Source organism: Bradyrhizobium sp. NAS80.1, assembly GCF_001908205.1.
In the GTDB taxonomy this organism is placed as follows: Bacteria; Pseudomonadota; Alphaproteobacteria; order Rhizobiales; family Xanthobacteraceae; genus Bradyrhizobium.
Map to the genome: position 1 here is coordinate 1 of NZ_LGHL01000065.1, position 54,416 is coordinate 54,416.

62 protein-coding genes and 2 pseudogenes are annotated in these 54,416 nt (G+C 63.3%); 31 read left to right on the forward strand and 33 right to left on the reverse strand.

All coding sequences use genetic code 11. The annotated features are described in order from the left end of the window. Positions 1 to 252: 252 nt before the first annotated feature. Positions 253 to 1,806 carry a winged helix-turn-helix domain-containing tetratricopeptide repeat protein gene (locus AC629_RS16470; RefSeq protein WP_245331888.1) on the reverse strand — a complete coding sequence of 518 codons (1,554 nt, stop codon included), beginning with the start codon at positions 1,804 to 1,806 and terminating at the stop codon, positions 253 to 255. Between the two features lie 217 nt (positions 1,807 to 2,023). Between AC629_RS16470 and AC629_RS16475 the strand changes: the two genes are divergently transcribed. The 3 genes from AC629_RS16475 (at position 2,024) to AC629_RS16485 (ending at position 4,648) form a co-directional block, all read left to right on the forward strand. After that, a complete protein-coding gene (locus AC629_RS16475; protein WP_084805929.1) occupies positions 2,024 to 2,320 on the forward strand; it encodes a DUF1127 domain-containing protein in 297 nt (98 codons plus the stop codon). Positions 2,321 to 2,507: 187 nt separating this feature from the next. Beyond that, the gene (locus AC629_RS16480) at positions 2,508 to 3,974 is read left to right on the forward strand and encodes a GH1 family beta-glucosidase (RefSeq protein WP_084805931.1); all 1,467 of its coding nucleotides are present in this window, start codon (positions 2,508 to 2,510) and stop codon (positions 3,972 to 3,974) included. Between the two features lie 371 nt (positions 3,975 to 4,345). Beyond that, positions 4,346 to 4,648: an HU family DNA-binding protein gene (locus AC629_RS16485; RefSeq protein ID WP_084805933.1), complete on the forward strand. Its 303-nt coding sequence runs from the start codon at positions 4,346 to 4,348 to the stop codon at positions 4,646 to 4,648. 70 nt (positions 4,649 to 4,718) lie between these two features. On the opposite strand, the gene AC629_RS46855 is transcribed toward AC629_RS16485, so the two are convergent. The 4 genes from AC629_RS46855 to AC629_RS46860 all read right to left on the reverse strand — a co-directional run bounded on the left by AC629_RS46855 (position 4,719) and on the right by AC629_RS46860 (position 7,982). Then, on the reverse strand, positions 4,719 to 4,874 hold the full coding sequence (locus AC629_RS46855; protein WP_168195505.1) for a hypothetical protein: 156 nt from the start codon (positions 4,872 to 4,874) through the stop codon (positions 4,719 to 4,721). A 5-nt stretch (positions 4,875 to 4,879) separates the two neighbouring features. Further along, entirely contained in the window at positions 4,880 to 7,261 is a 2,382-nt protein-coding gene (gene lon, locus AC629_RS16490) for an endopeptidase La (RefSeq protein WP_084805935.1), read from the reverse strand. Positions 7,262 to 7,269: 8 nt separating this feature from the next. Next, a complete protein-coding gene (locus AC629_RS16495; protein WP_014493661.1) occupies positions 7,270 to 7,653 on the reverse strand; it encodes an Hsp20/alpha crystallin family protein in 384 nt (127 codons plus the stop codon). 188 nt (positions 7,654 to 7,841) lie between these two features. Further along, entirely contained in the window at positions 7,842 to 7,982 is a 141-nt protein-coding gene (locus tag AC629_RS46860) for a hypothetical protein (RefSeq protein ID WP_168195504.1), read from the reverse strand. Between the two features lie 72 nt (positions 7,983 to 8,054). On the opposite strand from AC629_RS46860, the gene AC629_RS16505 reads away from it, so the two are divergent. The 7 genes from AC629_RS16505 to uraD all read left to right on the forward strand — a co-directional run bounded on the left by AC629_RS16505 (position 8,055) and on the right by uraD (position 14,089). Further along, complete coding sequence (locus AC629_RS16505; protein ID WP_084805939.1) at positions 8,055 to 8,678, forward strand: MarC family protein; 624 nt, start codon at positions 8,055 to 8,057, stop codon at positions 8,676 to 8,678. Between the two features lie 158 nt (positions 8,679 to 8,836). Next, positions 8,837 to 9,490 carry a class II aldolase/adducin family protein gene (locus AC629_RS16510; RefSeq protein ID WP_210419056.1) on the forward strand — a complete coding sequence of 218 codons (654 nt, stop codon included), beginning with the start codon at positions 8,837 to 8,839 and terminating at the stop codon, positions 9,488 to 9,490. A gap of 12 nt (positions 9,491 to 9,502) precedes the next feature. Beyond that, positions 9,503 to 11,290 carry a chloride channel protein gene (locus AC629_RS16515; protein WP_084805940.1) on the forward strand — a complete coding sequence of 596 codons (1,788 nt, stop codon included), beginning with the start codon at positions 9,503 to 9,505 and terminating at the stop codon, positions 11,288 to 11,290. A gap of 185 nt (positions 11,291 to 11,475) precedes the next feature. Beyond that, positions 11,476 to 11,754, forward strand: a complete 279-nt coding sequence (locus tag AC629_RS16520) for a hypothetical protein (RefSeq protein ID WP_084805943.1) — start codon at positions 11,476 to 11,478, stop codon at positions 11,752 to 11,754. Positions 11,755 to 11,844: 90 nt separating this feature from the next. Next, complete coding sequence (locus tag AC629_RS16525) at positions 11,845 to 12,258, forward strand: DUF3830 family protein (protein WP_084805945.1); 414 nt, start codon at positions 11,845 to 11,847, stop codon at positions 12,256 to 12,258. Beyond that, a complete protein-coding gene (gene puuE / locus AC629_RS16530) occupies positions 12,259 to 13,194 on the forward strand; it encodes an allantoinase PuuE (protein ID WP_084805947.1) in 936 nt (311 codons plus the stop codon). 7 nt (positions 13,195 to 13,201) lie between these two features. Further along, positions 13,202 to 14,089 (forward strand): 2-oxo-4-hydroxy-4-carboxy-5-ureidoimidazoline decarboxylase, encoded by an 888-nt coding sequence (uraD, locus tag AC629_RS16535; RefSeq protein WP_084805948.1) that lies wholly within the window; start codon positions 13,202 to 13,204, stop codon positions 14,087 to 14,089. Here the strand turns inward: uraD and AC629_RS16540 are convergent. Both AC629_RS16540 and AC629_RS16545 read right to left on the reverse strand, forming a co-directional pair. Beyond that, entirely contained in the window at positions 14,086 to 16,812 is a 2,727-nt protein-coding gene (locus AC629_RS16540) for a molybdopterin-dependent oxidoreductase (RefSeq protein ID WP_084805950.1), read from the reverse strand. The two genes, uraD and AC629_RS16540, sit on opposite strands and share 4 nt — an antisense overlap. After that, positions 16,809 to 17,636, reverse strand: coding sequence for an FAD binding domain-containing protein (locus tag AC629_RS16545; protein ID WP_084805952.1), 828 nt, complete (start codon positions 17,634 to 17,636; stop codon positions 16,809 to 16,811). Before AC629_RS16545 ends, AC629_RS16540 begins: the two co-directional genes overlap by 4 nt. 141 nt (positions 17,637 to 17,777) lie before the next feature. Here AC629_RS16545 and AC629_RS16550 point away from each other — a divergent pair, with 141 nt between their 5' ends. Beyond that, positions 17,778 to 19,127 (forward strand): 8-oxoguanine deaminase, encoded by a 1,350-nt coding sequence (locus AC629_RS16550; RefSeq protein WP_084805953.1) that lies wholly within the window; start codon positions 17,778 to 17,780, stop codon positions 19,125 to 19,127. A gap of 111 nt (positions 19,128 to 19,238) precedes the next feature. Here the strand turns inward: AC629_RS16550 and AC629_RS16555 are convergent, their stop codons facing one another. The 6 genes and pseudogenes from AC629_RS16555 to AC629_RS16580 all read right to left on the reverse strand — a co-directional run. Next, complete coding sequence (locus AC629_RS16555; RefSeq protein ID WP_084806062.1) at positions 19,239 to 20,315, reverse strand: BMP family ABC transporter substrate-binding protein; 1,077 nt, start codon at positions 20,313 to 20,315, stop codon at positions 19,239 to 19,241. A gap of 74 nt (positions 20,316 to 20,389) precedes the next feature. Next, positions 20,390 to 21,307, reverse strand: coding sequence for an ABC transporter permease (locus AC629_RS16560; protein WP_084805955.1), 918 nt, complete (start codon positions 21,305 to 21,307; stop codon positions 20,390 to 20,392). Beyond that, on the reverse strand, positions 21,294 to 22,385 hold the full coding sequence (locus tag AC629_RS16565) for an ABC transporter permease (RefSeq protein WP_084805957.1): 1,092 nt from the start codon (positions 22,383 to 22,385) through the stop codon (positions 21,294 to 21,296). The genes AC629_RS16560 and AC629_RS16565 overlap by 14 nt, the downstream gene beginning before the upstream one ends. Continuing rightward, positions 22,369 to 23,943 (reverse strand): ABC transporter ATP-binding protein, encoded by a 1,575-nt coding sequence (locus AC629_RS16570; protein WP_084805959.1) that lies wholly within the window; start codon positions 23,941 to 23,943, stop codon positions 22,369 to 22,371. Before AC629_RS16570 ends, AC629_RS16565 begins: the two co-directional genes overlap by 17 nt. A 329-nt stretch (positions 23,944 to 24,272) precedes the next feature. Further along, positions 24,273 to 24,758, reverse strand: coding sequence for a nucleoside deaminase (locus AC629_RS16575; protein WP_084805961.1), 486 nt, complete (start codon positions 24,756 to 24,758; stop codon positions 24,273 to 24,275). 13 nt (positions 24,759 to 24,771) lie between these two features. After that, positions 24,772 to 24,996: pseudogene (locus AC629_RS16580) on the reverse strand (ABC transporter ATP-binding protein); the annotation flags it as partial. Between the two features lie 373 nt (positions 24,997 to 25,369). Between AC629_RS16580 and AC629_RS16585 the strand changes: the two are divergent. Both AC629_RS16585 and AC629_RS16590 read left to right on the forward strand, forming a co-directional pair. Then, entirely contained in the window at positions 25,370 to 26,644 is a 1,275-nt protein-coding gene (locus AC629_RS16585) for an allantoate amidohydrolase (protein WP_084805963.1), read from the forward strand. Between the two features lie 102 nt (positions 26,645 to 26,746). After that, a complete protein-coding gene (locus tag AC629_RS16590; protein ID WP_084805964.1) occupies positions 26,747 to 28,120 on the forward strand; it encodes a hypothetical protein in 1,374 nt (457 codons plus the stop codon). A gap of 34 nt (positions 28,121 to 28,154) precedes the next feature. Here AC629_RS16590 and AC629_RS16595 read toward each other — a convergent pair whose 3' ends face one another. Further along, on the reverse strand, positions 28,155 to 28,376 hold the full coding sequence (locus AC629_RS16595) for a hypothetical protein (protein WP_084805965.1): 222 nt from the start codon (positions 28,374 to 28,376) through the stop codon (positions 28,155 to 28,157). Between the two features lie 352 nt (positions 28,377 to 28,728). Here AC629_RS16595 and AC629_RS46865 point away from each other — a divergent pair, with 352 nt between their 5' ends. Next, complete coding sequence (locus AC629_RS46865) at positions 28,729 to 28,899, forward strand: hypothetical protein (protein ID WP_168195507.1); 171 nt, start codon at positions 28,729 to 28,731, stop codon at positions 28,897 to 28,899. Positions 28,900 to 28,935: 36 nt separating this feature from the next. On the opposite strand, the gene AC629_RS16600 is transcribed toward AC629_RS46865, so the two are convergent. The 3 genes from AC629_RS16600 to AC629_RS16610 form a co-directional block, all read right to left on the reverse strand. Continuing rightward, entirely contained in the window at positions 28,936 to 30,312 is a 1,377-nt protein-coding gene (locus AC629_RS16600) for a vWA domain-containing protein (RefSeq protein WP_084805967.1), read from the reverse strand. 5 nt (positions 30,313 to 30,317) lie between these two features. Then, positions 30,318 to 31,265 (reverse strand): AAA family ATPase, encoded by a 948-nt coding sequence (locus AC629_RS16605; RefSeq protein WP_084805969.1) that lies wholly within the window; start codon positions 31,263 to 31,265, stop codon positions 30,318 to 30,320. A 147-nt stretch (positions 31,266 to 31,412) separates the two neighbouring features. Further along, positions 31,413 to 31,613, reverse strand: a complete 201-nt coding sequence (locus AC629_RS16610; protein ID WP_084805971.1) for a hypothetical protein — start codon at positions 31,611 to 31,613, stop codon at positions 31,413 to 31,415. A gap of 226 nt (positions 31,614 to 31,839) precedes the next feature. Here AC629_RS16610 and AC629_RS16615 point away from each other — a divergent pair, with 226 nt between their 5' ends. Continuing rightward, a complete protein-coding gene (locus AC629_RS16615) occupies positions 31,840 to 32,814 on the forward strand; it encodes a quinone oxidoreductase family protein (RefSeq protein ID WP_084805972.1) in 975 nt (324 codons plus the stop codon). 38 nt (positions 32,815 to 32,852) lie between these two features. Here the strand turns inward: AC629_RS16615 and AC629_RS16620 are convergent, their stop codons facing one another. Next, positions 32,853 to 33,128, reverse strand: coding sequence for a hypothetical protein (locus AC629_RS16620; protein WP_084805974.1), 276 nt, complete (start codon positions 33,126 to 33,128; stop codon positions 32,853 to 32,855). Between the two features lie 61 nt (positions 33,129 to 33,189). After that, on the reverse strand, positions 33,190 to 33,798 hold the full coding sequence (locus AC629_RS16625; RefSeq protein ID WP_074117260.1) for a S24 family peptidase: 609 nt from the start codon (positions 33,796 to 33,798) through the stop codon (positions 33,190 to 33,192). 166 nt (positions 33,799 to 33,964) lie between these two features. On the opposite strand from AC629_RS16625, the gene AC629_RS16630 reads away from it, so the two are divergent. Together AC629_RS16630 and AC629_RS16635 are read left to right on the forward strand one after the other, a co-directional pair. After that, positions 33,965 to 34,498, forward strand: coding sequence for a GcrA family cell cycle regulator (locus tag AC629_RS16630; RefSeq protein ID WP_084805976.1), 534 nt, complete (start codon positions 33,965 to 33,967; stop codon positions 34,496 to 34,498). Positions 34,499 to 34,544: 46 nt separating this feature from the next. Next, on the forward strand, positions 34,545 to 35,120 hold the full coding sequence (locus AC629_RS16635; protein ID WP_084805979.1) for a hypothetical protein: 576 nt from the start codon (positions 34,545 to 34,547) through the stop codon (positions 35,118 to 35,120). Between the two features lie 46 nt (positions 35,121 to 35,166). Here the strand turns inward: AC629_RS16635 and AC629_RS16640 are convergent, their stop codons facing one another. After that, a complete protein-coding gene (locus tag AC629_RS16640; protein WP_084805981.1) occupies positions 35,167 to 35,523 on the reverse strand; it encodes a hypothetical protein in 357 nt (118 codons plus the stop codon). Between the two features lie 200 nt (positions 35,524 to 35,723). Here AC629_RS16640 and AC629_RS16645 point away from each other — a divergent pair, with 200 nt between their 5' ends. The 3 genes from AC629_RS16645 (at position 35,724) to AC629_RS16655 (ending at position 37,279) form a co-directional block, all read left to right on the forward strand. After that, positions 35,724 to 36,188, forward strand: a complete 465-nt coding sequence (locus AC629_RS16645; RefSeq protein ID WP_084806064.1) for a hypothetical protein — start codon at positions 35,724 to 35,726, stop codon at positions 36,186 to 36,188. Between the two features lie 418 nt (positions 36,189 to 36,606). Then, positions 36,607 to 36,792 carry a hypothetical protein gene (locus AC629_RS16650; protein WP_084805983.1) on the forward strand — a complete coding sequence of 62 codons (186 nt, stop codon included), beginning with the start codon at positions 36,607 to 36,609 and terminating at the stop codon, positions 36,790 to 36,792. A gap of 145 nt (positions 36,793 to 36,937) precedes the next feature. After that, positions 36,938 to 37,279: a phasin gene (locus AC629_RS16655; RefSeq protein ID WP_084805985.1), complete on the forward strand. Its 342-nt coding sequence runs from the start codon at positions 36,938 to 36,940 to the stop codon at positions 37,277 to 37,279. 206 nt (positions 37,280 to 37,485) lie between these two features. Here the strand turns inward: AC629_RS16655 and AC629_RS16660 are convergent, their stop codons facing one another. From AC629_RS16660 to AC629_RS16675, 5 genes and pseudogenes are all read right to left on the reverse strand, one after another. Further along, positions 37,486 to 37,806: a c-type cytochrome gene (locus AC629_RS16660; RefSeq protein WP_084806066.1), complete on the reverse strand. Its 321-nt coding sequence runs from the start codon at positions 37,804 to 37,806 to the stop codon at positions 37,486 to 37,488. A gap of 29 nt (positions 37,807 to 37,835) precedes the next feature. Beyond that, positions 37,836 to 38,027, reverse strand: a complete 192-nt coding sequence (locus AC629_RS45330; protein WP_143199179.1) for a hypothetical protein — start codon at positions 38,025 to 38,027, stop codon at positions 37,836 to 37,838. 78 nt (positions 38,028 to 38,105) lie between these two features. Next, positions 38,106 to 38,936, reverse strand: coding sequence for an alpha/beta fold hydrolase (locus tag AC629_RS16665; protein WP_084806068.1), 831 nt, complete (start codon positions 38,934 to 38,936; stop codon positions 38,106 to 38,108). Positions 38,937 to 39,086: 150 nt separating this feature from the next. Next, positions 39,087 to 39,271 (reverse strand): annotated as a pseudogene (locus AC629_RS50175) (ShlB/FhaC/HecB family hemolysin secretion/activation protein); the annotation flags it as partial. A 61-nt stretch (positions 39,272 to 39,332) separates the two neighbouring features. Then, positions 39,333 to 39,596, reverse strand: a complete 264-nt coding sequence (locus AC629_RS16675; RefSeq protein ID WP_084806070.1) for a hypothetical protein — start codon at positions 39,594 to 39,596, stop codon at positions 39,333 to 39,335. 271 nt (positions 39,597 to 39,867) lie between these two features. On the opposite strand from AC629_RS16675, the gene rocF reads away from it, so the two are divergent. The 4 genes from rocF (at position 39,868) to AC629_RS16695 (ending at position 43,199) form a co-directional block, all read left to right on the forward strand. Next, the gene (gene rocF / locus AC629_RS16680) at positions 39,868 to 40,845 is read left to right on the forward strand and encodes an arginase (RefSeq protein ID WP_084805987.1); all 978 of its coding nucleotides are present in this window, start codon (positions 39,868 to 39,870) and stop codon (positions 40,843 to 40,845) included. 159 nt (positions 40,846 to 41,004) lie between these two features. Beyond that, positions 41,005 to 42,276, forward strand: a complete 1,272-nt coding sequence (gene soxC / locus AC629_RS16685) for a sulfite dehydrogenase (RefSeq protein ID WP_084805989.1) — start codon at positions 41,005 to 41,007, stop codon at positions 42,274 to 42,276. Then, the gene (locus AC629_RS16690; protein ID WP_084805990.1) at positions 42,263 to 42,802 is read left to right on the forward strand and encodes a c-type cytochrome; all 540 of its coding nucleotides are present in this window, start codon (positions 42,263 to 42,265) and stop codon (positions 42,800 to 42,802) included. Before soxC ends, AC629_RS16690 begins: the two co-directional genes overlap by 14 nt. Before the next feature lie 112 nt (positions 42,803 to 42,914). Continuing rightward, entirely contained in the window at positions 42,915 to 43,199 is a 285-nt protein-coding gene (locus AC629_RS16695; RefSeq protein ID WP_143199180.1) for a hypothetical protein, read from the forward strand. 20 nt (positions 43,200 to 43,219) lie between these two features. Here AC629_RS16695 and AC629_RS16700 read toward each other — a convergent pair whose 3' ends face one another. The 3 genes from AC629_RS16700 to AC629_RS48725 form a co-directional block, all read right to left on the reverse strand. Further along, entirely contained in the window at positions 43,220 to 44,434 is a 1,215-nt protein-coding gene (locus tag AC629_RS16700) for a mandelate racemase/muconate lactonizing enzyme family protein (protein ID WP_084805994.1), read from the reverse strand. A gap of 203 nt (positions 44,435 to 44,637) precedes the next feature. Then, positions 44,638 to 45,885, reverse strand: a complete 1,248-nt coding sequence (locus AC629_RS16705) for an NRAMP family divalent metal transporter (protein ID WP_084805996.1) — start codon at positions 45,883 to 45,885, stop codon at positions 44,638 to 44,640. Positions 45,886 to 45,995: 110 nt separating this feature from the next. Further along, positions 45,996 to 46,601, reverse strand: a complete 606-nt coding sequence (locus AC629_RS48725) for a hypothetical protein (RefSeq protein WP_245331889.1) — start codon at positions 46,599 to 46,601, stop codon at positions 45,996 to 45,998. A gap of 160 nt (positions 46,602 to 46,761) precedes the next feature. Here AC629_RS48725 and AC629_RS48730 point away from each other — a divergent pair, with 160 nt between their 5' ends. Continuing rightward, positions 46,762 to 46,926 carry a hypothetical protein gene (locus AC629_RS48730; RefSeq protein ID WP_245331890.1) on the forward strand — a complete coding sequence of 55 codons (165 nt, stop codon included), beginning with the start codon at positions 46,762 to 46,764 and terminating at the stop codon, positions 46,924 to 46,926. Positions 46,927 to 46,999: 73 nt separating this feature from the next. After that, the gene (locus AC629_RS16715; RefSeq protein WP_084805998.1) at positions 47,000 to 47,245 is read left to right on the forward strand and encodes a hypothetical protein; all 246 of its coding nucleotides are present in this window, start codon (positions 47,000 to 47,002) and stop codon (positions 47,243 to 47,245) included. Positions 47,246 to 47,302: 57 nt separating this feature from the next. Here the strand turns inward: AC629_RS16715 and AC629_RS16720 are convergent, their stop codons facing one another. After that, entirely contained in the window at positions 47,303 to 47,488 is a 186-nt protein-coding gene (locus AC629_RS16720) for a hypothetical protein (RefSeq protein ID WP_074117245.1), read from the reverse strand. Positions 47,489 to 48,022: 534 nt separating this feature from the next. On the opposite strand from AC629_RS16720, the gene AC629_RS16725 reads away from it, so the two are divergent. Next, a complete protein-coding gene (locus tag AC629_RS16725) occupies positions 48,023 to 48,361 on the forward strand; it encodes a hypothetical protein (RefSeq protein ID WP_084806000.1) in 339 nt (112 codons plus the stop codon). A gap of 112 nt (positions 48,362 to 48,473) precedes the next feature. On the opposite strand, the gene AC629_RS16730 is transcribed toward AC629_RS16725, so the two are convergent. After that, positions 48,474 to 48,998 (reverse strand): hypothetical protein, encoded by a 525-nt coding sequence (locus AC629_RS16730; RefSeq protein ID WP_084806002.1) that lies wholly within the window; start codon positions 48,996 to 48,998, stop codon positions 48,474 to 48,476. A gap of 458 nt (positions 48,999 to 49,456) precedes the next feature. Between AC629_RS16730 and AC629_RS16735 the strand changes: the two genes are divergently transcribed. After that, positions 49,457 to 49,705, forward strand: a complete 249-nt coding sequence (locus tag AC629_RS16735; protein ID WP_084806072.1) for a hypothetical protein — start codon at positions 49,457 to 49,459, stop codon at positions 49,703 to 49,705. A gap of 98 nt (positions 49,706 to 49,803) precedes the next feature. Then, a complete protein-coding gene (locus AC629_RS46870) occupies positions 49,804 to 49,962 on the forward strand; it encodes a hypothetical protein (protein WP_168195508.1) in 159 nt (52 codons plus the stop codon). Between the two features lie 98 nt (positions 49,963 to 50,060). Here AC629_RS46870 and AC629_RS16740 read toward each other — a convergent pair whose 3' ends face one another. After that, complete coding sequence (locus AC629_RS16740; protein ID WP_084806004.1) at positions 50,061 to 50,525, reverse strand: GNAT family N-acetyltransferase; 465 nt, start codon at positions 50,523 to 50,525, stop codon at positions 50,061 to 50,063. A 479-nt stretch (positions 50,526 to 51,004) separates the two neighbouring features. On the opposite strand from AC629_RS16740, the gene AC629_RS16745 reads away from it, so the two are divergent. Both AC629_RS16745 and AC629_RS16750 read left to right on the forward strand, forming a co-directional pair. After that, entirely contained in the window at positions 51,005 to 51,286 is a 282-nt protein-coding gene (locus AC629_RS16745) for a hypothetical protein (protein ID WP_084806074.1), read from the forward strand. Further along, a complete protein-coding gene (locus AC629_RS16750) occupies positions 51,286 to 51,492 on the forward strand; it encodes a hypothetical protein (RefSeq protein ID WP_143199181.1) in 207 nt (68 codons plus the stop codon). The genes AC629_RS16745 and AC629_RS16750 overlap by 1 nt, the downstream gene beginning before the upstream one ends. Before the next feature lie 269 nt (positions 51,493 to 51,761). Here AC629_RS16750 and AC629_RS16755 read toward each other — a convergent pair whose 3' ends face one another. After that, the gene (locus AC629_RS16755) at positions 51,762 to 53,288 is read right to left on the reverse strand and encodes an FAD-dependent monooxygenase (protein WP_084806008.1); all 1,527 of its coding nucleotides are present in this window, start codon (positions 53,286 to 53,288) and stop codon (positions 51,762 to 51,764) included. Between the two features lie 227 nt (positions 53,289 to 53,515). Further along, positions 53,516 to 53,899 carry a hypothetical protein gene (locus AC629_RS16760; protein WP_084806009.1) on the reverse strand — a complete coding sequence of 128 codons (384 nt, stop codon included), beginning with the start codon at positions 53,897 to 53,899 and terminating at the stop codon, positions 53,516 to 53,518. Positions 53,900 to 54,416 lie beyond the last annotated feature (517 nt).

Genomic DNA, 54,416 nt, shown 5'->3' on the forward strand with positions numbered 1-54,416 from the left:
CACGTGGCTTCAACTTAGACGACGAACTGAAGAATGTAATTCTAGCCGTGTCTCGATCATTCGCGTTTTTACACAGCCAGGGTCATTCTCGACCGACTCTGCGGGTTCGGCTGGCGTTCGATGTCTGCTTTTCCCCGAACCGACTAGCTTACTGCGCGGCAACGAAATGACGCGAAGGGCCAACAGCAAACTCATGCGCCGCGCGGCAAATCGCGCCCTATAGATCAGCCTGTCGATGCGGACGAGCACGGCTCATTCGGGCAATCCCGCTTTCCGAAAACCCTCAATCATCAGCTTCGCATTCTTTAATAGCTGGCTCCGAGCGATCCACGTCGCTATCGTGAAGGCGGGGTCGATCTCAAGCATACGAGCCGCCGCCTCACGGGCCTCAGCGTCGCGCCCGAGATGGGCGAAAGCGGATGCGAGGCAGCGATATGGTCCTGGATAGCAAGGGTTGTGACGCTGGGCTTTCTTTCCTGCACTGATGGCCTCATCAAAGCGACGAAGCTCAATAAGGGCAAATCCCATCCCGGTTAAGACAGTGTATCGTTGCGGGTCTAACGGGCTCATTCGCACGGCACGTTCAAAGCTCCGGATAGCTTCTTCTGGCTGCCCCGCAATCTTATAGACCCAACCTCTGCAGTTCCATGCACGATATGAATTTGGGTTGAGCGCAACCGCCCGGTCGGACATCTCGATCTCAGTCTCACAATCGCCGACCATAAGTGCCGAGATCAACGCAGCAGTTGCTAACGTGTCTGGATCACCATCGTTGAGGTTCAACGCCACGCGCATAAGCCGAACGGCTTCCTTGCGTTCGAATTGGGGGTTGATGGCATAGCTCCTGACCACATTTTCCGAGTGACAAGCACCTGCCAGAGCAGCAGCAGCAGCAAATCCAGGATCAAGCTCCAAGGCGCGCTGGACCAATCGGAGTGCCTCGGCCAAACCTTCGCGGGTCGCTAGGACGGCTTGCTGTATAGCCCGGAGATAAAGGTCATACGCGGTGAGGTCTTCCGGCCGCCGCCGCCTCGTCAGTGCTATTTCTGCTTGAAACAACTTCGGCTGAATAGCCAAGACAACGGCAAGCGTGACTTCGTCCTGCAACGCGAAAATATCCGTCACGTCACGCTCGAACTTGTCCGCCCAAATATGTGCGCCCGTAGCCGCTTCAATCAACTGGCCCGTGATGCGAACTTTCCCCGACGCCTTGCGCACCGCCCCCTCGAGGACATAGCGCACGCCAAGCCTGCGCCCGACTTCCTTGATGTCGACGGCTTTGCCCTTGAAGGTAAAACTCGAATTTCGAGCGATCACGAACAACCATCCGAACCGCGAAAGTGCGGTAGTGATCTCCTCAACCATCCCGTCCGCGAAGTACTCCTGCTCCGGATCGCCAGACATGTTCGCGAACGGCAGCACGGCGATGGAGGGCTTGTCGGGAACTGCAGGAGCGCTCTCGGGCGCATCGCCCGGATTTGAGCTCGCAACTCCTCGCGCCTCCCGCACCTGCCCGACGAAGCGGAAGCTCTTGCGCGGTAGTGTTTTGATGAAGCGCTGTTCCTCACCGGAATCGCCGATTGCGCTTCGTGCGGGATTCAGCCGGGTCGTCAATGCTGCATCCGAAACGCTGCGCCCATTCCAAACGGCATTGATGAGGTCGTCTTTACTGACGACGCGCTCCCTGTTGCGGATCAAGTAATCGAGCAGGTCGAATACCTGTGGCGTGACAGAGACCACGGCCGCCCCGCGATGCAACTCGCGCCGGTCAGTGTCGAATGCGTAGTCCTCGAAGAGATAGCGCAAGATGCGAATCCCCTTGGATGAGAGCCCCCGTAGCCGGGTAGCGCTTTGGCCTGGTTGGAAACCGCAAGAATAGGCTGCAGGTGAGGAAAATGTAAGCCGCCGGTAAAGCATACCCTCCGCTCTCGCCCCACTTTCGTGCCGGCTATGACGGCTCCTGACACAATGGTGGCATCGGGCCAAAGCCGAGGAGGAAGCGCCATCCCATGGAGACTTCGCAATGAGCTCGATGCACGGCACAACGTGGCTGAAACGGACATCCGTATCGACCCGGCATGTCTCCAGCTTTATCTGGAAATATTGGGACGCCTTTCGGGAGCGCCGCGAACGCCAAGTATTGCGCGCCACCTTGTCCAACTTAAGCGACGCGGAGCTGATGGACATCGGCACCACGCGCGGGGAGATCGACTACGTCGCCTCGCACCGAGGTCTTGAACCGCGAGGCATCCGACCCGGCGAATGGCTCCAATACCTGCCAACGGCAGACGGCCAGATTGGGCCCATCGACTTCCGGTAAGGGTCATTTTCGACGGTTTCGGAGCGGACTTTCGGTTGTTTGATGTCCGCTTCTGCCCGTAAACGCCGTACCAGGGGGAAGTCTAGGGGCGTTGCTTTCGGCGCCGCAAGTTCCAACGTCATCGCTTCCCAAACGGCTTCCAACCCGCCATTGTGCCGCGGCAACAATCATCTCAGGGGCAGTATCAATGTCGGACAAGGTCTCGCGTCGCCAGTTCGCGAAAATCGCGGGATTGTCCGCGGCCGGAATCGCAAATCCTCTGGAGATCGCTGAAGCCAAGGCGGCAGCGGCGGCGGCGCGTAGCGCGAACGACTTTCCGGCGGGCTTTGTCTGGGGCACCGCGACCTCGTCCTATCAGGTCGAGGGCGCGGTCAACGAGGACGGGCGAGGGGCATCGATCTGGGACAAGTTCGTCCGTATCCCCGGCAAGATCGAGGATGGCAGCACCGGCGACCGCGCCAACGAGCATTATCACCGCTACAAGGAGGATATCGCGCTCATCAGGGAACTCGGCTGCAGGGCCTATCGCTTTTCGGTGGCCTGGCCGCGGGTGTTTCCGGACGGCGACGGCAAGCCGAACCCTGGGGGGATCGACTTCTACAATCGCCTTGTCGACGAACTGCTGAAGAACGGCATCGAGCCGTGGCTGACGCTCTATCATTGGGACCTGCCGCAATCGCTCCAGGATCGTTTCGGCGGCTGGCGCTCGGCGGAGACCTGCAAGATCTTCGGCGACTATGCAGCCTATGTCGCGGAGCATCTGACCGATCGCGTCAGGAACGTGTTCACGCTGAACGAGAGCGGCCGCTTCGTCCATTTCGGCTACGGCCTCGGCATCGACGCGCCGGGCGCGACGCTGCCGCAGGCCGAGGTCAACCAGATCAGGCACAACAGCGCGCTCGCGCACGGGCTTGCGGTGCAGGCGGTGCGCGCCCATGGCCGCCGCGGCACGAGGGTGGGGCCGGCCGAGAACATCGACGTCTGCGCGCCCGCGATCGACACGCCGGAAAACGTCCGCGCGGCCGAGATCGCGCTGCGCGAGATGAATGCCGGCTATCTCAACGTCATCATGACGGGCCAGTATACCGACGCGTTCCTGAAATTCGCCGGGCCCAACGCGCCGAAATTCACCGATGCGGAGTTGAAGATCATCTCCTCGCCGGTGGATTTCCTCGGCCTCAACATCTACGCGCCGCAGAACTACGTGGTGGCCTCCGACCAGGGCGCGGGCTTCATGCCGCTGCCGATCCCGAAATCCTTCCCGCATATGAACTCGGACTGGCTGCGGGTTGGTCCTGAGTCGATGTACTGGGTGCCGAAGCTGGCTGCGAAGATCTGGAAGACGGATGCGATCTATATCAGCGAGAACGGCGCCTCTGGCGACGATGTGGTCACGCCCGACGGCAAGATCTACGATACCGACCGCATCATGTATCTGCGCAACTATCTCGCCCAGCTCCAGCGTGCCACGGCCGAAGGCGTGCCGGTGCGCGGCTACTTCCTCTGGAGCCTGATGGACAATTTCGAATGGGTGTTCGGGCTCAACAAGCGCTTTGGTCTCTATCACGTCAATTTCGACACGCAGGTGCGCACGCCCAAACTCAGCGCGAGCTTCTATCGCAACGTGATTGCGACGAACGCGGCGGGGGCGTGATCGCTTCCCTCACGCGTAAAGCCATCGCACTCCAAGTCGTCATGCCCGGGCTGTCCCGGGCATCGATGTTCGCGCATAGAGCGCGTCTAGCCTTGTTTTTCAGGGTGAATCGCGACCGGTCTCCGTCAAAGAGGCCGGTCGTCGCTTGTCGAAAGCAGCGAATCAGCTTTAGCAAGATGGCTTGCGGGCCTTTGAAACAAGGCAAAAACCGCTGCCCGAGGCGCCGTCCGCTCAGGAAGCCGCTAAAATGCAGGGTTTTTTGCCACAGGGGGCCAAAAAAGCCCGTAAAACCGCGACAAAACTGTGCAGAAGGCTATAGGCCTTCGCCGGTTGGTCTAATATGCAACCGGCAACGAATCAGAGGAGACACGATGCCAACCCAAATGTCGAAATCGCAGCTGATCGAAAAGATTGCGACCGCCACCGAGCTTTCCAAGCGCGACGTCAAGAGCGTCATGGAGACGCTGACCGACGTCGGTCACAAGGAGCTCAAGAAGAACGGCTTGTTCCTGGTGCCGGGCTTCGCCAAGTTCGTGGTCATCAAGAAGCCCGCGACCAAGGCGCGCAAGGGCACCAACCCGTTCACGGGTGAAGAGATGATGTTCAAGGCCAAGCCGGCCCGGAAGATCGTCCGCGCCCGCCCGGTCAAGGCCGCCAAGGACGCCGTGGCCTAAGAACGCAAAGGCCCCCTCGAAGGAGGGGGCCTTTTATATTTGACGACCGCGAGGGCTGAAGCGGAGGGGTTCAGCCCTTGCGGCGCTTCACCCGAACCGGGACCGGCTGAAGTCGCGGCTCCGGTGCCGCCAGTGCATCACGAACCCGGTCGATCGCGCGGTCCAGTAACTGACGCAGTCGCTGCGACTTCCGCGATCTCTTTGCTCCTTCCAGCAGTTTCTTCATCGCATTCACTCCGCCGCTTCGACCTTGGCATCAGCCGGCTCGAGCGCAGCGGCGATCGCCTCGTCGACGCGCTCCAGCCAGATGAATTCGAGCTTGTCCCGCGCGCTCTGCGGGATGTCGTCGTAGTCCCGCTTGTTGCGCGCCGGCAGCATCACCCGCTTCAATCCGGCAGCGGCTGCCGCCACTACTTTCTCCTTGATGCCGCCGACGGGCAGCACCAGGCCGCGCAGCGAGATCTCGCCGGTCATCGCGGTGTCGCTGCGCACCGTGCGATTGGTGAGCAGTGACGTCAGCGCCGTGAACATCGCAACGCCCGCGCTCGGTCCGTCCTTCGGGGTTGCGCCCGCCGGAACGTGAACGTGGATGTCGCTCTTCTCGAACAACGACGGATCGATGCCGAGCTGCGAGGCTCTGCTCTTCACCAGCGTCATCGCAGCCTGCACGCTCTCGCGCATGACGTCGCCGAGCTGGCCGGTCAGGATCATCCCGCCCCTGCCGGGCACGCGCGAGGCCTCGATGAACAGGATGTCACCGCCGACCGGCGTCCAGGCAAGGCCGGTGGCCACGCCCGGAATGCTGGTGCGCTGCGCGATCTCGCCTTCGAAGCGCGGCTGGCCGAGCACCGTGGCGATGTCCTTCGGCGTCACCATGACCTTCGCAGCCGTACCCTCGGCGACCTGCACCGCCGCGTAGCGGAACACCTTGCCGATCTCGCGCTCCAGATTGCGCACGCCGGCTTCGCGGGTGTAGCCCTTGACGATCAGCTTCAGCGCCTCCGGCTCGATCTCGGCCTGCTCGGCCGTCAAGCCGTTGGCCTCCAGCTGCCGCCGCACCAGGTAGCGCCATGCGATCTCCAGCTTCTCCTCCTCGGTGTAGCCGGCGAGACTGATCAGCTCCATGCGGTCGAGCAGCGGACCCGGAATCTGGTCCAGCATGTTGGCGGTTGCGATGAACACCACGCGCGACAGGTCAAAGGGCACGGCCAGGTAATTGTCCCGGAACGTCCCGTTCTGCTCGGGGTCGAGCACCTCCAGCATCGCAGCGGAAGGGTCGCCCTGATTGCCGCGCCCCATCTTGTCGATCTCGTCCAGCATCATGACGCAGTTCCGTGCTCCCGCCTTCTTGATGCCCTGGATGATGTTGCCCGGCAGCGCGCCGATATAGGTGCGACGATGGCCGCGGATCTCGGCCTCGTCATGCACGCCGCCGAGGCTGACGCGCACGAAGGGGCGATCCATCGCGCGCGCGATGGACTGACCGAGCGAGGTCTTGCCGACGCCGGGCGGGCCGACGAAGCACAGGATCGGGGCCTTGCCCTGCGGCGCGAGCTTGCGCACCGCCAGATATCCGATGATCCGGCTCTTGATCTTCTCCAGTCCGAAATGATCGGCATCCAGGATGCGCCGCGCCTCCTTGATGTCGATCGGCTTCTCCGCCGGCAACGCCCAGGGCAGCTCGATCAGCCAGTCCAGATAGGTGCGGACCATGCCGGCCTCGCCGGCGGCCTCCGGCATGCGCTCGTAGCGGCGCAGCTCCTTCTTGGCGTGCGCCTCCGCCTCCGGCGGCATGTTGGCCTTGGCGATGGCTGCCGTCAGCTCGGCGACCTCGGCGGCCTTGCCGTCGCCTTCGCCCAGCTGACGCTGGATGGTCGCCATCTGCTCGCGCAGGATCGCCTCGCGCTGCCGCTCGTCGAAGCTGGCGCGGGTCTTCTGGCCGATCTCGTTGGAGATGCGCAGCACCTCCAGCCGCTCGGCCAGGTGCTTCGACACCTTCTCGACGCGCAGGGCGAGGTCGATGGTCTCCAGCACCTCCTGCTTGTCTTGCGGCTTGATGTCCATGAACGAGGTCGCCAGATCCGCCAGCGCACCGGGCGCGGTGGTGTTCTGGAACATCGCGGCCAGTTCCGGCGGCGCCTGCGGCAGCAGCTCGACCGCCTCGATGGCCTGGCGCTGCAGATTCAGCGTGTGCGCCTCGATCTCGGGCGAGGTCGTGGTTGGCTCCGGGATCTGCTGCATGCGAGCGGCCGGGAACGGCGTACCCGGCAGGAAGTCGAGGAGGCGCGCGCGCTGCACGCCCTGGCAGACGATGTGATGAGTGCCGTCGGGCGCGGTGATGTAGCGCACGATGTTGGCGATGGTTGCGACCCTGTAGAGATCGTCCGGCCCGGGCTCCTCGATCTCGGGGCTGCGCTGCAGGACGATGCCGACGGGCCGCTGCTCGCGCAGCGCCTGTTGTGCCGCGGCGATGGACTTCGGGCGGCCGATCGCGATCGGCGCGATAGCGCCGGGAAACAGCACCATCTCGCGCACGGGGATGATGATCAGCGCGTCGTCGGGGATCTTCACGTCGGAATTGGTCTGGGCGTTATTCATCTGTTCGGTGGCCATGATCGACCTCAGGATTTGGCGAGGCGCAGTGCGACGCAGCCGTCCATCACGAAGCGGCTGATGGCGTAGCGGCCAACGGGAAGCGCGATGCGGCGCTCGAAGCGGCCCTGCGGCAGCTCGAGCCGGTGGATACGGGCGTTGCGAAGCTCCGGCGGAAGGGTGCGCTGGCCGGAGATGACGAGCACGCCGTCAAGGATCACCGTCTCGACATTGTCGGGATTGACCCCGGGAAGCGCTACCAGGATCAGGAGCTCATGCTCGGTTTCGAGCACGTCGATCGGCGGCTCCCAGCAGGCTTCCTGACGGCCGAACTGCTGCCTCAGCCGTTCGGCGCGGGTCAGCGAGTCCAGGGCTTCGGACAGCATCCAGTCGAGGGGATTTTTGGGTTGCATGGGCAAACTCTGGGGGAAGGCGCTGCGATTGGAAAACCAGCATATGGGGACGGTTCCACGGAATTCCAGCATCGCGCGTCTGGAGCATGTCTGGCCCCCCGAACCAGAGGTGGCCTTGCAGTCAGACGCATCGACGCCGCGGCGATGCTCTGCGGCGCCGGAGGCAATAGTGAGGCGCGGCGTCCATATCAGACGGCGGTGCGATACTCGTCTTCCGCTTCGAGAGTGATGACAGAAGTGGCGAGCTCGGTGAGCGCATCGTCGGTCGCGTCGGGCGTCTCCGGAAGCAGCCTCGCCGCCCTCGGGCGATCAAGAGGCTGCGTAAGCAAATGTTCCTCGCGAAGGGCCTCGCGAGCCGCTGTGGCTTGCCGCCAGACCACGCCTGCCGAGACGCATAACCCATGCTCGACTTCGCCCTGTCCGCCTTCGTGACGCTGCTGCTGGTGGTCAATCCCGTCGGCCTTGCGCCGGCCTTCCTCGCTGCGACCGGGGGCATGCCCGACAAGGTCAAGCGGACGGTCGCGCTGCGTGCGCCGCTGATCGCGGCTTCCATCCTGGTCGTGATCGCGCTGGTCGGAAACTGGCTGTTGCGCCAGCTCGGGATCGGCATCCCGGCCTTCCAGATCGCCGGCGGGCTGCTGTTGTTCGGCGTGTCCTACCAGATGATGTTTGGCGACCGCCCGCATCGTGAGGCCCGCGAGGCCGACAAGGCGACGTCGGAGCATGCGTCTGATGTCGCGGTGTTCCCCCTGGCCATCCCCATGATGGCCGGCCCTGGCGCGATCGCAACCACGCTGCTTCTGGCGGGCGATGCCGGCTACGGGGCGAGGCTCGCTCTCATCATCGCGGTCGTTGTCTCCGTGTGCCTGCTCTGCATGCTGTGCTTTGTCTCCGCGAGCCTGATCGCGCGGACCCTCGGGCGCACCGGCAATGCCGTGCTCTCGCGCGTGCTCGGCATGCTGCTCGCCTATTCGGTGCAGTTCGTGATCAATGGCATAGCTGCCGTCCGGGCGAGCCTGCCGTAGGGGCGCGGCAATCTGCTAATGTGTTGATTTTAGGTCCTATTTTGTGGGGCGGCGGGCCTGGCGGCGCAACGGCGCACGACCCGGTCGCTTTCGCTTGCACTGCCATATTGCTTTGACGTACTTCCGGTCTGACAAACGTCCATCGCCAGGAAATCGGGATGTCGATGACAGCGGACGAGCTCGACAAGAGACAGGCCATCATCGACGCCTGCCGCCGCATGAATGCGCTCGGCATCAACCAGGGCACCTCGGGCAACATCAGCGTGCGTTTTGGAAATGGGCTCCTGATCACGCCGACCAGCGTGCCCTACGATGCCATGACGCCGGAGCTGATCGTCTTCATGGCGATGGACGGCTCGCATGCACCCAGCCAGAAGCCGTCGAGCGAGTGGCGCTTCCATCGCGACATCCTGATGTCGCGGCCAGACGTCAACGCCGTGGTGCACGCCCATCCGACCTATTGCACCATCCTGGCGATCATGGGCATGGAGATCCCGCCCGTGCACTACATGATCGCGGCCGCGGGCGGCGACAGCATCCGCTGTGCGCCCTATGCCACCTTCGGCACAGCTGAACTCTCCGAGCATGCGGTGCGGGCGTTGGAAGGCCGGCTCGCCTGCTTGCTCGACCACCACGGCATGATCGCGGTCGGCAAGACGCTGGACAAGGCGATGTGGCTCGCCGTCGAGGTCGAGACGCTGGCGCGGCAGTATCACGGCTGTCTCCAGATCGGGACACCGCCGCTGCTCTCGAGCGGCGAGATCGAACGGGTTCGCCAGCGCATGGCCGGCTACGGCATGTCGGAAGGCTAGGACGGGCAAGCGGTGTTCGCGCGGATCAGATATTTCGTCGATCGCAAGGGGACGAACCGCACCATGGTTCGGCTGCGGGCGCTCCTGCGCAGCAACGAGTTCTACTTGATCCCGCTCGCGCTCGTGATCGGCACGCTGGCCGGCGCGGTCGTAACGCTGATGGCCGAGATCGCGCAGATTGCCCATGTGGTGATCTACGGCATTCCCGTCGACGTCCGCCTTTCCGCCAATGCGCGCGTGAATCCCTGGGCGGCGCTGAGCGCTCCTGCACTCGGCGGGCTGGCGCTCGGCATCATGGAATGGTCGCGGCGGCGGATGAAGATATCGAACGCGGTCGACCCGATCGAGGCCAACGCGCTGCGCGGCGGCAATCTGTCGATGCGCGACAGCGTCGTGGTGTCGAGCCAGACGCTGATCTCGAACGGCTGTGGCGCCTCCGTCGGCCTCGAGGCCGGCTATACCCAGATCGGCTCCGGTATCGCCTCGCTGCTCGGCAAGTTCTTCAATCTTCGCCGCAACGATTTGCGTCTGATGGTCGGCTGCGGCGCTGCCGCGGCGATCGCGGCGGCGTTCGGCGCGCCGATCACTGGCGCCTTCTACGCCTGCGAGCTAATCGTCGGCGTCTACTCGGTCGGCAGCGCGGCGCCGATCCTGGCGGCCTCGCTAGCGGGTGCCCTGACCGCGCAATGGCTCGGTGGCGCGCCGTACTCGATCGAAATACCGAAGGTCAGCTCGGTCGGCGTCGAGCAATATCTGGCGTTGATCGGGCTCGCGCTTGTCACCAGCGGCGTCGGTATCGCCGTGATGCGCTCGTCATCGACGTTCGAGCGCCTGTTCGCCTGGCTGCCGGTCTGGTTCCGCCCCGTGGTCGGCGGCCTCATCGTCGGCGGTTTCGCCATTGTCACGCCGCAGGTGCTCGCGGCCGGCCACGGCGCCATGGTCCTCGATCTCTTTCACGACATGACGATCGGCTTCGTCGCGCTGATCATTGGCCTGAAGCTGACGGCCTGTCTGATCTCGCTCGCCTCGGGCTTCCGCGGCGGTCTGTTCTTCGCCTCGCTGTTCGTCGGCAGCCTGATCGGAAAATTCTTCGCTGGGGTTCTCCTGCTGATCAGCCCGAACTTCGCGATCGATCCGCTGGTCGCGATGCTGACCGGCATGGCGACGCTCGGCGTTGCCGTCGTCGGCGGTCCCTTGACCATGTCGTTCCTCGTGCTCGAGATGACGCGCAACGTCGACGTCACCGCGGTGGTGCTGGCCGGCTGCATCGTCACCTCGATCTGCGTCCGCTTCATGTTCGGACACTCTTTCTCGACCTGGCGCCTGCATCTGCGCGGAGAGACCATACGGAGCGCCAACGACGTCGGTTGGCTGCGAAACCTGACCGTCGAGCGGCTGATGCGCTCTGACGTCGGCAAGGTGCCCTCGACCACGACGATTGCTGCCGCGCGTCGCGAGTTCGCGCTGGGATCGCGGCCCGGAATCGTCATCGTCAACAATGCCGACGAGTATGTCGGCCTCGTCATGCTGCCCGATCTGTTCTCGGGCGATCTCGATACCATCGCCGACGACATCCAGGTGATCGAGCTCGCGCGCCTGATCGACATCGTGCTGATCCCGGAAATGAACGTGAAGTCGGCGATGGCGGTGTTCGACGAGGCGGAGGCCGAGATGCTGGCGGTGGTCGATTCCACCGACAGCCGCAAAGTGGTCGGCTTCCTCACCGAGACCTTTGCTCGCCGCCGCTACGTCGAGGAGATCGACAAGGCCACGCGCGGCGTGCTCGGCGCGTTGTCTTAGGGTTATTCGGGCTGATCGACCTCCCGCCGCGTCGGGAATGATCGTGCCGAGCATCGCGAGATCAGGACGGGGCGAGCCAATTCTTTGGTCCCGGCCAAATATTCAGCAATGGCGTCCGCAGCGCCGATGGACTTGGCTCATGCAATCCGGTTGAATGGGGCGTATTGAGTTCCTAGGCGACAACGATGTCGAGATATCCGCTGGTCCTTCGCCTGATCGCCTCGCCGGCGGCGGCGCAAGTCAAGCTGACTCCGAAGACCTCGGCGGCGCATCCGGACCCTTGTGCCCCGTTCGGGCACACCGCAGGCGGCAAGCTGGTCTACTCGATGAAATGCGAGAATCTGCCGACGTCGCCTCCGCCACCGCCGCAGGCTGAGCTGAAGGAGGCACCCGCGCCGGCCGCCGAGCCCGAGCCGGAGGTGCGGCGGAGCGGCATTTTCGGCTGGTCCTACGACCGCAGGTGACGGGGCGCGCCACTTGCGCGATCCGGTCTGGAGTGCTCTTTGCTTGAAAGTTCCCCGTGAGGCCCATCGCCTCCGATCCAGAGAGATGAGATGAGCAAACTCGTTATCCGCGCCGGCGACTACACCTTCGATGCCCGCTTCGAGGAGAAACTGGCACCCAAGACCGTCGCCGCATTTCGCAAGGCGATGCCGTTCGAAAGCCACATCATCCATGTGCGCTGGAGCGGCGAAGGCGTCTGGATGCCGCTCGGCGACCTCGATTTCGGCGTCGGCTACGAGAACCACACCAGCTATCCCGCGCCCGGTCAGATCATTCTCTATCCAGGCGGCATCAGCGAGACCGAAATTCTGCTCGCCTATGGCGGCGTGCACTTTGCGAGCAAGATGGGCCAGCTCGCTGGCAATCACTTCATCACGCTGACCTCGGGGCTGGAGAATCTCGCGCCCCTCGGCAAGAGCGTGTTGTGGAAGGGCGCGCTGCCGATCCGCTTCGAGGAAGTCTGAGTGACCGACGCCCGCTACCCGCGCGATCTCCGCGGCTACGGCCGCAACCCGCTGCATCCGCAATGGCCTGGCAATGCGCGGATCGCGGTGCAGTTCGTCGTCAATTTCGAGGAGGGCGGCGAGAACAACATTTTGCATGGCGACCTCGCCTCGGAAGCCTTTTTGTCCGACGTGCTGGGCGCGCAGCCCTGGCCGGGTCAGCGCCATGCCAATATCGAATCGATGTTCGAATATGGCTCGCGCGCGGGCTTCTGGCGGCTGTGGCGGATTTTCACCGCGCGCAACTGGCCGACGACCGTGTTCGGCGTCGCCACCGCGCTGAAGCGCAATCCGGAAATCGTCGCAGCGATGAAGGAGGCGGGCTGGGACATCGCGAGCCACAGCCTGAAATGGATCGAGCACAAGGACATGACCGAGGCGCAGGAGCGCGCCGAAATCGCCGAGTCGATCCGCGTCCACACCGAGGCGACCGGGTCGCGGCCGCTCGGCTGGTACACGGGGCGCTCCTCGATCAACACCAACCGTCTCCTGATGGAGGAGGGTGGCTTCCTCTATCTCTGCGACTCCTATGCCGACGATCTGCCCTATTGGATCAAGGGCGTGAGCGGCAAGCAGCTCGTCATTCCCTATACGCTTGATGCCAACGACATGCGCTTCATCAACCCGCAGGGGTTTGCCGAGGGCGAGCAGTTCTTCACCTATCTGAAGGACGCGTTCGACGTGCTCTACGCCGAGGGCGAGAGCGCGCCGAAGATGATGTCGGTCGGCCTGCACTGCCGCCTCGCCGGTCGGCCCGGCCGCGCCGCCGGGCTGATCCGCTTCCTCGACTATATCGGCAAGCACGAGCGCGTCTGGGTGCCAACGCGATTGCAGATCGCGCAGCATTGGCACGACAAGCACGCGCATCTTGCCGCCGACGCATTCGAGATCGAGTGAGAGAGCAATGTCGCAAATCTCGCTCACCGATCTCAATGCCGCCGATAAAGCCAGCTTCGTCGCAGTCCTCGCGAATGTCGTCGAATACTCGCCGTGGATCGCCGAGCAGCTCGCCGGGAAGCGGCCGTTCGCCGGCATCAATCAGTTGCACGCGTCGCTGATGGCTGCGATCCAGAGTGCCGAACCTGACGTGCAGCTGGCGCTGATCCGGGCGCATCCCGATCTCGCCAACAAAACCCAGCGCGCGGCAGGCCTCACCGCGGAATCGACCGAAGAGCAGAACAGCGCCGGGCTCGATCGACTTTCGAGCGCCGAATACGCGGCCTTCGAGCGCGTCAACAACGCCTATCGCGACAAGTTTGGTTTCCCCTATATCGTCTGCGTGCGCCGTCACACCAAGGATTCTGTCCTGCGCGACTTCGAGATGCGGCTGCGCAATATTGCGAAGACCGAGATCCGGCGCGCGATCGAGGAGATCGGCCGCATCTCCGCGCTGCGGCTCGATCAGCTCGTCGTGGCCGACGACAGATTGAAAGTGCACGGCCGGCTCTCGACCCATGTGCTGGACAATCACGCCGGCAAGCCCGCGCCCGGCATTGCGGTCGAGCTGGTCGAGCTCGCAAATCTCGGCGAGAGCCGCGTCATCGCACGCGCCGTGACCAATGCGGACGGTCGCACCGACCAGCCGCTGATCGGCGGCCGGCCGTTGCCGATCGGCCGCTACGAGCTCAAATTCAGCGTCGGAAAATATTACGCCGAGCGCAGCGTGCCGATGTCCGACCCGCCATTCCTCGACGAAATTCCGCTGCGCTTTGCGATCAGCGAGCCGGAAAGCCACTATCACGTGCCGCTACTCGTCACGCCCTGGAGCTATTCGACCTATCGCGGGAGTTAGTCACCGAACCTTTCGAGCAGCGCGGGAAACAGCCGGTCTGGCTTGAAAGGTGTCGCCGTGAAGCGGATGCCGGTGGCGTCCGCGATCGCGTTGCCGAGTGCGGCTGCGACCGGATTGTACGGGCTCTCGCTCATCGACTTCGCACCCAGCGGTCCGATCGTGTCGGATGTGTCGGCGAAGAAGACTTCCGTGCGAGGAACGTCGGCGAAGGACGGCAGGTGGTAGTCGCGGAATTTGGCATTGGTGACGCGGCCGTTCGCATCGATCACCATCTCCTCATAGAGCGCGGCACCAAGCGCCTGCGCGACACCGCCTTCGACCTGGCCGCGGCATTGCATGGGATTGGCGACGACGCCTGCGTCCGCCGCCTGCACGCTCCTCAGAATTTTGAGCTCGCCGGTGCCCGTGTTCACGGCAACGCGAAAGCCTTGGACATTGAAGCCGACCGAGCGCGGCGTGCCCCCGGAGTTGCCGCCGGCCGCGAACGGTTGTCCGCGTTCGCGCGCGAGCTTCGCAAGTTCCACGAAGGACATCCGCCGCACGCCGCAGACGACGGCCTCGCCTTCGAGCATGCAGCTCGTGGCGTCGCATAACCAGGCGCCGGCAGCGACGGCCTTTAGCTCGATTGCAAGCTGCATGGCCGCCGCATGTGTCGCTTTGCCGGCAACGAAGGTGCCGGCGCTGCCATAGGCGCCGGTGTCGTGGCCGCCATGGGCAGTGTCGGACTGAAGCAGGCGGATCTTGTCCACGGTGGTCGCGAGCATGGTCGCTGCGATCTGCCGGTGCACGGTGCTGGTGCCGTTACCGAACTCCGCGGTGCCGACGGTGAGGTCGAACCCGCCATCCTCGCGCAGCGCGATCGTCGCGTCGGCGATATGGCCGGCGGGCGGCGCCGTGTCGATCATGGTCAGTGCGATGCCGTCACCGATCAGCCATTCCGGCGACAGGTCCGGCTGCGGGCCGTCAGCCTGCATCGCACGCTCGACGAGGTCGAGGCACTGATCGAGGCCGTAGGAGCCATAGAGCACATCGTGAAATTCGGACGGGGGCGGCGACAGCATGGGATCGCCGGGCCTGACGATGTTGCGCCGGCGCATGTCGTAAGGGCTGAGGCCGAGCTGCTTTGCCAGCTCGTCGATCGCGGCCTCCACCGCGATCAACGCCTGCGGCAGCCCGTAGCCGCGAAATGCGCCTGATGGCACCGTGTTGGTGTAGACGGCAGCGCCGTCGACCTTCTTGTTCGGGCAGTTGTAGACGCTGATGCTCTCCGCCAGCGCGTGAAACATCACCGGGCCGGCGTGATTGCCGTAAGCCCCAGTGTTGGAGAGCACGTCGAGCTGAAGCGCGGTGAGCTTGCCCTCGGCATCGGCGCCAGCCTTGATGTGGACGCGCATCGGGTGCCGCGTCGAGGTTGCGATAAACTGCTCCTCGCGGGTGAGCTCCAGCTTCACCGGCCGTCCGGTCTTGATCGCGGCGAGGGCCAGAATGTCCTCGACGAACATCTCCTGCTTGCCGCCGAACCCGCCGCCGACGCGCTCGCAGAACACGCGGACCTTGTCCATCGGTAGCTTGAAGATGTCCGACAGTGCGCGCCGGGTCAGGAACGGGACCTGCGTCGAGGTGCGGACGTTGAGCACGCCGGCGGCGTCGAGCCAGGCGAGGCCGCCATGGGTCTCGAGCGCCGCATGCTGCACACGATGACTGTGGAAGGTGCCCTCGAAGGTCACGGCGGATGTAGCGAGCGCGGCCGCCACGTTGCCGAACTCGCCGTGCGTCTCCGCAGCGAGGTTACGCTGGGCATCGGCGATGCGGTTCGAGGCGGTGCGGTCGGGATGAATGATGGGAGCGCCCGGCGCCATCGTCTGCTCCGGATCGATCAGGGCAGGCAAAATCTCGTAACTGACCTTCAGCCGGCGGCACGCTTCCTCGGCGGCGGCTTCGCTTTCGGCGACGACAGCGGCGACCTTCTGTCCGATGAAACGGACGACGTCGTCGAGGATGCGGGTGTCCTCGGGGTCCATCCAGTCCTTCTCATGCCGCGCGGTCGAGATCAGGACCGATGGCGCATCCTCATGCGTCAGCACTGCGTGCACGCCGGGGACGCTCAGCGCTTCCGACTTGTCGATCGCGACGATCTTCGCGTGGGCGTGAGGTGAACGCAGCAGCTTGATATGCAGCAGGTCGTCAATCTGCGTGTCGAAGGTATAGCGCGCCTTGCCGCGCACGATTTCGGGGCCCGCGTGGGCCGGCAGGCTGCGGCCGAATGCGGCGCCGGCCTCGACGCTTTCCTCGACATTGGTCTTGCCGAGAAGTGCGTCCTCGATCGAGCGATAGCCGGTGCAGCGACAGATGTTGCCCTTCAACGCAGAGCCGAGCTCGGTGAGCTGCGCCTGGTTCAGCGAGGCGCAGGTCAGGATCATGCCGGCGGTGCAGAAGCCGCATTGAAAGCCTTGCGCATCGAGGAAGGCCTGCTGCATCGGATGCGCGCCGCTGTCTCCGCCAAGCCCCTCGATCGTAGTAACGGCGCGGCCTTCGGCGCGGAACGCCGGGATCAGGCAGCTATGCACCGGCTCACCGTCCAGCAGCACGGTGCAGGCGCCGCAATCGCCGGCATCGCAGCCTTTCTTCACGCCGAAATGACCGAGTTCGCGCAGGAACGTGCGCAGGCACTGACCGGCGCGGGGCTCTTGCGAAAACGGCTTGCCGTTGACCTCGAAACTCATGACGGCGTCGCCCCCAGGAGTTCGCCGCGAATCTCTTCGGCGAGCCGTAGCGTCATGTGCTTGCGCCAGAGCGGCTTGCCGTGGAGGTCGGTGTGGTACAGATCATCCGGGATCTGCTCTGCGATCGCGTCGCGAAGCGCGCTCGCGTCCGCTGGCTTGGCAAAGGACAGCTGGATCGGCCGCACCGTCGATGCGGTCACCGTCAGCGTCAGCGTGCCATCGGAATCCAGGCTGCCGGTCAGGAGCGCCGCCGAGCGGCCGACCGGTGCCAGCGAGATCTGGCGAAAGGCCGTGCGGCGCTTCAGCGCGGCAAGTGGGATATCGATCTGTCGGAGCAAGTCTCCCGGCGTCAGGCGGTTGCGCTGGTTGCCGGTGACGAAGTCGACGACGGGTATCTTCTGTTCGCCGCCGCCGGCCTTCCAGATGATGCAGACGCCATCGAGCGCGGTGGTGAGTGAGATCATCGGTCCGGCCGGCAGCGACATGCAGAGATTGCCGCCGATCGTCGCCGTCTTCCAGATCTTGAATGAGGCGAGGAAGGCGCGGCAGCACTGGCCGATCAGCGGTGCTGCGAGCCAGTCGGGCGGGCAGGCAAGTCCATCGAGCTGAGCGACGGTGCAGGTGGCGGCGATGGAGAGATGGCTGTCCGTGACTGTCAGCGCCGGCCATTTCAGATCGGTGAGATCAATCAATCGCCTCAAGTTGACCTGCGGCTCCGAGAACAGCCAGGTGCCGCCCGCGAGCCAAGCATCACCTGCCGTCCAAACAGGCAGCTGCGCGCGCGTTTGCGGATGGGCTATGGCTGTGATGGTATTCAAGTCCATGGCTGCGCCAACGCTTCCGCCGGGTGAATCGTACGGGAGAGTCTTGCAAGACCGGAGCCAAGTCGCAACAACAAGTCGCAGCAGGAAAGCGTTCGGGCTAGCGGCTGGCCTGCCGTCAGCGGATGTGAGGAGAAGCAGGATATGAGCGAGCCAAAGCCGATCTGGATCAGGGATCCCCTGGCCATTCTCGCCGACGGTGCGGAGCGCGGGATCGTGGTCAGGGATGGCCGGATCGTCGAGCTCGTGCCGGCTGGTGGTACACCTGCGACCGCGGATGTCGCGGTGTTCGATGCGGGCGATTATGTCGTGCTGCCGGGCCTGATCAATACCCACCATCATTTCTACCAGACGCTAACGCGGGCGCTGCCGGCGGCGATGGATCGTGAGCTGTTTCCCTGGCTCCAGGCGCTCTATCCGGTATGGGCGAAGCTGACACCGGAAGCGCTCGAGCTCGGCGTCACGGTGGCGATGTCCGAGCTCCTGCTCTCCGGCTGTACCACCACGACGGATCATCACTACGTGTTTCCGGCAGGACTCGAGGACGCCGTCGATATCGAGGTCGCAGTCGCAAAGCGGCTCGGCGTCCGCGTGCTGCTGACGCGCGGCTCGATGAACCTGTCGCAGCGCGACGGCGGTCTGCCGCCTGACAGCGTCGTGCAGGACGAGGACACCATCCTCGCCGACAGCGCGCGCGTGGTCGCAAAGCATCACCAGCGCGGCGCGGATGCGATGGTGCAGATTGCGCTGGCACCTTGCTCGCCCTTCTCGGTGAAGACGTCCTTGATGCGTGCCACTGCCGATCTCGCCGAAAAGCTCGACGTCCGCCTGCATACCCATCTCGCTGAGACCGAGGACGAGAACAGGTTCTGCCAGCAGATGTATGGCTGCCGCCCGCTCGACTATCTCGAGCAATGCGGCTGGCTCAATGCGCGGACCTGGCTTGCCCACGGCATCTTCTTCAATGCTGACGAGATGAAGCGGCTCAGCAGGGCCAAGACGACCATCAGCCATTGCGCCTGCAGCAACCAGCTTCTGGCGTCGGGTTGCTGCCCGGTGTGCGAGATGGAGGAGGCCGGCGTCGGGATCGGCATTGGCGTCGACGGCTCGGCGTCCAACGATGGATCGAACCTGATGCAGGAGGTGCGCGCCGCCTTCCTGCTGCAGCGGGCGCGCTATGGGGTGACGAAGGTCAGCCACAAGGATGCGCTGCGCTGGGCGACCAAGGGCTCGGCGACATGCGTCGGCCGGCCGGAACTCGGCGAGATCGCTGTCGGCAAGGCTGCCGATCTTGCGCTGTTCAGGCTCGACGAGTTGCGCTTCTCCGGCCATGGCGATCCCTTGGCCGCGCTGGTGCTGTGCGGAGCGCATCGGGCCGACCGGGTCATGGTCGCGGGAAAATGGGCCGTGGTCGATGGCGCAATTCCTGGCCTCGATGTCGCTGGCCTCATCCGCCGCCACAGTTCCGCAGCGCGGGCGATGCAGGCGGGATAATTCCCAAGCAGAATAGAAAGAGGGGGCGACCACAAGTGCCGGGTGCTTCTGGCCACCCCCTCCGAACCTCCTCCGGGAGGAGCAGGTGATCTCGGCAATGCAAGAAGCGTGCTACTTGCCCGGCAGCTTGTCGTCGATGCCCTTCACGTAGAAATTCATGCCGAGGATCTGGCCGTCGTCGAGGTGATCGCCGCCCTTGCACTCGATCTCCTTGCCGTCCTGCCCAATGACCGGGCACTTGAACGGGTGCAGCTTGCCCGCAATGATCGCAGCCTGGGCATCCTCGGCGATCTTCTTCACGTCGTCAGGCATGTTGGTGTAGGGCGCCATCGCGAACATGTGGCTGTCGAGGCCGCCCCAGCTGTCCTCGGACTTCCAGGTGCCGTCGAGCTCGGCCTTGACGCGGGCGATGTAGTAGGGGCCCCAGGTGTCGAGGATCGACGTCAGCTGGGTCTTGGGCCCGAACTTGATCATCTCGGAATCCTGACCGAAGGCGAGCTTGCCGCGTTCGCTGGCAATCTGCATCGCTGCCGGCGAATCCGTGTGCTGCATGATGACGTCGGCGCCCTGGTCGATCAGCGCCTTGGCGGCGTCGGCTTCCTTGCCCGGATCGAACCAGGTGTTGGCCCAGATGATCTTGACCTTGATATTCGGGTTGATGGTCTGCGCCGCGAGGACCGTCGCGTTGATGCCGGAGACGACTTCGGGGATCGGGAATGAGCCGATATAGCCGAGCACGCCGGACTTCGACATCTTGGCCGCGATCAGGCCCTGGATGTAGCGCCCCTGATACCATTTGGCCGAGTAGGTCGACATGTTCGGGTTGCGCTTGTAGCCGGTGGCGTGCTCGAAATGCACGTTCGGATATTTCTTCGCGACCTTCAGCGTCGGATCCATATAGCCGAACGACGTGGTGAAGATCAGCTTGTTGCCGGCGCGGACGAGCTGCTCGATGGAACGTTCGGCGTCGGGACCTTCAGGCACGTTCTCGAGAAAGGTGGTCTCGATCTTGTCGCCGAGCTCCTTCACCAGCGCCTGGCGGGCGAGCTCGTGCTGATAGGTCCAGCCGAGATCGCCGACCGGGCCAAGGTAAATGAAGCCGACTTTCAGCTTGTCGGCGGCGGAAGCTGCACTGACGCTGCCGGCAAGCAAGAGCCCCGCAGCCAGCGCAAGAAGTGATTTCCTCATCATCAATCTCCAAACATCAGGGGAAAGTCACGATCCGCAACGTGCGCGCCCCATCGCGCCCGCCGCGGAAAAGATCAGCGATCAGGCACGAACACGGTGCCGAGCGCGGCCGGCGCGGTCGAGCCGCCGGTGCGCGCCCGGGAGAGCAGGACCAGGACGATGACAGTCGCGAGGTAAGGCAGCGCCGACATGAACTGCGAGGGAATGCCGACGCCCCAGCCTTGCGCGTGCAGCTGCAGGATCGTCACTGCGCCGAACAGGTAGGCGCCGACGACGAGCCGGCCCGGCCGCCAGGACGAGAACACGACCAGCGCCAGCGCGATCCAGCCGCGGCCGGCGGTCATGCCGGGAATGAAGAACGGCGTATAGGCGAGCGGCAGATAAGCGCCGGCAAGACCGGCGCAGGCGCCGCCGAACATCACGGCGAAGGTGCGGATGCGCAGCACGGGATAGCCGAGCGCATGGGCGGAGACATGATTGTCGCCGCAGGCACGCAGGATCAAGCCCGGTCGCGTGCGGTACAGAAACCACCAGACGCTGATAATCAGCGCCAGCGAGAAATAGACGAAGGCATCTTCGCCGAACAGCACGCGGCCGATCAGCGGGATGTCGGTGAGGCCGGGAATGGAGAGATGCACCGCCGGCGCGATGCGCTCGCCGACGAAGCCGGCGCCGATAAGGCCTGAGAGCCCGATCCCAAGGATGGTCAGCGCGAGACCCGTTGCGACCTGGTTGACCGCCAGCCCAAGCGCCATCAGCGCGAAGACCAGCGACATCAGCATGCCCGCCACGATGCCGAACAACGCGCCGATGAAGATCGAACCGGTCAGCCAGGCGCCGGCAAAACCGCAGGCGGCGCCGACGATCATCATGCCCTCGACGCCGAGATTGAGCACGCCGGAGCGCTCGGTCACGAGCTCGCCGGTCGCCGCGATCAGGAGTGGCGTCGACGCGGCGAGCACCGCCAGGATGATGGCCTCAATGAGTTCCACGGGCCACCTGTCGGTTCGGGAAGACCAGCCTGAAGCGGTAGAGAATGAAGGAATCGCAGGCGAGCACGTAGAACAGCAGAATACCCTGAAAAACCTTGGTGACGTCCAACGGGATCTTCATCGCGATCTGCGCCTGTTCGCCGCCGATAAAGGTCAGTGCAAGGAGAAGGCCCGCAATTAATATTCCAAGCGGGTTCAGCCGGCCGAGGAAGGCAACGATGATCGCGGTAAAACCGTAGCCGGGTGAAATGCCGGGCTGGAGATGTCCGACCGGGCCCGCGACCTCGATGATGCCGGCGAGGCCCGCGAGTGCTCCGGAGATCGCGAAGGTCAGGACGACCAGCTGATCGGCATTGAAGCCGCCGAACCGTGCAGCGCGGGGGGCGGCGCCGACCACGCGGATCTCGAACCCCTTGATGGTCCGTCCGAGCAGGATCGCGGCGGCTGCAACGACAAGCAGGGCGATGATCGAGCCGAGATGCAGCCGGCCGCCTTCGATCAACAACGGTACCGTTGCGACCGGATCGAATTCGGCCGTGGTCGGGAAGTTGAAGCCGTGCGGATCGCGCCAGGGGCCGCGCACGAGATAGTCGAGGAAGAGATCGGCGACATAGACCAGCATCAGGCTGGTCAGGATCTCGCTGGCGCCGAACTTCACCTTGCAGATCGCCGGGATCAGCGCATACAGCGCGCCCGCGGCTGCCGCGAGCACCAGCATCGTCGGCAGCACCCAGGCGCCGGCATCGGTGCCCTGTGTCTTTACCGCGATCCAGCTTCCGGCGACCGCGCCGATCAGGAATTGCCCTTCTGCGCCGATATTCCAGGCATTGGCGAGATAGCAGAGCGACAGCCCGATCGCGATCATCACCAGCGGCGTCGCCTTCACAGCGATTTCCTGCAGCGAATAACCGTCAGTCAGGGGCGCGATGAAATAGGCGTGCAGGGCGAGGAGCGGATTCTTGCCGAGGATCGCGAACAGGATGATCATGGTCGCGATCGTGAGGCCGATCGCGACCAGAGGCGAGACCAGCGCGATCGTGTTGGAGCGCTCGGCGCGCTTCTCAAGTACCAACTGCATGCGCGGCCTCCTTCGGCTCCAGCCTGCTGCCGCCCATGAGTAGGCCGAGCTTCTCTCGCGTCGCTTCGCTGGTCGCGAGCGGAGCGGACAGTCGGCCATGGAACATCACGGCGATGCGGTCGGCGATCTCGGCGAGTTCGTCGAGATCCTGGCTGGTCACGAGCACGGCGGCGCCCGCGGTTGCCAGATCGAGCAGCGCCTGGCGGATCACGGCGGCGGCGCCGGCATCGACGCCCCAGGTCGGCTGGCACACCACCAGCACCGCCGGATTGCGCAGGATCTCGCGTCCCACAATGAATTTCTGCAGATTGCCGCCGGAGAGACTCGCAGCTTCCGGATCGCGCTTGGCCTTGCGTACATCGAAGGTTTCGGTCGCACGGTCCACGGTCTCCAGCGTAGCCGCGGTGTCGATGAAGCCGTGATGGACCATGCCACTGGCGGCATGTCCGGTCAGCAGTGCGTTCTCCGACAGCTTCATGCGCGGCACGGTGCCGTGGCCCAGCCGCTCCTCGGGCACAAAAGCGGCGCCTAGCTTGCGCCGCTGCGTGATCGAGAGGTGGCCGGCAGCGATGCCTTCGATCACCACCGTGCCGGGGTCCTGGGACAGACGTTCGCCGGAGAGCGCGGCGAACAGCTCGTCCTGGCCGTTGCCGGCGACGCCGGCGATGCCCAGGATCTCGCCGCCCTTCAGCTCGAATGAGATGTGCTCGAGCCGCACGCCGTGCGCTTCGCTTGGGGTGAGCGAGAGATCGTTGACGACGAGCCGCGGCACCGTGGTCTTCCGGTCGGCGGCCGCCGCCTTCACTTCCTTGATCTCGCTGCCGACCATCATGCGCGCAAGCGAGGCGGCGGTCTCGAGCCTTGGATTGCAGGTCTCGACCTTCTTGCCGCCGCGCAGGATCGTCGCGGTGTCGCAGAGGCGTTTCACCTCCGCGAGCTTGTGGCTGATGTAGAGGATGGCGCGGCCTTCGGCCTTGAGCCGCTCCAGCACGATGAAGAGTTGGTCTGCTTCCTGCGGCGTCAGCACCGCGGTGGGCTCGTCCAGGATCAGGAATTTCGGATCCTGCATCAGCGCGCGGACGATCTCGATGCGCTGACGTTCGCCGACGGACAGTTGCCAGACCTCGCGCCTGGGATCGAGCGGCAGCCCATAGGTCTTCGACACCTGTTCGAGGCGCGCCGACATGTCCTTGAAGGATTCCGTGCGGTCGAGACCGAGTGCAACGTTCTCGGCTACGTTGAGATTGTCGAACAGCGAGAAATGCTGAAACACCATGCCGATGCCACGGCTGCGTGCTTCCGACGGACCCGACAGCACGATCGGCGTGCCCTGCCAGCGAATCTCGCCGGCGCTGGGCTGGATCAGCCCGTAGATCGCCTTGACCAGCGTCGACTTGCCGGCGCCGTTCTCACCCAGCAGCGCGTGGATCTGCTTCGGCCAGATGTCGATGTCGATGGAGTCGTTGGCGAGGAAATCGCCATAGTGCTTGGTAAGCCCGATCGCCTGAAGCAGCGGGGACTCGTCGGAATGCAGGCCGTTGGGCGTCGGATCTAACATTCGCTGATGCGCTTGCATGGGATGAAGTGCCTCAATAGTGGGCTAGTTTGAACCGCCGCGTAAGGTGTGAAAAAGCGTCATCCCTTGCTTAGCTGCACCGAGTCCACGGTCTATAGTGGTGTTACTGTGAAGTTCTGATCGACGGAGGTCTCACGGCTCGGATGCCGCCGCGCGGGAATGCGCGGCGGCATGTGTGTTTGCGGAGCGAAACGCTGGCGTAGAGTGGGCAAAGCGAAGCATGCCCACCACTTCTGCTTCTATTTCATTCGGATGGTGGGCACGGCGCAAGGGCGCCTTTGCCCACCCTACGGTACAGGCTGTTGGGACGCCTACTTCGTCCACACGCCATCATGCAGCGCTTCGGCCTCGTCCTCGAGCAGGGGGCCGACGACCCCCGTCGGCCGCTGGCCGCTGGCAAAGACCTCACGGCACGGCAGGTCGAGCGTAGGGTTTTCAGGATGGTTGCCGGTGACGCCGCGCAGGCGGTGCTCGCTGAGGCCATAGACGACGCGGCCGATGCCGGCCCAGTAGATCGCGCCGGCGCACATCGCGCAGGGTTCTGCCGAAGAATAGAGCGTGGCCTTCGCCAGCACGTCGCGACCAAGCGTGCGGCAGGCCAGCGTTGCCGCGAGGCGTTCGGCATGCGCGGTGCCGTCATGATCCGGCATGTAGCCGTTCTCGGTCTCGATCAGCACCTTGCCGTCGGCATCGACGACGATGCAGCCGAAGGGATGATTGCCGTGGGTCAGTGAACGCCGGGCGACGGCGAAGGACAGACGCAGGAAATGCTCGTCTCGTCCAGCTGTGCCGCTCATCGCCACTCCCTGGTCAATGCCCCGCCATGTGCCGGCCGACCACCGTGAGGTCAGCCTCGCTCGTCCGTGCTTCATACACGAATTCGCCATGGAACATCACCACCAGCCGATCGGAGAGCTCGAGCAATTCGTCCAAATCCTCGCCGACCAGCAGCACAGCGGCGCCGCGGTTGCGCGCGGCCATGATCTCGGCATGGATCTGCGCGACTGCCGCGAAATCGAGTCCAAAGCAGGGATGGCGGCGATCAGCACCTCGGCGTCGCCGGCGTGCGGGTCTTGATCTTGTATTGGCGATCTTCTTCCTGGCGTCGTCGCGGAAGGCGCTGCGATTGAGCCACCAGCCACTACTGGCTAAAGGTCGAATATTGCTCAGAAAGATTACTGATTAAATAATAGGCAGTATCTACTTATTGTATGCAATAGAGTTAAGCAGTCTTAACGGTCTGGGGTGTGCATGGCGAGCGCTAGACGTCCGCCGGCTCCGCGCATTCATGCTAACCACGCACTGATTGAGACGGGCGCCAACCCCGGGCGATTTTCGCTGGCACCGAACTTGTATCGATGTTCGTAAGGACGGGGCGCAGTCCCCTCAGGATGGAAAGCTCGCCGCGATGGGTGCTGGTAACGCCGTTCAAGACGCATCGCTCGGTGAAGAGATCGTGCAGCGGATCAATAAGCTCGCTGCGATCTCGGAAGAGGCCGGCAAGCTCACCCGCATCTATCTCAGCAAGGAGCTGCGCGAGGCCGCGGACCTCATCCTGAACTGGATGCGCGAGGCCGGCATGAGCGCTCGTCTCGATGCGATCGGCAATGTCTGTGGACGCTACGAGGGCGAGCGGCCGGGTGCGCGCTGCCTGATGCTGGGCTCGCACTACGACACAGTGCGCGATGCCGGTAAATGGGATGGTCCGCTGGGCGTGATCACCGCGATCGCGTGCGTTGCGGACCTCAATCGCCGCGGCAAGCGCTTGCCGTTTGCGATCGAGGTCGTCGGCTTTGCCGACGAGGAAGGTGTGCGCTTCGCCTCGACCCTTCTCGGCAGCCGTGCGGTGGCCGGCACTTTTGACGAGGCCGTCCTCAACGCGCGCGACCGCGACGGCGTGTCGTTGCGCGATGCGCTCGTCACGTTCGGCCTCGAACCCGATCATATCGGCGCGGCGGCGCGGGCCCGGCGCGAGCTGCTGGCCTATCTCGAATTGCACATCGAGCAGGGGCCGGTGCTGGAAGCGCAGAACCTGCCCGTCGGCGTGGTCACCGCGATTGCGGGCGCCACACGGCTTGCAGCGCGACTGACCGGCATGGCCGGCCACGCCGGCACCGTGCCGATGGCACTCCGGCGTGATGCGCTCGCGGGGGCTGCCGAATGCATCGGCGCAATCGAGCAGTTTTGCCACACCGACGAGGGTGGGCTGGTCGGTACCGTCGGCTACATTCAGGCGAGGCCCGGCGCAACCAATGTCATTCCCGGCGAAGTGTCGTTCACCATCGACATGCGCGCGCCGACCGACATGCACCGCAAGCGTGCGGTGGCCGATGTTGTCAGGCAGATCGAGGCGATCGCAAACCGCCGGCAACTTGCGCTCCAGCTCGACGTCACCCACGAGAACCGCACTGTACCTTGCGCGGCCTGGCTGAAGGACCAGATCGCGCAGGCGATCGGAGCGGAGGGTTTTCCCGTATTCGAGCTGCCGAGCGGGGCCGGGCATGATGGCATGGCGATGATCGATGTCGCCGATGTCGGCATGATCTTCGTTCGTTGCCGCGGCGGCATCAGCCATCATCCGGACGAGCATGTCGAGCTCGCCGATGCCGACGTCGGTGCGCGGGTGCTGCTGCGGGTGATCGAGAACTTCAGGCCGCGGGAGGACCGCGCCGGCACGAACTGACTGTCAGGAGCCCGCAAGTCATCGGGTAGAGACACGAATCAGACTTGGTTAGAATGGTGTCGCCCATCACCGGGATCACGACACATTAGCCGACTGACGCATATGAACAGCGACATCTCTTTTCCATCGCATCGCGGGAACCGATTTTACCAGGGGACGGCCGCGACCTTCGTCGCCAACGCCATCCAGGCGGTCAATTTTCTCGGCGATCGATTCCTGAGGAAGTCGCATCATTCGTCGACGGTCATCGAAGACCTTTACCGGCACTCGATGGACAGCGCCTTTTCGGTGACCGAGGCGTTCCTCGTCACCGGAGCCCCGCACGCTTCCGCCTATTACCCGCGCGACTTCGCCTGGTTCTATCCCGATGTTCTCGATCCTGAAACCATCATGGATGCGCAGGACGCGGTGCGGCGGGTGCGCCTGCTCGAAAAGAGCGTTCGGCTGTTGCTGGAGGCCGTTCGCGCTGGCGTCGTCACGACAACCATTGTCCCGGCAGGGCGCGGTCGATATCTCGGCGTGAACTATTTCTCGCGCCCCTCCGATACGCTGCTCGGCATTCTGGCCGGTCTCCAGCAGATGATCACTGCGGACGAGAGGGCGTCGTCCTATCTGGCGATGTCACAATGCGCGCATGCCGGCCGCCTGCTGCTGGCCGAATACGGCGTCGACCTGAAGCGCGCAATCCTGCAGCTCACAGGCGAGCTGGAGCCTTTCGACGCTGACAGGACCAGGTATTTGCTGTGCGATGTCAACGCGCCTCGCTCCGCCGCGACGGATACCCGCGCCGAACGCAGGCGTTTCGTGACCAATGCCTGCGTCTACACGACCTTCGTGTGGGGCGTGCAGCTCGGGGTCATCGATGAGAATGAGCTGAAGCGGCTAATGGGGCGCGACCTCGCACAGTACAAGAAGGACCTGCTCCGCCTGTTCGGTAAGGACGGTTATATCAGGCATTCGCTCGATGGTCCGGCAGGTTCGCCGGTGTCCTCGGTTGCTCTGGATTTCGTCAGCGTGCACCGCGGATTTTGGGATCTGAACGATGCAAGCGAGCGCGCGCTGTTTGCCGCCACGACGGATCTGATCATTGCGGAGCCGCGGTTTCGCGTACCGAGCACGTTCCACTTCCTGGTGTCCGCGGATAATCCGCGGAACAAGATAATCCACAAGATTGCGGCTCCGGCCTATCAGGGACGTTCCTCCTGGCCGACGTTCAACGTCGAGTTCGCGGATCGCATGCTGGACTTTGATGAATTCTCGGGAAGCGAGACCTACCGGGGCTGCGCCCAGGGAATTCTGAAAGACATTCGCACCGCGACCGAGGTTCACGGCGGATATCAGGAACTGATCTCGGAACAGGGTCTGAAATATCGCACCTGGGCCTACAAGGGCGCCGTGGCTCATTCCTGGTTTCCGCGCTTTCTGTCGGTCTGGAGGAGGGCGTATGGAACGCCGCTCCTCCAGTGGAATGACTGATCCATAGCGTCAGGTGAGTGATCCGTCCGGCCCGTTACGCCACGAGATCCAGTAGCCGGCACGATCCACGTACCAGCACCTTGCGTCCCGTTGGCGTCATCGCAGGCACGCCGTCGTCAATGACAACGAGGCCGAGCTTGACGAGGGTTTCGACGAGATAGGCCTTCGAGAGGCGACCGTTTGGCAACGGGTTGCGAAGCGCCTTCAGCGCTTCCCATTGATCGTGCGAAAGATTGAAGTCGACGTCGTCGTTCATGTTGCCTCAAGCGATAGTACCGTTCGCGCGCCCCTGTTAGCGGCGCTGCATGAAGACCATGCGACGACAATGAGTCAGGAGTTCGGTGATCTGTTTGGAACGTCTCTTCACAAATTGCCGCACTCTGTTGCGCCACAAGAGTTAAGATCGCTCGCGGACGAGTATCGTCCCGGTCTCTGATCACTAATTGATGATTTCCAGTTGATGCTGCACTGCGAACTGCCGCAGTGCACGGGAAGCGCCGTTGTCCCATTCTGCGTCGCGATATGTACAGAAATGATGAGACGAGACGTTCAGGACTCTGTTAGGTTGGCTGGTGGGGAATGACTTCACACGACAGGAGTGTGAGTGCATGAACAGGCTGGTGGAAATTCGCAGTCAGGAATCCCTTTGCCGTGAGCGTGCCGCGCTGGATTCGGAGCGCCGGGCGTTCTGGCTTGCGCAAGCCCAGGAATGGGAACAGCGCGCGCTCGACGAAATCGCGTATCACTTTCGGGAGTGCCATCCCGCGCAGGCGAACTGAGCGCCGCCTGACGCAGCAGCGGGCGTGATCGCTGCTTTACTGGTAAGTCGCTACGATGTCTGACACAGCGCGCTCGAGCTGCTGGGCGGTGGCGCATTGGCGCACGACGCTGCAAAAGGTCGCATAGCGCGGCATCTCGGAATCGCCAAAGCCCCAGGCCAACCGTCCTTCGGGATTGAGCCAGACCAGCCGCTTCGAGCGTTCGGAGACACGTCGCAAGATATCGGCGCGCGGGTCGAGATTATTGCTGCGGGCGTCACCGAGCACGATCACTGTGGTCTGTGGCGTCAGCGTGCTCATCCATTCCTTCTCGAAATCGACCAGCGAAGAGCCGTAGTCGGACGAGCCGAAGCCGACCTTGGACATGATCTCGGCCATCGCTTCTTCCGGCGACTTCTTCTCAAGGATCTCGCTGACCTCGATCAGATGCGAGGAGAAGGCGAAGGAGCGGACGTCGTCGACCACTTCATGCAAGGAGTGGATCAGGAGCAGGAAGAAATCCGAGACTTGTGCGACCGAGCCGGAGACATCGCACAGCGCAACGATCTTCGGCCGGTCGCGATGCTTCCGCTTCCACGCGGTGAGGAAGGGCACCCCGCCCCAGGCGGCGTTACGGCGTAACGTGCGCCGGACGTCGAGATGGCCACGGCGCTGGCGCTTGCGCGGCTTCGAGTAGCGTTCGCGCAGGCGGCGCGCGATCTGGCGGATCAGCGCGCGCATCTCGGCAACCTGGCGCCGCTCGATGCGGGCAAGTGGCGCGTTGCGCAGGATCTCGTTGCGGAGGTTTTCGGCCTCCTCGCGGGCATAGAGCGCAAGCCCCTGCGAGACCGTGTCACGGACCGCTTCGCGCAAGGCGTCGAGCGCGTTGCGCAGGCGCTCGGCAAGTGCGGGGTTGGTCGCGGTCAGGTCGTCGAGATCGTCGCGCAGGCGCTGAAGGCCCATAGCGTCGAGGATGCGGCTGGAGAAGATGCCGCGCTGGGTGGAATAGCGGATGTCAGACAGGGAGGCTGCGCCGGAAGCGTTGGCGATCGCGGCTGCGATCGCATTGCGGTCCTGCGACAGCAGCATTTGTGCGAGCGAGCCCAGTCCTTCGGGCGGCTGGCCTTGGCTCGCCTCGCTCGCCGCGCCGGAGGAAGGCGACTGATCGGCGTCCTGCGAAGCCTCGTCGTTATCGGCCTCGGGCTGATCCTGCCGCGGTTCCGGCTGGCTGAAGAAGAGGTCGAAGCAGTCGCCGAGTGCGAGCTTCTCGTCCTGCGATTTGGCAAGCGTCAGGAGTAGCGCGTCGCGTAGGATGGCCCGGTCGGAAATGCCGACCTGCTTGACCGCGCGCATCGCATCGATGCTTTCGGCAGGCGAAACGTGCACGCCTGCCCCGCGCGCCGCCCGAAAGAAACGATGAAGATTCTCGCGCATCGGCGTCAACCGAAGACGTTGGATCGCGCCGCCTTGGCAATGAAGGTCGTAACTTGCGGCGCTGCTGCCTCTATATCGGCCTCGTATTTCAGGAGCACGTTGAGCGTGTCCTTGACGATCTCGGTATCGAGCTCTCCCGCCTGGAGCAGCACAAGCACGCGTGCCCAGTCGATGGTTTCGCTGACCGAGGGTAGCTTCTTCAGATCGAGCGAACGGATCTCGTGAATGAAGCCGACCATTTGCCGGCGCAGCGCCTGCGAGATGCCGGGGACACGGCTCTCGACGATACGCTCTTCGAGCCGCTGCTCGGGGAAGCCGATATGCAGATGCAGGCAGCGCCGTTTCAGGGCGTCGCCAAGATCACGCTCGCTGTTGGAGGTGAGGATCACGGTCGGCGGCGTGATTGCGGAGACGGTTCCGAGCTCGGGGATCGTGACCTGGAAGTCCGAGAGGATCTCCAGGAGAAGCGATTCGAATTCAGCGTCCGACTTGTCGATCTCGTCGATCAGGAGCACGCAGCCACCCGGCTGCTCCAGCGCCTGAAGCAGCGGCCGCGGCTCGACGAATTCCTTGGAGAAGAACACGTCGCCGAAATCATGGAGCTGGTCGAGCGCGGCATGTAGCGTCTGCGCGCCGCCCAGGACTTCGCCAAGCTTGTCCTTGAGGATCTGGGTGTAGAGAAGCTGCTTGGCGTATTTCCACTCATAGAGCGCCTTGGCCTCGTCGAGGCCCTCGTAGCATTGCAGGCGGATCATCTTCATGCCGCGCCAGGCGGCGATGGCCTTGGCAAGCTCGGTCTTGCCGACGCCAGCGGGACCCTCGACCAGGATCGGCTTCTCGATCTGTTGCGACAAATAGACGGCGGTCGCGATCTGCCGGCTCGCGATGTAGCCTTGCGCGGCGAGGCCGCTCTCCACTGCCTCGATCGACGTCGAGGCCTTCTGTTCTGCCACGAAGGGGCGCTCCCAAAGGTCTTGCTTGAGGCTTGTTCTGCCTGCGTTCCCGGCAAAGAACAAGCCTCGTTTGGGAGGCATCAGACCCGCGTGAACGGCGTTTTTTCCGTTTAACGCAAATACTTGAGCGGTTCGCCGATCGCGCGATCAGTGCCGCAGCAGCTCCGGCTTGCGGATGGTCTGTCTGACCTCGGCGCCGCAATCGGCGCATTCATAGACGAAGTCGATTTCGGCAAGGCTCCAGTGCGGTTCGACCTCGCGCACATACATCGGCAGGAACCCCATGCAGGTAGGGCAAATCACAGGCGCGATCTCGATATCCAGATGATGCTGTACATAAGCTGGCATCTCGGCTCTCCTTCGCAGGCGACCCAGTAAACCCCGCGCAGAAGCTACCGCCGGTCGGCCCAAGGCCGTCATCAACTCTTTCGAACAGAGACGGAACGGCGGGCATTTGTCCTTCGCTGTGACATTCTTGTTACGTCTCTGTACTGTAACGGGCGGACCGAATGCCTATTTCACAGGCCGACCCGCATTCCTCGGACCTTCATTCCAACGATAAGGGAGCACCCCAATGACCCATGCCATTCGTTTTCACAAAACCGGCGGCCCGGAGGTTCTGGTTTGGGAGCAGGTCGAGGTCGGCAAGCCCGGACCGGGCGAGGCGCGTATCCGCCACACCGCAGTCGGTCTTAATTTCGTCGATATCTACAATCGCTCCGGCCTGTATCCTGCGTCATTGCCGAGCGGCCTCGGCAGCGAAGCGGCGGGTGTGATCGAGGAGGTCGGTCCCGGCGTCACCGATCTGAAGCCCGGCGATCGCGTTGCCTATGGCGCTTCGCCGCTCGGCGCCTATTCCGAGGCGCGGCTGATCCCCGCTGATCGGCTGTTGAAGCTGCCCGATGGCGTCGACGACAAGACGGCGGCCGCGATGATGCTCAAGGGGCTCACTACACAGTATCTGATTCGGCAGACCTATCGGGTCAAAGCGGGCGATACGATCCTGCTCCATGCTGCGGCCGGCGGCGTCGGATCGATCCTGAGCCAGTGGGCAAAACATCTCGGCGCAACCGTGATCGGCACGGTCAGCAGCGACGAGAAGGCGAAGCTCGCCAAGGCGCATGGCTGCGACCACGTCATCATCTACACGCGGGAGGATTTCGTGAAGCGCGTCGATGAGATCACCGGCGGCAAGAAGGTGCCGGTGGTTTACGACTCCGTCGGCAAGGACACGTTCCTGAAATCGCTGGATTGCCTCGCGCCGCTCGGCGTCGCTGCGCTGTTCGGCCAATCCTCCGGCGCGGTCGAGCCGCTCAATCTCGGACTGCTCGCGCAGAAGGGGTCGCTCTACGTCACCCGGCCGACGCTGTTCACTTACGCCGCCAAGCGCGAAAATCTGGTTGCGATGGCAGGCGAGCTGTTCGACGTCGTCAAGTCCGGTGCTGTCAAGATCGAGGTAAACCAGACCTATCCGCTGAAGGACGCGGCAAGGGCGCACGCCGATCTCGCCGCGCGCAAGACCACGGGATCGACCGTTCTCACAGTGTGATCTCCGGCCGGCGGTGGCGCAGGCCGCTTGAGCCTGCGTCACGTCCGTTCGTGCTTGCGCAGGTCGCGGGCGTGATCGAAACGAATCGCCTGGAGATCGACATCTTCGGGCGGGATTTGGGGGAGGGCCGCTTCCGCCAGGATGGCGTCGGTCACGTCTTCGACCGAGCTCTCCACGATCTCGTGGATGAACGAGATGTTCCGGTATTCACCCGAAGCTATGCGGGAGACGACCTCGCGCCTTGTGATCTCGGGATCGACGATCGCCTCGCGGCCGCGACGTCCGTAGTCGATCATCACGACGAAATACTGCATGAAACAACTCTGCCGCACCCCTGTGGTCGGAGCGCGGCAGAGTATTTCCGAAAAGCAGAATTTACTTGCTCTTCTTGCGTGGGCGGGCCGACTTGGCGCGCAGCCGCTCGAGCTGGCCCTTGGGCATGGAGAGGCAAATCTCTCCGACCCAGTCGAGCTTGACGCCGACGATCGGCTTGGCGTTGAAGCTGGTGAGATTGACGACGGAGGGGGATTTGCCCCGTTCGATGGTCTTCAGGTAGCGCTCGCCGGTCTTGAGCCGGACCACGGCCTCTTCGCCGTAGAAGCTCGACAGCGGGTGGCGCTGGTCCTTGTAGACCACGATCACGTCGCCGCTCTCGTATTTGGGCAACATCGAATCGCCCACGATCTCGAATGCGACCGTTTCTTCCATGATCGGGAAGGGCAGTGCGATGTCGCCAAGCCCCTCCGGGGGGACCTGCTCGTAATCCGGCTCGATCACCGCGCCAGCACCGACCCGGCCCATGATCGGCGCGAGATTGAGCTCAAGATATTCCATGATCGGCAGAATTTCCGAGGCCTTCACCAGGCGCTCGCCGCCGAGGATCTCCGACACTGCGCCGGGACGCACGCCCATGGCCGCTGCCAGGCCGCCCTTGCTCTTGCCCGTCTTCTCGAGGCCTCGCTCGATCATCGCAACGTCCAACATGGTGATATCCCTCGATTGCCAATCGCTCCGCCTCTTGTAATCCGAAATTCGGAATTGATGCAATTATGAATATCAGAAATGTCGCTTGACTTCGACTTCGGAATACCGGAATGTGTGTTCCGTCTGCCGGTCGTTCGACCGGCAGGGCGCATCACAGGATAGCAGCATGGAACCGGGCCATTGGCCGTCGGAGCACTCCGACGCGCTTCGCGAGTATTTTATCAAGGGAATGTCTTATGCGGAGATCGGACGACAGATTAATGCAAGGTTTGGAGCGGCTTACACGCGCAATGCTGTGGCCGGCCGCGCCAAGCGGCTGGGGCTCCTCGCGTCGGCACCGATGACGAGTCCGTCGATCGTGCCGTCTTTGCCGTCTGGAGCCTGTCTTGTTTCCCCGCATCGCTCCGCGCTACCGAATCTGAACCTGCCGCCGAAATCCGCGCTGAAGCCGGCCGCACCGGTCAAGTTGCGCTGCGTCGGCGTCCAGCCGCGCCTGATCTCACTGGTCGAACTTGCGCCCGGCGACTGCCGTTATCCCTACGGTGGCGACAAGGACGAGGAGGAGATCACCTTCTGCGGCCATCCGCGCCAGCCGGACTCGAGCTATTGCACGCCGCATGCACGCCTGACGCGCCGGTCTGAAGTTGCGTCCACCCGTGTCGCCGGTCCCGTCGTGCTGAGGTTGATCTCCGCTGCCTGACCGAGCGGCGACCCATTTAATCGTCAAACTCTCAAGGAGCCTCCGAATGGCGCGTGCCCGACGCAACAAGTCCTACAAGATGGCGAATATCTACGACCGGCGGTCGCGCGACGTGCCGTTCAATGCCGAGATGGTGGAGGTCGAGGTCGACAATCCCCTGGCCCTCGATCCCGGCGAGAAGATTGTCGCCATCCGCTCGATCCGCAGCGATCCGCTCGGCCGGTTGCACTCGCACCACCAGATTGACGAGGCGCAATATCGCGGCGGGCGAGCCTATCAGAACGATTGGGAGAGGGCGGAACGGGGGCCTCAAGCGATGGATCCGACCCGCGAATATGTCGACGGCGCGCGCACGCGCGAGCCTGTCACCGAGAGCCAGCGCCAGGCAGTGCTGCGGCTGAATCGGGTGGAACGCGAACTCGGCACCGACGGGGCGGCGCTGGTGCACGACGTGCTGGTGCTGGGGCTGACCATGGACCAGATCGGACAGCGCCGCGACGTCCGCACCCAGCGCTGGAACGACTATTTTGCGCGACGTTTTCGTGAATGCCTGGACCGGCTGGCGCTGATCTACGGCTTTGCGACGGAAGCCCGGACACAGCGTGCAGAGCGGCGCAGATGACGACGGCACGCCGGCGGCTTCGGCCGCCGGCGGACCAGTCTGCTGCTTACGGATGCGGTGCGATCTGGTAAGGCGTCGTATAGGGCTCGACACGAAGCGAAGCGTTGGCCAGAAGCCCGATCCTGGCAGTCGGCGCCTGCTGCAATTCACCGTTCGGGCCGCGGTGCATGTTATACTGCCAGACCGTGAGATCGCCCTTCTGTGCCAGCGCATGCGCAACCGCGCTCGCATCATTGCCGCCAAGCGCCTGAAGCTCCTCCGTCGACAAGCCGACGACGATTTCGTCCTTGATAGTGACGATCTTGAACAGGTTCATCTTGGTCTCCTGCGCCCATGCGCCTTGTATCGAGAGGGTGAGAAGCGCGAGCGCGGCGCCCTTGATGAGATCGCAGCGAGAAAGCATGCTGTCGTCCTTTGGTGCTGACGCGCGCCCGAATCGGTGAGTGTCCATCAGCCATGGCGCCCGTGATCTGCGTGGCCGTTTCGCGACCACTTGGTCGTTCGCTCCCCAACAACGGTTCACGGGCGTAAATATAACCGGGGCCGATGAACCTTGATGCGAAGACGTGCGTCCAAATCGGGAAGCTCGAGGGGATTCGTCAGATGAAATTCACCGGCATCGCTGGCCTTTTGGTGTCGCTGGGTATCGCAGGCACTGCCCTGGCTGCCGATCCGTTCTACGTCGGAAGCTGGACATTCACGACCGCTGTGGTCGCGCCATGGGCCGATCCGCAACGCAAGCCTGACGATACCGAGCGGGCGCGGCTGATGGGACGGGCGGTCGTCTTCAAGGCGAGAGCGATCTTAGGGCCTCGTCCCTTTGCCTGCGCCAAGCCGCAGTACAAGGTGACGGATTATGGTCCCGACATGATCTTTCAGGGCGCATTCGACGTGATGCAACGTGCCGACAAGAAGGCCGATCCGAAGGCGATTGCCGCCTCCCTCGGCTTCACCGGTGCCGTGATCAAGACGCTGGAGACCGGCTGCGAGATCGACGTTCATTTCGTCGACGAGACAACCGCCGAGGTCGGACTCAACAATTACGTGTATACGCTGAAGAAGCGCTAATTTGCGTCAGCCGCTGTCCGTTCACATCAGAAACATGGTGAAACGCCGCGCCGGTTGACTGCGATCAAGGCTGTGGCGTGTGGATGCAGCTTCTTGACGCAGGTGGGTGACGGCGGTCCATATTCCTGTTACCGGGAATTGCCGTGGCGCGATGCATGCGAAGCGTCACTACACCACTGGTTGGGCTTGCCGGAGGGGTTGTTCTTTGGCATAAGTGCAACTTGTTGGGTTGAGCCTGTCCGTTCGGACGTATCGTTCGGCCCGCTAACCCTCCGGGGCCGCCGGCCGAGGGTTTGTGGTCAAGCATGGCGTCCGGCTATGGCGTTCGGGTCTTGAGCCGGACCTCGACGACAGATCACCTCGACGACAGACCACAAAGGCCGATACTTGTCATGGGTGCGAGATTCATAGGTGCGAGATGAAGAACCTCAATTTCGCGGCCGAACTGCACCTCAAGCTCGGTGCGCCTGCGAGCGGTACCGTGGAAAGCCTGCGCCTGCTTCGCGCGTTTCTCAAGCTTGAGCCGCGACAGCGTTTCGAGGTGATCAGGCTCGTCGAAGACCTCGCCACCGAAGAAGCACTTCCCGAGCGCCCCCTGTCCTGAGCCAGGCCGCGCGCCGGCGCTAGGCCTTCTCCCTCGCTTTCCCGCCGGATCCCGGAACGCCGGGTGACGTCTGCCCCAAGGCAGACCGCTGGAACGCGATCCGGCAAGTGTGGTATTTAGTTAGGAAAAAGGGAGGAGTGCGACCATGATCGAACCGAAGCTCGAAGTTCCGGCCGAACTGCGCGACCTGGCCGAGAAGACGATCGACCAGGCGGAAAAGGCATTCGGCATGTTTTTCGAGGCCGCCACCAAATCGATGTCGTCCGTTCCGGGCTCCAGCACAGAGGTGTCGAAGCAGGCGCTTGCTTTCACCGAGCAGAACATGAAGTCGGCGTTCGAGCATGCACGCAAGCTTGTTCATGCCACCGACCTTCAGGAAGCGATGCGAATCCAGTCCGATTTCCTGCGCAGTCAGTTCACCAGTGCCGGGGACCACATGCGCCAGATGACCGGCAATTTCATGCAACCGGGCAAGGGCAAATCCTGATTCATGGCGTGCGCGCCGCGTGCCTGCAAATTGATCTTGTGTGGGGTGGCGATCCGCACTTCGGTGCTGGCGCGCATCCATGATGGAAGGCTGCGCGCCGCACCGAATGGTTTCCATTCGCCGTCCATCATCCATTCTACTGATCCCTGCCGGTCCTCCGGCAGGGATTTGCACTTTGTGGCGGGTATCGCGATGGGCCGGTGGCCCTACGGACGCAGCGATCCGATATAGGCCGCGATATCGGCGGCTTCGATCCGGCTCAGGGGAAAGTTCGGCATCTTCGGATGCGGGTCGAGCAGGAAGAAAGCGAGCCTCTCCGGACTGAAGTCCAGCGTGCCCGCAACCGAAGCAAAGGAGGGGACGTCGGCGCTCGCCGCGGTCTGGCCACTGGCCACGACATGGCAGCTCGCACACCAGCGCTTGGCGAGGTCGGCTCCGTGATTGGCATCGGCGGCGAGAGCGCACGACGTGCCGAAGCTCGAGACTACGGCAAGCGGAAGGCAAATTCGTTTCAAATGCCGGTGCATCAGGCATCCTTCCTGCGCTCGCTTGCGGCTCATCCGCAGCACGATCCTGGAAATTGGGAGAGATCGATGCGGGCGATGACCGACCGCAGCAGCCTTCGGGTCGAACGATAGAGATGCCGCACGAATCCCGGCGTCCTCGCGGCGGGCAGGCCAAGGCTCCTCGTATCAAGGCTTGCCGTATCAAGGTTTTTCGTATCAAGGCTTTCGATATAGTGCGACACGTGCCTCTCCGAGCTTGTAAGGCCGTTGCTATCATGGCTGGCCAGGAGCTGCCTTGATCTGCCGCAAAGGGTTCCCGGCTAATAGTCTCCGGGATTCGTGATCATCGGGCTTTTCGTATCGGCCGGCGCGAGCGCGCTGCTGGCACTGTCACGCAGGAAGCGGTCAAGCGTCGCCTGGATCTTCTGCTTGACCGCGTCGGGACCGCGGTCGCTCATATCGGTGTGCTGCGCGCCAGTGTGGACGATGTCGATGCCGAGAGCCTTGGCCTCTTCCGGCGTCGGCAGTACGCCGGGGTCAGTCTGGAAGTGCGGATCCTTGGAGCGGAACGACAGGATCTTCAAGTTGTCGCTGAGCACGAAGGGCACACGGAGATTGTCGAGTGTGATTACCTTCGACACCATCTCCGGATGCTGATGGGCGACATACATCGACACGTCGCCGCCGTTCGAATGGCCGACGAGGGTGATGTGGTCGTAGTCGGCGTTCTCTTGCCGGCTCTTCAGTATGCCCAGCACGTAAAGAATGTTGGCCTCGCAGCGCATATAGACCTCGCGCCGTCCGACATATTGTTGGCCGACATGGGTCATCAGCGGTGGATCGCTGGGCAGGTCCTGCTGGATGCTGGCAACGAGATAGCCGCGCGCGGCGAGCACGTTGGCGAGGAAGGAGTACTCGGTGGCCTTGACGGTGTTGCCGTTGCTGATGATGGCAAGGGGAAGCTTCCAAAGGCCGAGATTGGCTTTGGTCTCGTAATCGCGCCGCACGGAGATCTCGACCGAGATCGGCCGCTGACGCGAGGCGTCAAACAGGGTCAAAGTCTCATGGCGGATCGCGAACCGGCTGACGACGAAATATTCGCCAACGCCGAGGACGCAGAGAAACGCCAGGATTGCAAACACCCTCTTCATGGTTCCGTCCCAGATCACTTTTGACTGAACATGGTCATTTGGACTCGCGGATCGAGCGATCGTGAGCAGGTTGCGGGATTAAATTTAGGCAAGTCTGTGAGCAAGGTCCCAAATGGGCCGCATGCCGGGCGATCGCGCGAAGGACAAGGGTTAGAGGCAGCCGGACCTGCCGCGATCGGGGCAGAGTCGGAAGGCGCTCGACAGTGTGAACAGGAAGCGCGGGCTGCGGCGCTCATGTCTGGCGCCTGGAAGCTCAGGGGGATGGCCACGCCGAGATCAACCTGGAGATCGTCCCACAGGAAGAACCGCGAGCCGGCTCCGGCCGATGTTAGCGACGGTAGTTACTGGCGGCCGAGCGCGCCCGCGTCGACGCCGCCCAGACCGCCGCGTATCCAGTCAGGAGCGCCGGCGCGCCACCGCGACGCCGAATAGGAAGGCCACGAAGAGACTGGCCAAGGGGGCCTCGCGCGTGATCGCCGCGACTGTCGAGAGTGGCCGGCCGGGCTTTCGCGCTTCCTCGATCGCGACTGTGAGACGGCCGACGGCTGCATGCAAACCGCCGGCGACTTCGCCGATCGTGCGGGATACATCCGTCGCTGCATCGATGGCGCGCTCGGCCATACCGGGTTGGGGAATGGGCTGCGGTATTTCCGTGCTCAAGCGCGCGATCTCCACGTCCAGACCACAGGTCAGACGACGTGATGGAGGCCGACACCTTTGGCTATCCGCGCGAGCGCTCGTTCTGAACAGCGGGTCTGACGACCTTTGGCTATCCGCGACAGGCGCCGTGTTCTTACGGCGGGTGCCGGCCTTGGATGTGCAATTCGGCGCGCGGGATTTTGTTCCGGCTGGGGGCGGAGCGATCCCCGTGCAACGACGGATGCGAATCTCTGCTAGGTTGGCTGAACCTTGCTGAACTCGGGAGGCAGCCGTGACCGATCGAACCATGGCGGATCGAGCCCGGCGCATCGCCTTACTGGGCGCGCCCATCGATATGGGAGCTTCGCAGCGCGGCACCCTGATGGGCCCTGCGGCGCTGCGCACCGCCGGCCTCACGGCAGTGCTCGAAAGCCTGGATTTCGAAGTCGTCGACTATGGCGATCTCTCCGTGGCCGAGGTCACAGACCTTGCTGACCGGCCGCCCGAAAAAGCCAATCACTACCGCGAAATCCAGCGCTGGACGCGCGTGCTCAGCCGCAGAGGCTATGAGATCGCGAAAACCGGCGCGCTCCCGATCTTTCTCGGCGGCGACCACACGCTGTCCATGGGCTCGGCCAATGCGATGGCGCGTCATTGGCAGGAACGCGGGCGCGAGCTGTTTGTGCTCTGGCTCGATGCGCATGCCGATTACAATACGCCGGAGACGACGATCACCGCGAACATGCACGGTATGTCGGCGGCGTTCCTGTGCGGCGAGCCGGGCCTTGACGGCCTGCTCGGCGACGATCCGCGCGCCTCGATCGACCCTGACAGGCTCGATCTGTTCGGCGCGCGTTCGATCGATAAGCTCGAGAAGGAGTTGATGCGCACGCGCCGGATCAGGGTTGTCGACATGCGCCAGATCGACGAGTTCGGCGTTGCCGTTTTGATCCGGCGCGTCATCGAGCGGGTCAAGGCGAGCAACGGCGTGCTGCATGTCAGCTTCGACGTCGATTTCCTCGATCCATGTGTGGCGCCGGGTGTCGGCACCACGGTGCCGGGCGGGGCGACCTATCGCGAGGCGCATTTGATCATGGAGCTGTTGCACGATTCCGGCGTGGTCGGATCGGTCGACATCGTCGAGCTCAATCCGTTTCTCGACGAGCGCGGCCGTACCGCGCGCACCGCGGTCGAGCTGATCGGCAGCCTGTTCGGTCAGCAGATCACCGACCGGCCCACGCCAAGCAATGCCATCGCGCCGGGCGAGTGAAGCGCGAGCCGCTTGTGCATCGCAAAGAACGGAACTGCTGTCGGGCTGCCGGATTTAGATCAGTCCTGATCGAAATCGCCTGCTTTTGAAATAGCTGCGAATTGCAAATCCGCTTCGCGGAAGGTTTCATGCGGGTTGAGCTTCAGCCGAGGGCCCGCAATGAGCAGCACGATCGACGCCGACGATGAATCCGCGCGAACAACCCGCCGTCGTTTCCTGCAGGGCGGCACCGCGATGGCGGGTGGTGCAGTGCTGGGCGCAAACGCCGCGGTCGCAGCGGAGACGGATAATCTTCCGCCTGCCGTCCCTGAATGGATGAAAAGGCCGGGCGAGCCGATGGGAAGCCAGCCCTACGGCGCGCCGTCGCCATTCGAGAAGGGCGTCGTCAAGAACATCTCGAAGAATCTCAAGCAATACATTTCCGCATCCGGTCGGACGCCATTGCAGGAGCTCGACGGCATCATCACGCCGAACGGCCTGTTCTACGAGCGGCATCATGGCGGCGTCCCGACCATCGATCCGGCGCAGCACCGGCTGATGCTTCACGGCCTTGTCGAGCGTCCCCTGATCTTCAGCATGGACGATCTGCGCCGCTTCCCGTCGGAGTCGCGCATCCACTTCCTCGAATGTTCCGGCAATCCGGGTTACACCAAGCCCTATGGCAAGACCGCATCAGACCTCGTCGGTCTCCTGAGCTGCGCGGAATGGACAGGCGTGAGCCTGAAGCTTGTGCTTCAGGAGGCCGGGCTGAAGCCGGAGGCCAGATGGGTCATTGCTGAAGGCGCCGACGCGGCAGCTCTGACCCGAAGCATCCCAATCGAGAAGTGTCTCGAGGACGCCATGCTGGTCTACAGCCAGAACGGCGAGCGGCTCCGCCCGCAGCAGGGCTATCCGCTAAGGCTGTTGCTGCCGGGCTTTGAAGGCAATATGAGCGTGAAATGGCTGCGCCGCCTGCACGTGACTGCGGAGCCGGCTTATTCGCGCGAGGAGACCTCGAAATACACCGACCTCTTGCCGGATGGCACGGCGCGGGAGTTTTCCTTCTACATGGAAGCGAAGTCGATCATCACGCATCCTTCGGGCGGTCAGCGCCTGAGCGGATACGGCTTCCACGAGATCACCGGCATCGCCTGGAGTGGCCATGGCAAGATCAAGCGTGTCGAAGTATCGGTCGATGACGGCAAGAGCTGGCAGGAGGCGCGATTGCAGGAGCCGGTGCTGACGCGCGCCTTGACGCGTTTCCGACTGCCCTGGCGATGGGACGGCAAGCCCGCCGTGATTCAGAGCCGCGCCATCGACGAGACCGGCTATGTGCAGCCGACGTTGGCCGAGCTGCTTGCAGTACGTGGCGAGAATTATTTCTACCACAACAACGCGATCTGGCCCTGGCGCATCGCAGCCGATGGCGAGGTGACAAATGCGCTGGCGTGAGACTTGCTGCGTTGCCTTTACGATCCTGCTCGGTGCTTGGGCGAGCGGAGCGCAGGCGCAGAGTCCCTACGGCATCGGGCGGCCGGCGACGGCCGCCGAGATCGCGGGCTGGAATATCGATATCGGACGCTACGGCAGCAATCTCCCGACAGGAAGTGGTTCAGTCAGCCATGGACGCGAGGTGTTTGCCCAGCAATGTGCCTCATGCCATGGCGACAAAGGCGAGGGCGGATTGGGTGACCGGCTCGTCGGTGGTCAAGGCACGATCGGAACGACCAGACCTATCCGCACCGTTGGCAGCTATTGGCCCTATGCGCCGACATTGTTCGACTACATTCGCCGCGCCATGCCGCAGAACGCGCCGCAGTCGCTGAGCGATGACGACGTCTATGCAGTGTCCGCCTATGTCCTGAACCTCAACGGGCTGGTGGAAGCGGATGCGACGCTCGATGCCAAATCGCTTGCGGGGGTCAGAATGCCGAACCGGGACGGGTTCGTCGGCGATGCACGACCTGATGTGAAGTGAATGCGCAGACGAGCGAGTTCCGCACGGTGGCTCGGAACCTGCTTGAACAAAAAGCGGAACTCGCGGGACGCATTTGAATTAACCCGCGAGAGGAAAAAGTGTGGGTTCTTCGATGGCAACTGATAGCTTCGCAAACTCCCTGTCCTCAGCGCTTCGCCATCCCGGCGTGATCGCGTTGATTGTGGCGGGCCTGACGATTGCTGCGATGTTGATCGTCGATCACGGGCCGTGGAGCCGCGCCAAGACACAGCCGGCTCATGTCGCGATGTATGCGACGACGGGTGAGGCTGCGCACGCGGTCGGCGCCAAGGTGCTTCCGACCGAGCCCAAATCGTCGATCGAGCCGGAGCGGCCGGGGCCAGAGACGTCCTCGACAGTCAATCCCGTGACGCCGTAGCAGGCCTCAGCTCTTGGGTCTCAGCTCTTGCGCCCGTAGCTCAGAAGCCCGCCGCTCGTCTTCGGCGGATGCGCACGCAAGGCCTCCTCGTTCGGTTCGGTGCCCCAGCCAGGCCGGTCCGGAATGACCAAGTGGCCGTTCTGAATCTCAGGCTCGTGCGTGAAGAGCTCGCGGTCCCAGGCGAGACGATCGATATCGATCTCCATGATGCGCAGGTTCGGCACCGCGGCGCAGAAATGCGCGTTCATCATCGAGCAGAGATGACCGTAAAAATTGTGCGGAGCGACGTTGACCTCAAACGCTTCCGCGGCGGCGGCGATCTTCATCGATTGCCAAACCCCGTTCCAGGGCGTGTCGATGATCGCGACGTCCATCGCCTGCTCATGGAAATAGGGTAGAAATTCCCGCAGGCCCAATAGCGTCTCGCAGGACGATATGGGATGCGGGCTCTGCCTGCGGATATAGCCGAGTGCTTCCGGATTGAAACTGTCGATCTCGATCCAGAACATGTCGAGATCCGCGATGGTGCGCAGGATCTTCAGATAGCCTTCGGTCTTGGCGTTGAAGTTGCAGTCGAGCAGGATATCGACGTCGGGCCCCGCGCCGTCGCGGATTGCTTCGAGATGCATGCGCAGGTCGCGCAGGATCTTGCGATCGATGTTGATTTCGGGCGCGAAAGGTGAACCGAAGCCGGGGCGCCAGCCGGTCAGCCTGCCGTCGTCATAGGAGAAGATGTTGGTCTTGAGCGCGGTGAACTTCTTCTCGCGCACCTCGCGTCCGATCGCCTTGACGCCGTCAAGGTTTTCGATCGGTGGCTTGTACCAGGACGGGTGATTGATCCGCCACGTCGCGCAATGCGACCAGTAGACGCGGACGCGGTCGCGGATCTTGCCGCCGAGGAGTTCGTAGCAAGGCACGCCAAGGCACTTCGCCTTGGCATCGAGCAGCGCATTCTCGATCGCGCCGAGCGCCTGCGCCACCACGCCGCCGGCGGCGGGACGCGTAGCCGCGAACAGTTCGGCATAGATGCGCTCATGCTGGAAGACGTTCTGCCCGATGATCCGGGCTGACAGGCGCTGGATCGCAGCGCCAACGCCGGGCGAGCCGAAGCCCTCGTCGAACTCGCTCCAGCCGACGACGCCGTCTTCCGTCGTCAGCTTGACGAAGTGGTAGTTTCTCCAGCCGGCATCGCAGGCGAGGATTTCGAGGCTTGTTGCTTTTGACGATTTGGTCATATCGCTCCCTGTCGTCCGGCTGTGCCTGTTTTTCTTATGGTCCGGTAGCAAGCCCGGCCCCGGCCGCAATTGTTAAGCTAACGGCACTGCGTCGTGAAGCCCGCCAAGATGCGGCTGGAAGCGCCATTCGGTCTTTTGCAGCGGAAAATTCCGTAGGATCCAGTGGGGATAGCCAATGACGGCACTATCGCCGGTCTAGCTAATCAGCCGAACAAGGACGACCCGAGCAGGGCGAGGACGGCGAACGCCATCAGCGCGGTGCCGAGCCAGCCCAGCGCGATCAGCCATGAGCGAGCCCTGAAGCGGCCCATGATGGCGGCGCTCGAGACGATCAGCATCATCATCGCCATGAGGGGAACGGCGACGATGCCGTTGAGCACCGCGCTCCACACCAGCATGCGGATCGAGTCGATCCCGGTGAAGCCGAGACCGAAGCCGATGATGGTCGCTGCAGCGATGATAGTATAGAAGCCGACCGCCTTCTCGGGCTTGGCTTCCAGCGTAGCGCGCCAGCCGAAAATCTCCGCAACGCCGTAAGCCGCCGAGCCTGCCAGCACCGGGATCGCCAGGAGGCCGGTGCCGATGATGCCGAGCGCGAACAGCGCGAAGGTGAAGTCGCCGGCGAGCGGCCGCAGCGCTTCGGCGGCTTCCGTTGCCGAATTGATGTTGGTAACGCCATTTGCGTTCAGCACCGCCGCCGTGGTCAGGATGATGAAGAAGGCGATGCAATTGGAGAGCAGCATGCCGACGATGGTGTCGGCCCTGATGCGCGCGATTTCGGGATCGCCGCCGCTCTGAAGATCGCGCAGCGGCTTGTCGCGCTTGCCCTGGTTCATCTCCTCGACCTCCTGCGAGGCTTGCCAGAAGAACAGATAGGGGCTGATGGTGGTGCCGAGCACGGCGACGACCATCATGAAATAGTCGGCGCTGACATTCGCCGTCGGCCACACCGCGGCGAGCAGCGCCGTGCCCCAGGGGATTTCCACGGTGAAGGCGGTCGCGACATAGGCGAACAGCGTCAGCGTCAGGAATTTCAGCACCGGCGCGTAGCGGCGGTAGGGCAGGAAGACCTGGAGCAGGGTCGAGCCGGCGGCGAAGATCAGCGCATGCTCGTGGTTGAGCCCGCCGATCACCAGCGAGAGCGATTCCGCCATTGCGGCGATGTCGGCGGCGATGTTGAAGGTGTTGGCTACGACCAGCAGCGAGACCAGCGTCATCACGATCCAGCGCGGCCCGAGCTGCATGACGTTGGCGGCGAGGCCCTTGCCGGTGACCCGGCCGATCCGCGCGCTCACGAGTTGAATCGCGATCATGAACGGCAGGGTCAGAAACACCGTCCACAGCAGCCCGAAGTCGAATTGCGCGCCGGCCTGCGAATAGGTGGCGATGCCCGACGGATCGTCGTCCGCCGCGCCGGTGATGAGGCCGGGACCAAGCCGCTGCAGCAGCATCGGCCTGAACTTCGTCGGCGCGTCGGAGCGGTCGTGCTTGGCCGGGCGGTGTTGTGATCGGGTCGACAGGGCTGATCTTCCGGAATTGCGAATTTACGCTTCAATTGCGATCATCGCTGCAAAGTTCCATCGGCGGCGAGCGTCGCGCCGTCTGCTGAAGCGGCACGGTCCGTCATGCGTTTGGCACGTCGGGCAAAACACCAGTAGATTTCTACCATCACAGAACTCGTCGAGCCCGCACTGTCACCGGCCACGCACCGGTCGCGGGCTTTTCTTTTGCGGTTGCCTGGCTCCACCTTGAACGAGTCTCGCGCCCTTGGGCGGGCGCGTGAAGCCCTTGCATACAGCACGTTGAGATTGTAGGGAGCGGCATGAGCCTTTGCGTGCCGCCCACCAAAGTCGATGCGCTGAACGCGGAAGAGGCTGCCGTCCTCGACCGCGATGGCTATCTCCTGCTGCGGGGCGTCGTCCCCGCGGCGTGGCGCGATGCGCTGCGAGCCGCCTTCGATGCCGGCGTGGGGACCTTGGATCAATGGGCCGCCCCGCGCGGCGCCGGCTGGCGCCACGCCCTCGTCGATCTGGATCCGACAGTGCAGCGAACCTGCCGCCTGCCGCCGCTGCTGGCGGCGGCCGCGCAGATGCTGGGCGGTCCGTTCTTTCTCTGCCAGGTCGAGGGCCGCGAGCCGCTGCAGGGCGGCGGCCACCAGCCCCTGCATCGCGATGGCGCAGGCATGAAAGCCGTCGCCGCCCTGGTCTTCCTCGACGGCTTACGGGCCGGACAACGGCGCCACGCGTATCGTTCCGCGTCATCTCGACGGCGGCGAGCCGGACGAGACCCTGTCCCTGACGACGGCGGGCGAGGCGGGGGACATCCTGGTGTTCGACGCCGATCTGCCGCACGGTGCGACCTGCAATCACTCCGGCGCGCGGCGGCGCTCGCTGCTGCTGAGCTTCATGCAGGAAGGCAATCGCGCGAGCATGGAGGCCTGCCGCGCCATTCGCAACGTGCGCATGGACACCGGCGAGGTGTTCATCCCCTGAGAGACGTAGGACTTCATCGGCAGCAAGGAACGAGCAAGGCGGAGGGAAGTTTGTTCGCCAGGAGGAAACACCGATGAAAGCGACAGCTCTTGTTTTGGCCGTCCTGCTCGCCATCCCCGCCGGCAACGCCTCGGCCCATAGCGCCAAGCGACACCATCATGGCTGGTGGAATTCGATGAACATGATGCATGGCCCCGGCCGCACCGCCGCGCGAACCGATCCGAACGGGACGGCCAGGGGCCCGACGAGCGTCAGCGGTACCGGCCCGTCGAAGTTCGGCGGCCAGATTCCGGGATCGAGCGGCGCTAGCCGGCAGTAGGCCTGGCGGAAGCTTGAACGATGCCGCTCGGCCTCGAGTTGGGGCCGGGCTGTCGTCCTACTTGATGCTGACGAACATGCCCCAGGCGGCGGCGAGCGCCGCGCCGGAAAAGACGATCATCGGGTTTTCGCAGAACGAGCTGCCATAGGTGCACATGGTGACACCGAACGAGCCGATCTCGTGCTGGCTCGCGGAGTAGAACAGTCCCGACAGCACCAGCAATGCAGCGGCGACGTAGTACATCGGTCATCTCTCCGAAATTGTCCCGATTGCGTCTGCGCAAGGGGCATGTCCCAGCATGGCGCGAAGAGATTTCATTTCGCCAAATTGGCTTCGCTGCATTTTAGATAAAGTTTGACCCGTCGGGCAAAACACCGATCTGATGGCAGCAGGCGTCCCTCGCGAAAGCCGGTTTCGGGTCGCTAGAAGCGGACGAAACACTGGACGGCTTCTTTCTCTTTCGGCTGGCTATGTGCGACTGGCGGCGGTTAGAAGCAGAACAAGGGCGCGAGGTATGGGGACCAAGCGCCCTTGCACGCCCAATCGTCGGTTGCCCTGAGTGTGAGTTCTTGGGGATCGCGGGGCAACCCACGAACGCCGGCTACCGGGACGAATCACTACCTCATGCTGTTGTCATGATTGCGGCGCTTTTCGATTTTGGCACAAACTGCACATCACCGTGGTCCGATCGGGGAGTACTGTTCGACCGACGGGCGAAACACCGCGTGATGGTTGTTGTTCCTCACAGCGGTCCTCGTTCTGATGTTTTGACAGAACATGCGCGATCCGCATGCGGTTGCGACTATCGTTGATGTGTTGCGGCGGGCCTACGGCGACAGCCATGCACGCCTGCTTCTCCGCGATGGCATAAGCGTCGAGGCACTGATCGATGCGCTGCTGTCCGCCCCGCTGAGCGAACGTGATGTGGCGCGGCTGATAACCGTCGCGCTGGAGTCGGGCGACTTCGAGATGACGCCGGATTTCACCACGCGTCCTTCGCATCTGAAGTTTATCTACGATCCGCCAAACTCACTGCGGGTGGTCGACATCGTCATGCTGACGGAATCGCGCGCATTTTCGAGCGCCGATATCTGGCTGCGTCTGCGGGACGTCTAGCCCGCCGGGCCCTGCACGGAAGCGTTCACGTTCGGTCTCGAGGCCGCCACTGGCCGATGGAAGGTCATGGCGGCGGTCCTTCCCATGGCAGCTAGTGGACCCGATACGGACTTCAGCGGTCGGTCTCAGTCTCGGCAGTGTCCGTCCAGACTGCATTGAGCGCGAGTACGAAGACCGTTGCCCCACAGCCCAGAGTCCAGGTTGCGGCGACAGCTATCGGTCCAATCGTCGGTCGATGCGGAAACCCGGCGGCGTTGCTGACGAGCGCGACGACGACGAGCATCGAGACTGAGACGATTGGCATCCAGCGAGCGCACGGCACCGGGCCCGCCATGATGGCAGCGCGACGCATTGGATAGGTCGCGCCGAAGCAGAGGAATACCGTTGCAATGATTGCGCTTGAGATACGCCAAACCGCGGTCTCAGTCAGGCCGCAAAGTGCCAACAATGGAGGCAACATGCAGAATGCCGCCGAGAAGAGTCCAGACTCCAGGTACAATCGGGTCAGAACAAGGTGGAAGCCCGATATATCGTGTCCAGTCGTTTGACGCAGGACGATGACGATTGCGCAGAAGCCGGCAAATGTCATTGCCAGAGTCGCAAGCGTGTACAGATATGCCGATCCAAGTAGTTCCATCGTTTCCACTCCCCGTCTCAAATTAGGATCGCGAAGGCAAACCGCTTGATGGGGGAGATCTCAGATGAAGACCAAGACGCCGCAACAGACGGTCACCTTCAAGGCTTCACCACGCCAAGTGTACGACATGCTGATGGTTTCGAGGAAGCATCAGTCGTTGTCGGGGCAGCCCGCAAAAATCGGCCGCAACGTCGGCGGAAATTTACAGCCTGGGATTCGCACACCTCGGCGCTGCTCCAGCATGCCCGCCTCACTCGAAGTTCACGCGGCATCAAGCACTGCTTCGTGTCGAGTATAGTTTCTAGAAGCTGCTTGCGAAACGTCTGCTTGGGCCCTTGGCGGACGCCGCGTCGATTCCGCTCGATCACTGCTTCTGATCCGAGCTGTGGGTGGGGGCAGTCGTGCTCGGCACGATGGGATTTGGCGTGGGAGCGCTTCTTGCCGCGCGGGTGAGAGCCATGCCGGGTTTGGCAGATTGCCAGAGCCTCTTGCGTCTGTTGATCGCAAGGGGAGATCCGAAAGCGATCCCGCTCGCGGAAGGCGCCATCGATCAATATCTGAACATCACGCCGGTCAGCGCCCGCGGGCGCGGCCTGCGCGTGCTCCAGCGCGATGCGCTCGACCAGCACATTGCCGCGGTCGGCGTGCAGCGCTCGTTCGCCGAGACGGTGGACGCCTACATCGCGCGGAAGCTTGCGGAAGAGTGACGTGCGCGTCCTCGCCCCGGCTGTAATCCAGTTCACAAGGCCGATCCTGCTGGTGCCGCTAGGTTCGCGCGCCCCTCAGGCGCACGCTGGAGCTGCCGATGATGACTGCACTTGCAAAGGCAATGTCCCGCGCAACGGGAGCCAACGTTGAGGTCGAAACGCTTAAAGTGCTGGTGACCTTCTCGGGGGCGGGCCTGCTGCTCTGCCTCGTGGCCGCGATGATCTACGCAACATATCTCGGCGTTGCGCTGGACTGACTTCCGCTCGGCGAGCTGCTGCGCATCTGCTGGCGCTCCGCTGTTTACTCCTTCTCGCCCGCTGAACCGGACGATGGCGACGAGGCCATGCGACGCGATCAGTCCGGGAGTTTCAGGTGCAGGAATTGATTGAAGGCGCTCGGCTCGTAATCGGCGAAGGCCTCCCCGTTCACGAATCCATACTTGCGGTAGAGCGCCAGCGCCGGTTCGAACGCCGGGCCGCTTCCGGTCTCGAGGCTCAGCCGGGTCAGCCGGCGCGCTTTGGCCTCGCGGGCGATGTGGTCCAGCAGCAGCACCGCGACGCCCCGGCGCAGATGATCGGGATGAGTCCGCATCGACTTCACCTCGGCGCTGCCGTCGCCCAGCTCCTTCAGCGCGCCGATGCCGATCACCTCAAGGCCGTCGCGCACCGACCAGACCGTGACGCCTGGGGCTTTCAGCCCGGAGAGGTCGAGCGCGAATACGCTGCCGGGCGGCGAGTTCGCGCGCATGCCGGCGAGGTGCACTGCGAGGAGGCGGCGGGTCGGCTCGCCGGTGAGGTCGTCGACGTGGATTTCGAACATGGGCTGGCTAGGGCTCATTGAAGCCGCTCGGGAATAATCTTGTGGCCATTTGACGAGCCCACTAAGGAGAAAATTTAAGCCCACATCTTATGCTGCGGTGTTTGTGATCTATCCGCTCGGATACGCGGTCCACGAATGCATGCACCTTGGTGTAGGCTCGCAACGCTCGTCGGTCGTCATACAGTTTGCATACATGCATCACTTGACTGCGATATTCACCGTTGAAGCCACTTAGATCGGCCAGTGCCCCACTGTAAAAGGACAAAGCGTCGTCTTTAGCCTTGCCTGCTTTGGCTTTGTATGTGGGCCGTCGTAATCGCATTGAAATTCATCATGCGAACTTTTTCCCAATGCAACTCACCGTCGCACCACGGGTATGCGAAGTACTCCGTAGATGACCAGACCTGACACGTTTTTTTGCTATCTTGACTCATTGTTCATGTTTTGTTCTTATTCGTCATCTTCGAATGGAGATGGCTATGGACAACCGCATCAGTGAAATCCGCAGAATAATCAGAGCCTTACGCGTGAGTATGCTGGAGGCGGAGGCCATCATGCGCGAGCAGATCAACCGGGATGAGGACTGCGTCTTCGTGGCGGAGGAGGTCATGAAGATGCGCTCCGTCATGAGCCATCTTGCCCAGGAACGGACGACGCTTGGAGACACGGATCCCATCCTCGTCAAAAGCTTCTTCGTTCAGCGCCGGCTTTCGGCACAGAAGCCGGAAGCCCGGCCGCTCAAGCTCGTCGGGAGGCTCTGATCGTGAAGGAGAGGCCGAAATGGTTTTCCGACAGCAACGATCACCCCGAGTTCATCAAGGCGTTGGACAAGGCGAGACGGCTCTCTTGTCATGAGGGCTGGTGTCGAGCGCACATCGAGGCCATCCAGGTTGCGATCGATCAATACGCCGAAGCTGCCTATGGCAATCGGGAGTTCTTCCTGAACAAGCCGCACAGCGTCGGTTAGCGAACCGATGGCGCCGTAGGAACTTTCAGCTTCAACCTCGAATTTGCTACGTGGCCGGTCTACCGTCGATTGACCGGCCTGAAATGACGGCTCCGGCGCGCCGAGCCCCCCGTCTCGCGCCGGGGCCGTTTCCGCTATTCAATGTTTGATTGAGTTTGACTCGTCGGGCAACACACCGGCATGATGGCATCGTCGAAAGAGTTCGGTTCAGCCCGCGTGGAGCAATCCGCCGCGGGCTTTTGATTTTCGCCTTTGCGTCCAACCTGCAACTACGCCGCGTCAGCCTGCCCGAACCATTTGGTCAGCGCCTCCATAAGTCCGCGCTGGCTCGCGTCTCCGACCCAAGCCACGTGCCCATCTGGCCGCACAAGCACGGCTTCGGGCGCCGCGACGTGCCCGATGGCCGGAAGCTCCCACGGGCCGTCGTAATCGGCGTCGATGCATCTGACACGATCCGCCCAGGGCGCGATGTTGACGCGGCCGGGCTTGCCGAAATTGAGCAGCAAACCTCGCGCACCGTGCAGCAATGTGAATAGCCTTTCGGGGCGGCCCTCGACCGTCAGGTCGAGATCGGGCATGCGGCGTCCAAGCAGCTGATGTCCTTCGCCAAGATCGTATTGAATGTCGAGCCCGGACATCATTGCGCCAAAGCCCTTGCGTGGCTCGTCCATGCCGAGCAGTTCGGAGACGACGTCACGCGCGGCCTTGAGGCCGTCGTCGGCACGGCGGAGCAGGGCGATCTGCGCCATGGTGTTGCGCAGCACGCGCGCTGCGACGGGATGGCGCTCGGCGTGGTAGGTGTCGAGCAGGCTGTCGGGCGAAATGCCCTTGACCACCAGCGCCAGCTTCCAGCCGAGATTGACGGCGTCCTGCACGCCGGTGTTGAGGCCTTGCCCGCCCACGGAGTGATGGACATGCGCAGCGTCGCCGGCGAGCAGCACGCGCCCGGCGCGATAGGACGCAGCCTGCAGGCTGACGTCGGTGAAACGGGAGATGAAGGACGGGGTGTGGAGTCCATAGTCTGTGCCGTACACGGCGATGAGCGCGTCGCTGAGATCGCGCAGCGTAGTTTCGCCGGTACGGTCGAGTGTCCGCTCCGTCACGAGGACCCGCACGCGTCCGTTCTCCGATTTGCTGAGGCCATGAAAGCCGAGTGCGTCGTGACGCAGACCCCATGCGGGCTCCCCGGTCATCTCGACCTCGGCCATGAGGTTGCTGAGCGTGGGATCGGAGCCGGCAAAGTCGATGCCGGCGGTCTTACGCACCAGGCTGCGACCGCCGTCGCAGCCGACGAGGTAATTTGCCCGCAACGTCTTGCCGCCGGACACCGCGACGTCGATGCCGGTGTCGTCCTGAACGAAGCCCGTCACCTCGGACTTGCGATAGACCGGCACCGCGAGCTCCTCGACCCAGGCGGCCAGGATGCGCTCGATGTGGCCTTGCCACAGCGCGAGCCCGTAATTATGCCGGGTGGGCAGATCGCTGATGTCGAGCCTGGTCCAGGCAAAGCCGGCGAGCTGGGCAATCTGCCCTTCTCGCAGGAAACGATCCGCGACGCCGCGCTGATCGAGGATCTCGATGGTACGCGCATGTAATCCGCCGGCGCGCGTGCCGACGAGCTCCTGGTTGGCGCGTCGCTCGACAATCGCGACGTCGACATGCGCAAGAGCCAGCTCCGCGGCCAGCATCAGGCCGCTGGGCCCGCCGCCGGCAATGACGACCTCATGGTCGGTGGCTGCCGCGCGTTCTGCGCTCGCCCGGTCGCGCGACCGGGACGTGGGAACCAATACTGGCATGTGATGACCTCTCGACTTATTGCTTTGGTTGGTTTCCTGGGCCGAGGGTTCTACGCGATGGTCGGGGACTTGAAGCAAGCCCGGTGCACGCCACATATCAAGCTGGGAAGAAGGACTTCTTCTCTAGCGTTCGACGAAGTTTGACACGTCGGGCAAAACACTGGCAGAATGGCATCATCGAAACGAGTTTGGTTCAGCCCGCGCGGAACGGTCCGCGGCGGGCTTTTTCATTTCAACGCCGGATCGGAGTCGGCCTCGAGAGGGCGCTCGGCCGGGTTCATCTCTGTCCATGAAGGATCGCGCGAGCAGCGGTAATACATCAGCCAGGCATCTGGAATGTCGACACGCCGCACGCGGATCTCCGTCTCCGACACAACCTTGAACTTCGGGTCGCCCGCGATCGGCGTATTGGGAATCCAGGGCTTGCTGCCGCAGCCAGTGGGATAGCAGAACGTGACCGAGAACTGGCTTGCTTCGGCGCGCGAGACCTTCAGGCCGTAGGCCTTCGCGCAGTCGCGCTTCCACGCGCCGGAGAAATCCGGAGAGGATTCTTCGGCAACCGCCGGGCGGATCGTGATCATCAGTGAAAGCAGGATACCAAAGAACTTCATCGGCGAACTCCTGACGCGGCTCCGATTCCGGGATGACGTGCCTTGCGCACGGTTGATGCCGCGATCGGAAGCTATGCTAAGGCAATATGCCCTTTGCTAGCGTGATCGCCGGCACATTGCGATCACGGTGATGAGCGATCCCGTTGCAAACTTGGTTTGACACGTCGGGCAAAACACCGGCAGAATGACATCATCGAGACGAGTTTGGTTCACCCGCGCGGAGAGCATCCGCCGCGGGTTTTTTTCGTTCTCGATTCCAGAATCGGACGGTGGCCGCGCATCCGGCCATGCACTCGCTGAACATGGAGCGCCGATCGGCGCGCAGCAGTCCGAACCATTGATGGCCGTGCACGCGCGAACGTGCCTCGCGGCGCGAGCCCGTTGCTCGCGCCGCTGCGGTCTCCGAGAACGGAGATAGGGTTCGCGCCCGAAACGATCGCGCTTTGTCACGCGATTTGCCGCGTATTTTCTTTTTCGTGGAGAGTCGATGACCACCTATCTGATATCGCTCGCGCTC

Coding starts and splice junctions, on each gene's coding strand:
- AC629_RS16475 (WP_084805929.1), top strand. CDS start 2,024: ATGAGCTCGATGCACGGCACAACGTGGCTGAAACGGACATCCGTATCG.
- AC629_RS16480 (WP_084805931.1), top strand. CDS start 2,508: ATGTCGGACAAGGTCTCGCGTCGCCAGTTCGCGAAAATCGCGGGATTG.
- AC629_RS16485 (WP_084805933.1), top strand. CDS start 4,346: ATGCCAACCCAAATGTCGAAATCGCAGCTGATCGAAAAGATTGCGACC.
- AC629_RS46855 (WP_168195505.1), bottom strand. CDS start 4,874: ATGAAGAAACTGCTGGAAGGAGCAAAGAGATCGCGGAAGTCGCAGCGA.
- lon (WP_084805935.1), bottom strand. CDS start 7,261: ATGGCCACCGAACAGATGAATAACGCCCAGACCAATTCCGACGTGAAG.
- AC629_RS16495 (WP_014493661.1), bottom strand. CDS start 7,653: ATGCAACCCAAAAATCCCCTCGACTGGATGCTGTCCGAAGCCCTGGAC.
- AC629_RS16505 (WP_084805939.1), top strand. CDS start 8,055: ATGCTCGACTTCGCCCTGTCCGCCTTCGTGACGCTGCTGCTGGTGGTC.
- AC629_RS16510 (WP_210419056.1), top strand. CDS start 8,837: ATGTCGATGACAGCGGACGAGCTCGACAAGAGACAGGCCATCATCGAC.
- AC629_RS16520 (WP_084805943.1), top strand. CDS start 11,476: ATGTCGAGATATCCGCTGGTCCTTCGCCTGATCGCCTCGCCGGCGGCG.
- AC629_RS16525 (WP_084805945.1), top strand. CDS start 11,845: ATGAGCAAACTCGTTATCCGCGCCGGCGACTACACCTTCGATGCCCGC.
- uraD (WP_084805948.1), top strand. CDS start 13,202: ATGTCGCAAATCTCGCTCACCGATCTCAATGCCGCCGATAAAGCCAGC.
- AC629_RS16540 (WP_084805950.1), bottom strand. CDS start 16,812: ATGAGTTTCGAGGTCAACGGCAAGCCGTTTTCGCAAGAGCCCCGCGCC.
- AC629_RS16545 (WP_084805952.1), bottom strand. CDS start 17,636: ATGGACTTGAATACCATCACAGCCATAGCCCATCCGCAAACGCGCGCG.
- AC629_RS16550 (WP_084805953.1), top strand. CDS start 17,778: ATGAGCGAGCCAAAGCCGATCTGGATCAGGGATCCCCTGGCCATTCTC.
- AC629_RS16555 (WP_084806062.1), bottom strand. CDS start 20,315: ATGAGGAAATCACTTCTTGCGCTGGCTGCGGGGCTCTTGCTTGCCGGC.
- AC629_RS16565 (WP_084805957.1), bottom strand. CDS start 22,385: ATGCAGTTGGTACTTGAGAAGCGCGCCGAGCGCTCCAACACGATCGCG.
- AC629_RS16570 (WP_084805959.1), bottom strand. CDS start 23,943: ATGTTAGATCCGACGCCCAACGGCCTGCATTCCGACGAGTCCCCGCTG.
- AC629_RS16575 (WP_084805961.1), bottom strand. CDS start 24,758: ATGAGCGGCACAGCTGGACGAGACGAGCATTTCCTGCGTCTGTCCTTC.
- AC629_RS16585 (WP_084805963.1), top strand. CDS start 25,370: ATGGGTGCTGGTAACGCCGTTCAAGACGCATCGCTCGGTGAAGAGATC.
- AC629_RS16590 (WP_084805964.1), top strand. CDS start 26,747: ATGAACAGCGACATCTCTTTTCCATCGCATCGCGGGAACCGATTTTAC.
- AC629_RS16595 (WP_084805965.1), bottom strand. CDS start 28,376: ATGAACGACGACGTCGACTTCAATCTTTCGCACGATCAATGGGAAGCG.
- AC629_RS46865 (WP_168195507.1), top strand. CDS start 28,729: ATGAACAGGCTGGTGGAAATTCGCAGTCAGGAATCCCTTTGCCGTGAG.
- AC629_RS16600 (WP_084805967.1), bottom strand. CDS start 30,312: ATGCGCGAGAATCTTCATCGTTTCTTTCGGGCGGCGCGCGGGGCAGGC.
- AC629_RS16610 (WP_084805971.1), bottom strand. CDS start 31,613: ATGCCAGCTTATGTACAGCATCATCTGGATATCGAGATCGCGCCTGTG.
- AC629_RS16615 (WP_084805972.1), top strand. CDS start 31,840: ATGACCCATGCCATTCGTTTTCACAAAACCGGCGGCCCGGAGGTTCTG.
- AC629_RS16620 (WP_084805974.1), bottom strand. CDS start 33,128: ATGCAGTATTTCGTCGTGATGATCGACTACGGACGTCGCGGCCGCGAG.
- AC629_RS16625 (WP_074117260.1), bottom strand. CDS start 33,798: ATGTTGGACGTTGCGATGATCGAGCGAGGCCTCGAGAAGACGGGCAAG.
- AC629_RS16630 (WP_084805976.1), top strand. CDS start 33,965: ATGGAACCGGGCCATTGGCCGTCGGAGCACTCCGACGCGCTTCGCGAG.
- AC629_RS16635 (WP_084805979.1), top strand. CDS start 34,545: ATGGCGCGTGCCCGACGCAACAAGTCCTACAAGATGGCGAATATCTAC.
- AC629_RS16640 (WP_084805981.1), bottom strand. CDS start 35,523: ATGCTTTCTCGCTGCGATCTCATCAAGGGCGCCGCGCTCGCGCTTCTC.
- AC629_RS16645 (WP_084806064.1), top strand. CDS start 35,724: ATGAAATTCACCGGCATCGCTGGCCTTTTGGTGTCGCTGGGTATCGCA.
- AC629_RS16650 (WP_084805983.1), top strand. CDS start 36,607: ATGAAGAACCTCAATTTCGCGGCCGAACTGCACCTCAAGCTCGGTGCG.
- AC629_RS16655 (WP_084805985.1), top strand. CDS start 36,938: ATGATCGAACCGAAGCTCGAAGTTCCGGCCGAACTGCGCGACCTGGCC.
- AC629_RS16660 (WP_084806066.1), bottom strand. CDS start 37,806: ATGCACCGGCATTTGAAACGAATTTGCCTTCCGCTTGCCGTAGTCTCG.
- AC629_RS16665 (WP_084806068.1), bottom strand. CDS start 38,936: ATGAAGAGGGTGTTTGCAATCCTGGCGTTTCTCTGCGTCCTCGGCGTT.
- soxC (WP_084805989.1), top strand. CDS start 41,005: ATGAGCAGCACGATCGACGCCGACGATGAATCCGCGCGAACAACCCGC.
- AC629_RS16690 (WP_084805990.1), top strand. CDS start 42,263: ATGCGCTGGCGTGAGACTTGCTGCGTTGCCTTTACGATCCTGCTCGGT.
- AC629_RS16695 (WP_143199180.1), top strand. CDS start 42,915: ATGGCAACTGATAGCTTCGCAAACTCCCTGTCCTCAGCGCTTCGCCAT.
- AC629_RS16700 (WP_084805994.1), bottom strand. CDS start 44,434: ATGACCAAATCGTCAAAAGCAACAAGCCTCGAAATCCTCGCCTGCGAT.
- AC629_RS16705 (WP_084805996.1), bottom strand. CDS start 45,885: ATGCTGCTGCAGCGGCTTGGTCCCGGCCTCATCACCGGCGCGGCGGAC.
- AC629_RS48725 (WP_245331889.1), bottom strand. CDS start 46,601: ATGCAGGGGCTGGTGGCCGCCGCCCTGCAGCGGCTCGCGGCCCTCGAC.
- AC629_RS16715 (WP_084805998.1), top strand. CDS start 47,000: ATGAAAGCGACAGCTCTTGTTTTGGCCGTCCTGCTCGCCATCCCCGCC.
- AC629_RS16720 (WP_074117245.1), bottom strand. CDS start 47,488: ATGTACTACGTCGCCGCTGCATTGCTGGTGCTGTCGGGACTGTTCTAC.
- AC629_RS16725 (WP_084806000.1), top strand. CDS start 48,023: ATGCGCGATCCGCATGCGGTTGCGACTATCGTTGATGTGTTGCGGCGG.
- AC629_RS16730 (WP_084806002.1), bottom strand. CDS start 48,998: ATGGAACTACTTGGATCGGCATATCTGTACACGCTTGCGACTCTGGCA.
- AC629_RS16735 (WP_084806072.1), top strand. CDS start 49,457: ATGCCGGGTTTGGCAGATTGCCAGAGCCTCTTGCGTCTGTTGATCGCA.
- AC629_RS46870 (WP_168195508.1), top strand. CDS start 49,804: ATGATGACTGCACTTGCAAAGGCAATGTCCCGCGCAACGGGAGCCAAC.
- AC629_RS16740 (WP_084806004.1), bottom strand. CDS start 50,525: ATGTTCGAAATCCACGTCGACGACCTCACCGGCGAGCCGACCCGCCGC.
- AC629_RS16745 (WP_084806074.1), top strand. CDS start 51,005: ATGGACAACCGCATCAGTGAAATCCGCAGAATAATCAGAGCCTTACGC.
- AC629_RS16755 (WP_084806008.1), bottom strand. CDS start 53,288: ATGCCAGTATTGGTTCCCACGTCCCGGTCGCGCGACCGGGCGAGCGCA.
- AC629_RS16760 (WP_084806009.1), bottom strand. CDS start 53,899: ATGAAGTTCTTTGGTATCCTGCTTTCACTGATGATCACGATCCGCCCG.